Genomic DNA, 52,465 nt, shown 5'->3' with positions numbered 1-52,465 from the left:
GGAAGTCGGGTAACCGATGCAGGTGACTGGTACTAATAGGCCGAGGACTTACCACAAAGAAGCTACGCGTCCACTGTGCAATATCTGAAACAACACACGAGTTGATTCAGCACGCACAATCGAATACAGGTCCAAGAATGAAACACCACCCCAGACTGCACGTCGGGGGTCGTGTTCTCCGACTGAGACCGCTCGTGACTGATGTTTCGCAGAGTTACGGCGGCCATAGCGGAGGGGAAACGCCCGGTCCCATTCCGAACCCGGAAGCTAAGCCCTCCAGCGCCGATGGTACTGCACTCGACAGGGTGTGGGAGAGTAGGACACCGCCGAACACAACATTCCAGAATGCCCCCAGACCACCAGGTCCGGGGGCATTCTGCATTTCGAAACCACCCCGACAATTGCCTGCGATAGACCACCCCGTGCATTCCCGGCGAACGCGCGCACGTGCGGACACGAGACTCGCAGGCCGACTGCCGGCCCCCAGCCCCGAGCGTCCCTGCACCCCCACCACCCCGACAAACGCGTGCGCAGTCGCTATCCGCGCGCACAATCGCACCCCGACCGCTCCCCAATCTGCGCGCACCTGACAAATGCGCGCGCATTCGCGACGATCCGCGCCGAACTCGGATGCCGGCGCGCACACCGGCGGCCCCCCGAGCGTTTCGGCACCCCGACAGCCGCCCTCCTCCCACCCCCTCGGACAAACGCGCGCGCATTCGCCACCTGCACGCGGAATCGCACCCCGACCACTCACCAATCCCCGCGCACCTGACGAACGCGCGCGCATTTGCGGACACAGGAGTCACAGGCCGGATGCCGGCGCGCGAGGCGGAGGCGGACTGCATCGCACGAGAACAAACGCGCGCGCATTTGCGGACACAGGAGTCACAGGCCGGATGCCGTGCGCGAGGCACCTGCGGATTGCGCACCGAGGACAAACGCGCGCGCGTATGCGAGTTCGGAGTCTTGGCCTCGACTCAGGTGACGGTAGGTACGAATATCATCGCGCAGCGCAGGTGTTGCCGTCTGCCCACCACGCCGTCCGGAAGGTCGCATCTGTCGCGGAATAGTCTCTGCACCAAACTAATTGGTGCACGGACACTTCGTCTGTTGTGCTCGCAGAATTTAATCGGTGGAGTTCGTCGCGGCGTCCGTGCATGATCGTGGCACAGGCACATCGCAGAGACCGTGGAGGTGGACAATGGCAGCAGAAGCGAATTGCGCAGACCGTCGAGTCGTCTGCACGCGGTTTGCCATTGTCGCCGATCGTGCTCTCTGAGTAGGCCTTCGGGCGAATCGAAGCATTCCGTCCGATGATGTACACCCATCGATCCCATTCTTCGCCGCACGGTAATGCTCTGTGGGCGGCGTCCACTCTTGTTGTAGGAGAACAGATGTACCACTACGAAGAAATCCTGAACGAACACCGACAACGCGTTGCACGTGGTGTGCAGAACTACGAACGGCGTCGGGTTGCGTCGGAACGAGCTTCCGAAGAAACTGTCGCAGAACCGGATTCACGTGAGAGTGAGGCTGCGAAGGCGGTGGCCTCGAACGACGGCGAATCGGAATCCGAGATCAGCTTCGGGGTGATGTCGTCCCGTCGCTGATCGTCAAGGCTTCATCAGATGTGAATAGCGATCGCCCGCGGCTGCGATGAAGTCGCGAACGAACCAGCACGCAGGGACAACGCGCAATCCCTGTGTGCTGGTGTCGTCGAGAGCGTATTCGGTGAGGGCAGCGGCAAGTCCTCGGCCGCGAAACTGCGGAAGCGTCACGGTGTGATGAAACGTTCTGGAACTGTCCGATTCGAGGTATTCCGAGTAGCCGGCCAACTCGGAGTCGACGTAGATGACGAATCGATGGTCGGCACTGTCGTGGGTGATCTCGACCGCCATGGTGGTACCTCCTCGTCGAGTTCGGTGTCACCACGGTAACCGGAACTCGTCCTATGGGGTGTTCTGCGGTTACTCGAGCACGCATCGACGCAGTAGGGTGAGAGAAACCGAGTCGTGCAGGCGCCACCCGTCGCAACACCGCTCTTCATAAGTACGGGGCGCTCTCGAGGCTGAAGGTGGCAATCCGTGGAAGACACATCCGACCGGGGAATCAAGGCATTCATCCGAACCGTAGCTCAGCGCGGTGGACGCGCGGAGCGGCTGACGACGTCGCGTCGCAATCCCGTGCAGGTTTGGTCGATGGACGGCACGTCGTCGTGCATTGTCCGAGTGCGATCGAAGGTGACGGGTGATTGGAAGGCCCGCAGGCAGGACGAATCGCTCGAGAGCGACGACACCGGATCCTCGTATTGGGTGTTCGTCGATCTCGCGAACGAAGAGCCGCGCTTCTACATGGTCTCGTCGGAAGAGATGGCCACCGACATTCGCGGAGAGGTGGACCTGTGGGTCCAGGATTCGCCACTGCGTACCAGGACCGGGCACCACGCCATCGCGTTGGACAGAGTGCTGCACGGCAGCGAGCGCTGGGACCTGCTGGGTCTGAGTTCGACCTTGGACACGACGGTCGACCTCGGCCCCGAACAGACGTGGGTTCGTACTCCTCGGGTGAAGGCGCCTCGTAAATCGGCCAAGGCGGCCGTGGAAGAAGAAGTGATCGACAACCGGGTTCGGGTGGTCGCCGATTGCGAGGGCTATCGGTTGAGTGGCCGCTACGATCCCGAGACGCAGCGGCTCGAAATCACCGCAGGCCCGATGGAAGGCCGACGGTTCGACAATCCTTCCGTCGCTGCCAGTGCAGTAGCCACGCATATCAGTGGGGATGTCGAGGAGCGCGACGGCTGGCAGTTCTGGCAGCTGGACACTCCGGATCGCGCTCCGCTGGGATCGTTTCAGTAGAGAACTACAGCTCACGACTGCTTTGTTGTGACTCCTCACCAAATCGGCATTTCCGGTAAAAACGGGACAAAGGTCCGATTAATCTAGCCCTGGTAGGACGAGCTCCCTGTTTAGCCCCTGGGTCGAATCGATGTTCGAGAGTTCGTCCGTGCATCGAAATTCGAGTATCAGCGAGCTCAACGGTCGACAGTGCGAGGGGTGCTGTCGACCGTGGGGAGAGGTATTCACCATGGAACATTCCTTTCGGTTGGGCACAGCCCACGCATCCCGTTTCCTGTTCCTCATCGCGCAGTTCGTCGATCGAAGGATCCCTGCCGAGTTTTTCTCGGCCCAGTTTCGTGAACTGCAGAACACCCAGTCCGCGTATCTCGATGCCGACGTCTCGTCGGTCATCGGAATGTTGTCGGTCGACGTCGGTGCGTACCTGGGCGATGTCGAGATCCGAGGGGTGGACTACATCGACTCCGAGCAACTCTGGCTGGCTGCCGGGCAGGCGTTCCGTGATCTCATGACCGTCCAGTCCGAGCACTTCGAACGTGAGGCCGGGTGACGGCAATGCGCACCGTCACCGGAATCGATCACGATGCCGCAGAAGGTCTTCGAGCCGAAATCGTCTGTGAGTGCCGCGCATTTCGGTCGGTAGGTCGCCTGCATCGGCCAACCGTCTGACGTAGGTGTCGGAGACACCGAGGACCTCGGCAGCGTGCGAGGTGGTCAGCAACTCGTCCACGGTACCGATGGCCACCGCCCGTCCGGTCGAGAGCTGGGTGAGAAGTTCCAACACCGCATTGCGTGCTGCGTCGTCGAGCCGAACCTCCGAGCCGCCGATTCTGATGTCGACGTCTGCTCCGGTTTGGTCGTGAACGACCGCGGCCAACGAGTTGGCCGATCGCGACTCGAGGGCAGGCATGACGAATCGGAAGTCCATTCGTCCAGGATAGGAGCGGGCACGGGCGTCGGTACGCATAGGCTCGAAGCACCCAGCATGTGAGGAGTGTTCCAGTGCCCCAGTTGTTGCACCTCGATTCGTCCGCCGACCCGGATCGCTCGATAAGCCGCCGGGTGACGGCCCGATTCTCGGACGCCTGGCACGGCATGGGCACCGACCACTCGGTGATCCATCGAGACCTGCACTCGAGTCCGCTGCCGCACCTACCCACCTCGGCGTTGCACTGGGCACCTCGTCTGCGAACCGCCGACGAAACCGTGGATCCATCCGCCGAGGCGTTGCAGGTCGAACTGATCGAGGAACTGATCTCGGCGGACGCGGTGCTGATCGGCGCGCCGATGTACAACTGGTCGATCCCGTCGACCCTGAAAGCATGGATCGACTACGTACACGTTCCGGGTATCACCGTGCCATTCGACACGGACACGGCACCTCTCGTCGGCAAGCCCGTGGTCGTGGTGACCAGTCGGGGAAACGACTACACCCCCGGTACCGACAACGCGTCCGCCGACCACACCACCGCGCAATTGCGACAGGTGCTCGGGGTTGCGCTGGGGATGAACGTGCACTTCGTTCCGGTCGACCTGACGCTCGCCGAACGGGTGCCGGCGCTCGCACCTCAGATTCCGCAGGCACGAGCCAATCTCGAGGCGGCGTTTTCCGCCGTCGACGATCTTGCGCTGCGATTGGGTGCAACAACCGCAAGGTGAGGGCCGAGTAGCCTGGCGAGGTGCTTTCGAACGTCCCAGGCAAAGACACCACCCGCGGTGAACGTGGATCGGGGCGCCATCGCATCAGGACGCCGTCGCGCAACCGCGGCCTCGCGCTACGAATCGGCCGGATTTTCGTCGCCACTGCGGCAGTTGCCTCGATCGTGGTGAGTGGAATCGGGTTTGCGGTGTACCGCGAAGCCACCACGGGACTGACCACCTCGGACGCGCTCGACGGCATCGCGAACAACGATCCGAATGGCAACGGCGAGGACACCAATATTTTGTTGATCGGCCTCGACAGTCGCAAGGACATGGATGGCAACGACCTGCCTGCCGAGTTCGTCACCGATGCGCTGCATGCGGGCGACAGCGACGTCGGTGGTTACAACACGAACACACTGTTGCTGGTGCACCTTCCGGCCGACGGTGGACGGGCGACTGCGCTGTCGATACCCCGCGACGACTACGTCGACGTTCCCGGATACGGCAAGCGAAAGATCAAGGAGGCGTACGGACTTGCGAAAGCCGACGCCGATACCGAGTTGCTCGACGAGGGCGTCGCCGATCCGGCCGAACGCGAGCGTCGAGCGCGCGACGCGAGTCGACGATCGACATTGACCGCGGTTCGAGATCTGCTCGACGTGCCGATCGATCATTTTGCCGAGGTGAACCTTCTGGGCTTCTACGACGTTGCGACCGCCGTCGGGCCCATTCAGGTGTGCCTGAACAATCCGGTGCACGACAACTATTCGGGGGCGGACTTCGCGGCCGGCGCGCAAGAACTGAGCGCTTCGCAGGCGCTGTCCTTCGTCCGGCAACGCCACGGCCTCGACAACGGCGATCTCGATCGAACCAAACGACAGCAGGCCTTCGTGGCTGGAGTGATGGCCAAGCTCAGCTCATCCGGAGTCATGGCGAACATCGGCGAACTCCGGGCGCTCGTAGCAGGAACCAAGAACGACGTCGTGATCGACGCATCCTTGGATCCGGTGAAGCTCGCAGGGGGAGCGGGTGCAGTCATGCACGGCGACATCGATTTCTACACGCTCCCGATCACGGGCTACGACACGATCGACGGGCAGGACGTCAACCTCGTCGACGTCGATGCCGTCAGGGCCGAGGCCGCGCGGTTGATCGGCGGCGCGCCTGCGCCCGCACCGCCGATCACATCGGCACCTGATCCAGCAACGACGCCGCCCCCGCTCGAGGTCGTCGCACCGGATCGGTCCCTGGATCCGGCAATGGCCTCCGACGAGGGTGTGCACAGCGACGGCGGCATCCCCTGTGTCGACTGAGCCCTGTGTCACCTGAACTCGCGAGTACCGATCAGAGCGTCGGCGCGCTGAGCAGAACGTCCATCAACTGCTTCTCGACCGCCGCGAACTGCGGCGTCGTGACGATCTCCAGCCCGCGTGGGCGGGGCAGCGTCACCTCGATCTGCCGTCGAACGTGGGCAGGTCTGGGGGAGAGGACGATCACGCGATCGGAGAGATAGACCGCCTCGCGGATGTCGTGCGTGATCATCAGCACCGTCCACCGAAACTCCGACCAGACCTGCTGCAACCAGGCCTGCATGTCGCTTCGAGTCAACGAGTCCAATGCCCCGAACGGTTCGTCGAGCAGTAGTACCGATCGTCCCTGCACCACCGTGCGCAGCAGCGCCGCTCGCTGGCGCATGCCGCCGGAGAGCTCGAACGGTCTGGCCGACTCGTACCCGTCCAGGCCGAACACCGGAAACAGCTCGCGTGCCCGCGCCCGCGCCTCCGTCTTGGCAACGCCCTGCACTTCGAGCCCGAGGGTGGTGTTGTCCAACACCGAACGCCACGGAAACAGCAGATCCTTCTGCGGCATGTAGGCGCACGGCGGTACTCGAACCGTGCCGGAATCCGGCCTGTCGAGTCCGGCCAGCATGTTGAACACCGTGCTCTTACCGGAACCGCTCGGGCCGATGATCGACACGAACTCGCCGGGACGAACTCCGAACGACATGCCGTCGAGTACGGGCTTCTCGCCGAATGACTTGGTGAGATCGCGAACATCGATGCATGTGTCGGCGTCAGACATGAAGACCCGCCGAACCGTGGCGCGCCCAAGGCGCGACGAGCCGCTCCACCAGGAAGGTGGAGACGAACAGGACCACACTGATCACGGCCGTCACGGCAACCGCGGCGAGAACCAGATCGGTACGAAACGAGTTCTTCTGTTGGCTCATGTAGATGCCGAGTCCCGCACTGGCCCCGGCATACTCGGCAAAGATCGCACCGACGACGGCGTAGGTGATTCCGATGCGCAACGAGGTGAAGAACCGGGGAAGCGCCGACGGTAACCGCACGTATCGAAACTGTTGCCAGCGTGAGGCACCCATGCTGGCCAGCAATGATCGCGCATCCCGATCGGCCGCCGCGAAACCCTCGATGAGCCCGATGGCCATGGGGAAGAACGTGGCCAGTGCTATGACCAAAATTTTCGGAAGCAGCCCGAAGCCGAACCAGATGATCAACAGTGGCGCGATCGCGATGATCGGAAGCGTCTGCGATACGACGAAGAGGGGAACGAACGCGCGCCGCAGCCACGGCGAGAAATCCACCGCGACGGCCAGCAACCAAGCCAGGGCCAGGGAGACAGCGAAGCCGACGAGGGTCACCTGCAAGGTGGCCGCCGCGTTCTCGGCGATCGCATCGCGTTGCGCCCAACCCTGGACCACCACGCGGCCGGGGGACGGCAACACCTGGGGCCGGATGCCACTGATCTGTACGTAGAGCTGCCAGGCGGCGATGATCAGAACGACGACGGTCAGCGCAGGCCATGCCCAACGCAGCGAGGCTCGGATACCGCTGAACGAGAAAGATCCTCGGTCAGCGGCTACCGCCTCATCGATCGCCGAGGTAGTCATTGGTGAAGTAGGTCGACCAGTCCGGCTCCGCGGTCAGAGGCACGCCGTTCTGATCGGCCAACACACCACTGTCGTAAAGGAACTTGGAGTACGCCGTCCACTTGTCGATACTCTGTCGTCCTACTTCGCCGGACGAGTCCTTCATGTACTTCGCCGCGAGCATCTCCTGGCTCTCGAAGACGAGTGATTCGTCGGTGAACGTTCCCGGATTGGCGTCGATCAGATCCTGTGCGGCCTTGTCCGGATCGTCGGCAGCGAGTTGGTAGCCGCGCTGAAGTGCCTGGACGAACTTCTCGGCCTGGTCCGGATGGGCTGCAAGCCAGGGCTCGTTGCCGCTGATCGTGATGGCGTAGGCGTCGGGAAAACCGTAGTCGGTGTAGTCGAAGTACTTCATCGGGGTTCCGCTGTGCTCGGCCTCGATGCCTTCCCACGCGAAATAGGAGACGGTGAAGTCCGCGGTCCCCGAATACACCGCCTCGTACGCCGAGGTTCCCAGGACGACGGTCTCGTATTCGCCTGTGCCACCGTCGTTCTTGATGACCTGCTGGAGTCCGGCTTGCTCACCGGATTCGCCGAAGCCGGCGTAGACCTTGCCGTCGAGTGCCTTCGGGCTCGGGATGTCGTCTCGATCTGCGCGGACTCCGATGCCGGTCGCCCAATGTTGGAGCGGCGCGAGGACCGAGACGATCTGCGCGCCCGCCGAGGTGGCGAACACACCCGAACTCTGTGTGCTGATACCGAATTCGGCGTTTCCGGCATCGACGAGAGTGTCCGCCGCGGTGTTGTTGTACGGCAAAATCTCCACGTCCAGACCGGCGTCGGCGAAATAGCCTTCCTGCAGGGCCACATACAGGCCGGTGTGGTTGGTGTTCGGTGTCCAGTCCAACGCGAACCGAATGGTGTCGGAGTTGGTCGACTGCGAGCAGCCCACCAGTCCGGTCGTGGCAACGACGGCCGCCGCCAACGTGGCGAGGATTCGAGTGGTTCTCATGCGTACACCGCACTCTCGGCCAGGGGCCACGGGGTGGGATGTAAAGCGCTGTCCCAGAACATCAATTCGTACCTCGATGCCACCACGAACGCGTCGATCATCTGCTCGCGCTGTATCGGAGTCGCGGCAGCCGCCGCGTCGTCCACGAATGTTCTGGCGGCGTCGACGATGGCATGGAATTCGGGTGCGTCGTAAGCGGCTACCCACCGCGCGTACGGGTGGTCGGGATCGCGATCGAGAACCGCCTTCGCGGCACCGGCGAGTGAGCGGCCCACGTCGGCGTAGATCCAGAAACATGGCAGAACAGCTGCTGCTGCAACAGGATACGGTTCGGTTGCCGCAGTCGCGGTCAGGTAGGAGGTGTAACCGAGGCATGCCGGTGAAGGCTCGGGTGTCCGCGTCGACGCGGGCAGCGCTCCACCGGTCAGCATCTCTTCGTGCGAGGCGGCCTCGTCCATCGCGCTCGCGGCGGCGCTCGCCCAGAACGCTCCGGCGATCGGGTTCGGTGCGTGTGCTGCCAGTAGTGACAGCGACTTGACGTACCCACCGAGATAGAGCGAATCCTGCTCGAGGTACCGACGGAACGCATCGAGCGGGAGTGTTCCCGCTCCGAGAAGCCGGAGGAACTCGAGGTCGTCGATCGCGCGTCGAATGTTCTCGGACGCATCCCACAGTAGATCGGTGAAGCGGACAGGGTCCGCAGATACAACAGGCGTCATCGCCTTGACATCCCTTCGTCAGCATTACCTGCATCAGGTTCGGCGGGTTTGATCTCAGCATCCGCATCGGCGGACACACCCCGTGTCAGAACGAAAGCGACAGTAACACCGGTCACCCGGTGACGCTGCTGCCGCCCCTGTATCTGCGGTCCGGCGTCAGCCCAGCATGTCCTCGAGTTCCATGCCCTTGGTCTCCCTGATCTTGGCCTTGACGAAGAAGAACGACAGCGCGGCGAACAGAGCGAATCCTGCGTAGATCGCCCACAAGCCCACAGATGACGTCAGTGGCGGGAAAGCAAGCGTGACAGCGAAGTTGGCCATCCAGTTGGCTGCGGTGCCGATGCCTAGCGCCATGGCACGCATGCGGTTGGGGAACATCTCACCGAGCATGACCCACATGATCGGACCCCATGTCGAGGCGAAGAAGATGACGAACAGATTGGCCCCGACCAGCGCGATCGCACCCCACGGAGCGGGCAACGTGACGTCGTCGCCGCTGCCGGTCGCCTGCGAGAATGCCACCGACGCCATGACGAGTCCGCCGAACATGCCGATCGAGCCCGCCATCAGCAGCTTGCGCCTGCCGATTCGGTCGACGAACAGGATTGCCACAAATGTCATGACCACGTTGATCACGGCGGTGATGACCGAGGTGGTGAACGATTGATCCTCGGTGAAGCCGACCGAACGCCACAGCGTCGTCGAGTAGTAGAAGATCGCGTTGATGCCGACCAGCTGCTGCAGCACGGCCATCGTGATGCCCACCCAGACGATGGGTTGCAGGCCGAACTTCGGCCCGCGAATATCGGCGAACGACGAGCGGGACTCCTTGCGTAGCGTCAGCCTGATCTCGTGGACGCGCTCGTCCGGATGCAATTCACCGGTGATCTCGGCCAGGACGCGGGCCGCTTCCTCGTCGAGATGCTGACCGACGAGGTAACGCGGAGACTCCGGAATCAGGGTTGCCAGCAACCCGTACACGAGAGCGGGAATCACGCCGACGAGGAACATCCAGCGCCATGCTTCGATGCCGAACCACAGGTCGTTGGACGCGCCGTCGGCGGCACCGGCGAGAAGGGCGTCCGACAGCAGGGCAGCGAAAATGCCGATGGTGATGGCCAATTGCTGGAGCGAGGCCAAGGAGCCGCGCCACTTGGCGGGAGCGATCTCGGCGATGTACGCCGGTGCGATCACCGAGGCGATGCCGATTCCGAGTCCGCCGAGCACTCGCCAGAGCATGAGGTCGGGGACGCTGAACGCCAGTCCCGAGCCGATCGAGGAAACGACGAACAGGGCCGAGCCCAGCAGCATGACCTTCTTGCGTCCCCAACGGTCTGCGAGGCTGCCTGCGAACCAGGCACCCACTGCGCACCCGATGAGGGCGATCGCGACCACGAAGCCGGTGGTGAACGAGCCGAGGAGGAAGTGATCTTCGATCGAGTCGACAGCGCCGTTGATGACCGAGCTGTCGAAGCCGAACAGGAACCCGCCCACAGCAGCGGCGATGCTGACGCCGATGACCTTCGCTGTGTGGCGGTCCGAGGTCTGATTCATGAGTGATGCACCTTCCGGCCGCGCGCACGGGCGTCGGCCGCTGGAGAGACCGTACGGCAGGGATTGTCGTACCGTCCCCGGACATTACGCCTGGTAATTTGCCGCGCGAACGAGACCGTCAGCGAAGGTCGAAATCCTCGTCCGAGACGGTGAAACCGTGGCCGACCTGATCGGAGCACGTGACCCCGGTCTGCTCGTCGATGCTGCACTGCAGACCGTTGGTGGAGCCACTTCCGGGGACGGTGAGCACCTCGCCGTACGGCAAGGCCGCCGCAGGGCCGTCGAAACGGTGGAACTTGGGATCGCCGAGGCTCTCGAACTTCGCCGGGGACCCGGCAATCAGCTGCACGGCATTGGGTTTCACCGCCGATCCCGACGCCCCGCTACCGGGAACCTCGGGTGCCGAATCAGGGAGTGATCCGTGGCATCCGGCGATCGATGATTCGAGGACGGCGATACCGCACTCGAATTTTCCGCTGGGGCTGGAGAAGTAGTACCAGCCGGGTGCTTTTCCTGCGTAGTCCTGCGGCTTCGCCTGAGCTGCAGCAGGACTCGTCGACGTCGCCGTGGTGGACGTCGGCGTGGTGGTCGCCGTGATGGACGGTGATGCCGACGTAACAGAAGGGACGGAGGGAGCCGTGGTGATCGGGGTGGGGCGGTCGGTGATCACGGTGGCCATCGGACCGTTGCCTTCGCCGCTCGTACCGCAGGCTCCGAGCAGGCACGCCCCGACGACTGCCACTGTGGCACTTCCGATTCTCTTCATCGCCGATTCCTTGGCTCGCGGGCGTCGACGCTGTGCGTATCGTCGCCGAGGGGATGGTTGATGTTGGTACGTTGGGCAACGACCGAACGGGAGGTTCCATGGTCACTGCGTCCGATTCCGCTGCGTCCGATTCCACCGTGCTCGTGAGCACGCCCTACGGCGACGTTCTCGGCTATCCGGTCGCTGCCGATGCGTCGCCGATCGTGGCCTGGCGGGGTATTCCCTACGCCACGCCTCCGGTGGGCAAGCTCCGGTTCCGGGCACCGAGACCGTTGCAGCCCTGGGCGGGAGTGCTGGACGGCCTCGAGTTCGGTGCGATGGCTCCGCAGGGCCGCGACAGTCCGGTGCCGATCGACCCGTCGCTGTCGATTTCCGAGGACTGCCTCACGCTCAACGTCTGGGCTCCCCGTCCCGAGGCAGAACTGCGGCCGGTGCTGGTGTGGATCCACGGCGGTGCGTACTCGCTCGGATCGTCGGCCCAGCGGGTCTACGACGGAAAAAACCTCAGCGAGAACGGCGACGTGGTGGTGGTGACCATCAACTTTCGTCTCGGCGCGTTCGGGTTCCTCGACCTCTCGTCGTTCTCCACCGACGAGCACACCTTCGAGACCAATCTGGGACTGCGAGATCAGATTGCCGCACTGCAGTGGGTCCGCGAGTGCATCTCCGCGTTCGGCGGCGATCCCGATCAGGTGACGGTGTTCGGCGAATCCTCCGGGGGAGCGTCCGTCACCACCTTGATGACCTCTCCGAAGGCCGAGGGCCTGTTCCAGCGAGCGATCGTGCAGAGCGCGCCCGCGACCTCGGTGTACGGCCCCGAACGCGGAGCCGCGGTGGCGTCGAGATTCCTGGAATTGGTGGGTGTCGACCGGGAAGACATCGGTGAACTGTTCGAGATGCATTTCACCAGACTGGTCACGGCCGGCGACACGTTGTGCTACGAGATCCCGACGACAGTGCCTGGCACACTTGGTCTTTCGCCGGTCGTCGACGGGGATATCGTGCCGCGCTATCCCGTGGCAGCCTTCCAGAAGGGTCTCTCGCACAAAATCCCGTTGATCATCGGCACCAACCACGACGAGCCCTCGATCTTCCGATTCATGAAGTCTCCGTTGATGCCTATCACCTCCGACACCGTCTCCGAGATGTTCCGCGCCATCGCTCACGACCACGCGGACCTGCCTGCCTATCGAGTCGCCGAGATCATGGCGGCATACCCGGACCGAGACAAACCGGCTGGGGCACAGGCCATGTCGCGCGACGCTGGATTCCTCATGCCGAGCGTGTGGATCGCCGACGGGCACAGCAGGCACTCGCCGACATGGATGTACCGATTCGATCATGCGACGCCGATGCTCAAGGCCGCTCGAGTGGGAGCCGGCCACGCGACCGAACTGCCGTATGTCTTCGGCAATTTCGGAACGCTCAGCCGAGACCCCACCTTCTGGCTCGGTGGCCGAAAGCCGGCAATGGCGGTGTCGGCGCGGATGCAGAGACGCTGGCTCGCCTTCGCGCGGTACGGCGTTCCCGCGGCGCTGGACGCGTCCAAGCATTGGGCTCCGTACACCGAGAAGACTCGCTGGACGCTGGTGATCGATACATCCGACACTCTCGTCGACGACCCAGACGGCGACATGCGCGCTGCGTGGGGCGACCGCGTGCTCGGATTCAGCTGAGACGTCGTCCATGCGCTTTCTCGCACGGACGTGGCTGACATGAATCGAACGTAACAGCAAGAACACCAGTCGCTCGAGTCACACCGGTAACAATTGGATGTCAGCACGCTGTCGGTAGGGGCGGTTATGTTCGGTGTGTGTTGATGTCGAGGATCGTCGAAACGTCCCGTGCTGTTTCAGCGACGCGTTCGCGCAAGGCCAAGATCGAGCAGATCGGTGCCTTGCTGGCCGAGGCCGAAGTCGGTGACATCGAGCCCGCCGTGTCCTGGCTGTCGGGGGAGTTGCCGCAGGGGCGGATAGGCGTGGGCTGGCGCACGTTGGCCGATCTCGACGTTGCGGCTGCTGCGGACTCGACGCTGACGGTTGCCGAGGTGGACGAGGCTGTATCTTCGGTCGCGGCGACGTCGGGGGCCGGTTCTGCTGCTCGCCGGGTAGCGCTGCTGACCGACCTGTTCTCTCGGAGTACGGCCGAGGAGCGTCGGTTTCTGATCCGGCTCGTCACCGGCGAGCTGCGGCAGGGCGCGCTCGAAGGAATCATGGTCGACGCTGTTGCCGCGGCCACGAACCTGCCGCAGGCACCGGTGCGTCGCGCATTCATGCTGTCGGGTCGTTTGCCCGCGACGGCCGTTGCCGCCATCACCGGTGGTGTCGACGCGCTCGATGCATTCCGGCTCGAGGTGGGTCGACCGGTCCGGCCGATGCTGGCGTCGCCCGCGGAATCTCTGCGCGGTGCCTGGGAACAGCTGTCCGGCGATGTCACCGTCGAATACAAGCTCGACGGTGCGCGAATTCAGGTGCACCGCTCCGGAACCGACGTGAGCATCTACACCCGAACTCTGCGCGACATCACTGCGAGTGTGCCCGAGCTGGTGGATCTGGTTCTCGCGTTGCCGTGCGATTCGGTGGTACTGGACGGGGAGACCCTCGCGCTCGAGGACAGCGGCCGCCCGAGACCGTTCCAGGAAACGATGAGTCGGTTCGGTGCCGAGAGCGCGCACGAGCTGCTGCTGCAGCCCTATTTCTTCGACTGCCTGCACCTCGACGGTGTGGACCTGCTCGATGTCCCGCTGGAGCAGCGCCTGGCCGCACTGGATCGGGTGGCCCCGGGGCACCGAATTCCCAGTGCCGTCCGGCCCGATGCGGACGCGGCCGCAGCCCACTTCGACGCTGCACTCGACGCCGGTCACGAAGGGGTCATGCTCAAGGCTCTCGGTGCGCCGTACGCCGCAGGCCGCCGCGGAAAGAGCTGGCAGAAGGTCAAACCCGAGCACACCCTCGACCTCGTCGTCCTGGGAGCCGAGTGGGGATACGGGCGTCGCACCGGTTACCTGTCCAACCTGCACCTCGGAGCTCGCGATCCCGACGGCGGTGACCCGATCATGGTCGGCAAGACCTTCAAAGGCCTGACCGACGTTCTGCTGCAATGGCAGACCGACGAATTCCCGAAACACGAGCGCGAGCGTGACGAGCACACCGTGTACCTGCGCCCCGAGTTGATCGTCGAAATCGAACTCGACGGCGTGCAGGTCAGCTCGCGTTACCCCGGCGGTGTGGCCCTGAGATTCGCGCGCGTACTGCGGTATCGCCCCGACAAGAACCTCGCCACCGCGGACTCCATCGAGGCCGTGCGCGCACTCCTTCCACACTCGTGAACAGTTCCGACGATTAATACATACGAAACCGGCCGAACGATCCCGTAACACGGCGCAAAATATCTTGAGGGTGCAAGCCAGCGAGAGATTGGGTGCCAATGATGTCCACAGTTCGAGCTGCTCTGGTCCAAAGCAAGTGGACCGGTGACAAAGAATCGATGATCGCGGCGCACGAGGGGTTTGCTCGGTCCGCCGCCGAGCAGGGCGCGAAAGTCGTCTGTTTCCAAGAGCTTTTCTACGGTCCGTACTTCTGTCAGCTACAGGATGCGAAGTTCTACGAATACGCAGAATCGGTACCCGGGCCCACCGTCGACCGTTTCGCGGCATTGGCGAAGGAACTCGGAATCGTGATGATTCTGCCCGTCTACGAGCAGGAACAACCCGGACTTCTGTACAACACGGCTGCCGTCGTCGATGCGGACGGCACGTATCTCGGCAAGTATCGAAAACACCACATCCCCCACGTGAACGGATTCTGGGAGAAGTTCTACTTTCGTCCCGGCAATCTGGGGTGGCCGGTGTTCGACACCGCGGTCGGGCGTATCGGTGTCTACATCTGCTACGACAGGCATTTCCCGGAAGGGTGGCGCGCACTCGGTCTTGCCGGCGCCGAAATCGTCTTCAATCCGTCGGCCACCTCGCGGGGCCTGTCGAACTACCTGTGGAAGCTCGAACAACCCGCCTCGGCCGTCGCCAACGAGTACTACGTGGGCGCGATCAATCGAGTCGGAATCGAATCCGAATACGGTGACGACGACTTCTACGGCACCAGTTATTTCGTGGACCCCGAAGGCAAATTCGTCGGCGAGGTGGCGTCGGATTCGGAACCCGAAATAATCGTGCGTGACCTCGACATGGATTTGATCAAGGTGGTCCGCGACCGGTGGGCGTTCTATCGTGACCGTAGACCCGACGCATACGGCCCGCTGGTGCAACCCTGATGGCCACCACCTTCGTGCACGGTGGGACCGTGGTATCCACCACCGGCGCACAGGAATTGGATGTTCTCATCGACGGTGAGACCATCGTCGCAGTGATGGCACCCGGATCGGTTTCCTTGGCCGCGGACCTGAAGACCTCGGCGGACGTCGTCGTCGACGCGACCGGGAAGTACGTGATCCCGGGTGGGGTCGACGGGCACACGCACATGGAGATGCCGTTCGGCGGTACGTTCGCCTCCGACACCTTCGAAACCGGAACGCGCGCAGCGGCGTGGGGTGGCACGACGACGATCGTGGACTTCGCGATTCAGACCCCCGGTCAGCGCGTCCAGGACACTCTGGCGCAATGGCACGACAAGGCCGCGGGGCAGTGCGCCGTCGACTACGGCTTCCATCAGATCATCGGCGACGTCACCGACGACTCTCTGAAAGCCGTGAGCGAGTTGGTATCCGAGGGCGTCACCAGTTTCAAACTCTTCATGGCCTACCCGGGCGTGTTCTACTCCGACGATGGCAAGATCCTGCGCGCCATGCAGTCCGCAGCCGAAACGGGTGCACTGCTGATGATGCACGCGGAGAACGGCATCGCGATCGATGTTCTCGTTGCTCAGTCGATCGCGCGTGGAGACACCGCCCCGTACTTCCACGGCACGTCACGGCCGTGGCAGCTCGAAGAGGAGGCGACGCACCGAGCCATCATGTTGGCCAACGTCACCGGTGCACCGCTCTACGTCGTACACGTCTCTGCCAAGCAGGCCCTGGAACAGATCGCGCAGGCCCGGGGTAACGGGCAGAACGTCTTTGCCGAGACATGTCCGCAGTACCTGTATCTGTCGCTCGAGGAACAACTCGGTGCACCGGGCTTCGAGGGTGCCAAGTGGGTCTGCTCGACGCCGTTGCGATCGCGAGCGGAGGGGCATCAGGACGAGTTGTGGCGGTACCTGCGCACCGGTGACGTGGCGACCGTCAGTACCGATCACTGCCCGTTCTGCATGAAGGATCAGAAGGAGATGGGTATCAGCGATTTCTCCAAGATTCCCAACGGGATCGGCTCGGTGGAACACCGCATCGATCTGATGTTCCAGGGCGTCAAGAGCGGCAGGATCACGCTCGAGAAGTGGGTCGACGTCTGCTGCACCACCCCGGCTCGGATGTTCGGCATGTACCCGAGGAAAGGCGTGATCAGCCCGGGTGCCGACGCGGACATCGTGATCTACGACCCGAACGGGCACACCAGCATCGGTGTCGACAAGACCCACCACATGAACATGGACTATTCGGCATACGAAGGTTTCGAGATCGACGGGCACGTCGACACCGTGATCTCGCGTGGCCGGATCATCGTCGACGGTGGATCCTATTCCGGCACTGCGGGACACGGCCGCTTCGTCCGACGCGACCTGTCTCAGAATCTGATCTGAGCCATGGACATCGGGGTAGTACTCCAGTGCAATCCGCCGGCGTCGAGAGTTGTCGACCTGGCCAGGCAGGCAGAGACACACGGCTTCTCGCACGTATGGACGTTCGATTCGCATCTGCTGTGGCAGGAACCGTACGTCATCTACAGCCAGATTCTGGCCGCGACGAGGCGGGTGACCGTCGGTCCGATGGTCACCAATCCGGCCACGCGCGACTGGACGGTGACGGCATCGACGTTCGCGACGCTCAACGACATGTTCGGCAATCGGACCGTCTGCGGCATCGGCCGCGGTGATTCGGCCGTCCGTGCCCTCGGCGGGAAGCCGACAACCCTTGCCACGCTGCGGGAATCGATCGAGGTGATCCGCAGCTTGGCCAACGGGCGAAGTGCCCGGGTCGGGGAGACGACGGTGCAGTTCCCGTGGGCGGAGCGGTCCCGACTCGAGGTGTGGGTCGCGGCGTACGGCCCCAAAGCCCTCGAGCTCACCGGACAGGTGGCGGACGGGTTCATTCTGCAGCTGGCCGATCCCGACATCGCGGCGTGGACGATCGGCCGGGTCCGGGCTGCGGCCGAGCAGGCCGGTCGCGACCCGGATTCGATCTCGATCTGCGTTGCGGCTCCCGCCTACGTCACCGACGGCACCGACGCAGGGCTGGAACACGCCCGAGACCAGTGTCGTTGGTTCGGCGGGATGGTCGGCAACCACGTCGCAGATATCGTCTCGCGCTACGGCGGCGATGGCGGCGGTGTCCCACAGGCACTCACCGACTACATCGCGGCGCGCAAAGGGTACGACTACAACGAGCACGGTCGAGCAGGCAATTCGCACGCCGAATTCGTCCCGAACGAGGTGATCGACAGGTTCTGCCTGCTTGGCACCCCAGCCGATCACATCGCCAAGCTGAAGGAGTTGGAGACACTCGGAGTCGACCAGTTCTCGGTGTACCTCCAGCACGACGCCAAAGCAGCGACGCTGGAAGCGTACGGAGAGAGCATCATTCCGCAGATCCGACCGAGCGTGACGGCAACGTCGTGACGAGCGTTCTCGATCAGGCCTCGGTGGTGACACCTACTCCCGCCGGTGCGAGTCGAGGAGTACGACGTCCGTTGATGGCAGTGGCGGCCGTCGGCTTGCTGCTGGTGTTCTGGGAGCTGGTGAAAGTGCTCGTCCCCGAGAACGGGGTGAGTATCGCCGGAGTTCGGGTGCTTCCGCGCACCGACGACGGCGCGCTACCGCACGTGTGGTCGGTGTTGACGGCGCTGACCGAGCCCGAGGTGAACGTCGCCGGGGCCCGCAGTGTCGGTGCCGCGATCGTGTCCAGTGGCCTGTTCACCTTCGGGCTCGCAGTACTGGGGTTCGCGCTGGGGACGGTGGTCGGGCTGGTGCTGGCCGTGGCGATGCAACGATTCGTGTGGGTCGAGCGGTCCGTGCTGCCGTATGTGATCGTCTCGCAGACGGTTCCGCTGATCGCGTTGGCACCGCTCGTCGCGGGCTGGGGCGGGAAGATCGCCATCGGCGGTTACGCCTGGCAGCCGTGGATGAGCATCACCGTCATCGCGTCGTATCTCGCGTTCTTCCCGGTGGCGGTGGGGATGCTGCGCGGCCTGCGTGCACCCGATCGGGCCGCGTTGGACCTGATGCACAGTTATGCGTCCGGATGGTGGACCACACTCGTTCGACTACGCCTACCCGCCTCGGTGCCTCATCTGATTCCGGCGCTGCGTCTGGCCGCGGCCGCCGCCGTGATCGGTGCCGTGGTCGCCGAAATCTCCACCGGAACGACCGGCGGTATCGGCAGGCAGATCATCGTGTTCTCGCAGCAGGCAACAGGAGACGCATCCCGCCTGTACGCAGCCGTTCTCGGCGCCGCGGTGCTCGGACTGGTGGTGACCGGGTTGGTGTCACTGCTCGACATCGCATTGGGTCGGTACGCGGGCCGCTCACCTGGTCGAAAGGATCGGTCATGACCGAGCACGCGGTACTCGTCGAGGGCGTCGGGAAGACGTTCGACGGGGGAGTGACTGCGCTGGAGGATGTATCGCTGGCGATTGCCCCCGGTGAATTCGTCTCGCTCATCGGGCCTTCGGGGTGCGGTAAGTCGACGTTGCTCCGCATCGTTGCCGATCTCGAGCAACCCACGTCCGGTGCTGTGTCGGTGTTCGGTCTGACTGCTCGCCGAGCCCGTGTCGAACAGAAGTACGGCATCGCCTTTCAGCAGGCCGGGTTGCTCGATTGGCGCACAGTGCAATCCAACGTCGCATTGCCGCTCGAACTGCACAAGGTGCCCAAGAACGTACGCGCAGAACGGGTTCGCGAACTACTGGACCTCGTCGGACTCACCGATTTCGCAGAGAAGTTTCCCAGCCAGCTGTCCGGTGGGATGCAGCAGCGAGTGGCGATCGCACGAGCGCTGGCCCGAACGCCGGGACTGCTGCTGATGGACGAACCGTTCGGTGCCCTGGACGAGATGACCCGCGAGAAAATGCAGAACGACCTACTGCGCATCGCCGAGGAGTCGAGCGCGGCAGTGGTGTTCGTGACCCACTCGATTCCCGAAGCGGTGTACCTGTCCGATCGGGTGGTGGTGATGTCCCCTCGGCCGGGGCGGATCGTCGACACGCTCACGATCGGCAGATTCGACGCGAACTCAGATCCGCGCGAATCGGCGGAGTTCTTCGCCTCCATCACCGCGGTTCGGGATGCGTTGCACGGCCGTACGGTTCGTAGTGCGGAGCTGCGATGAAGCTCTGGCTGCCACCGGTGGTGTTCGGTGCAGCGGCGCTCGCACTGTGGCAAATGCTCACGGTCGTCGCGGGGGTTCCGTCGTTCCTGCTGCCGTCGCCGAGTGCCATCGCCGAGCAATTCGTGCGTAACCTCGGAAACATCGGATCGGCAAGTCTGGCAACGGGAACCAATGCTCTCGTGGGGTTGATCGCAGGCTCGGTCCTCGGTCTCCTCGCGGCAATGGCAGCGGTTCGCCTGCGGATCGTCGACGAATTGCTCACCCCGTTGGCAGCGGGTGCCGCAGCCGTTCCCATCGTCGCTCTTGCGCCGGTGTTCAACTCGATGTTCTCCTCGACCACCGATCTACCGCGCCGGCTCGTGGTCACCATCGTCGTGTTCTTCCCGGTCTTCGTCAGTGCGGCGAAGGGACTGCGTCAGGTCACGGCCGTGCACCACGACCTCATGACGTCGTATGCCGTGGGTGGTTGGCAGTTCACCCGAATCGTCCGCCTCCCGTCCGCCGTTCCGCACATCTTCACCGGGTTGCGGGTTGCCGCTCCCAATGCTGTCATTGCTGCCATCATCTGCGAGTACTTCGGTGGACTGCAGAACGGTTTGGGGTCGCGGATCACCTCCGCCGCGGCGAACACGGCCTACCCACGGGCGTGGGCCTACGTGATGGGTGCCATCGCAGTCGGGTTGCTCTTCTTTCTGGTTGTTCTGCTGCTCGAGAAGCTCGTGTCCCGGCGTCGTACCTAGGAGATGAACGTGAAGATCACCCGAACCCCTCGATCTCTTCTCGCCGCCGTGATGGCGCTGGCAGTGGTCGCCTCGGCGTGCAGTACCACCACGACCGACACCGAGACCGGTGCCGACGGGGACACCACGATCAAGCTGCAACTGCAGTGGTTCAAACAGGGCCAGTTCGCGGGCTACCTCGCCGCCGTCGATCAGGGCTTCTATGCCGAACAGGGGCTCGACGTCGAAATCCTCGACGGTGGAACGGATATCGTCCCGCAAACCGTGCTCGCGCAGGGACAAGCCGATTATGCCGTGGCGTGGGTACCGAAGGCCCTCGCGTCCCGTGAGGCCGGAGCCGGCATCACCGACGTGGCCCAGATCTACCAGAAGTCGGGCACCTTGCAGGTCTCGTTCAAGGATCAGAACATCGCCTCACCCGCCGACCTTCAGGGCAAGACCGTCGGAAACTGGGGCTACGGAAACGAATTCGAGCTGTTCGCCGGTATGACCAAAGCCGGGGTCAGTCCCTCCGACGTGACGTTGGTGCAGCAGCAGTTCGACATGAACGGCCTGTTGTCCGGTGATATCGCTGCAGCCCAAGCGATGTCGTACAACGAGTACGCGCAGTTGCTCGAGACCGTGAACCCCGCAACCGGTGCGCTCTACACCGCAGACGATTTCACATCGCTGAACTGGAACGACGACGGCGTCGCGATGCTGCAGGACGCGATCTGGGCGAACACGGACAAGCTGTCCGACGAGGCGTACCAGGAGCAGACCGTCAAATTCCTGGCGGCATCGTTGAAGGGCTGGATCTTCTGCCGCGACAACGTCGAAACGTGCCGCGACATCACCGTCGCTGCGGGCTCGACACTCGGCGCGAGTCACCAGCTCTGGCAGGTCAACGAGGTCAACAAACTGATCTGGCCGTCCGCGGAGGGCATCGGCATGATCGACGAGGCGGCCTGGCAGCAGACGGTCGACATCGCCAAGAGCACCAAGAATGCCGAAGGATCGACGGTGCTGACCGCCGATCCCGATGCCGAGGCGTACACCAACGAGTACGTCACGCAGGCGCTCGATTTGTTGAAGGCCGACGGTGTGGACGTCACCGGGGAGTCGTACGCTCCGATAGAGGTCACACTGGAGGAAGGCGGCAAGTAGATGGATCACGTGTTCTACTCCTGGGCGGCGCAGGCCGAACTGAACCCGATCACCGTCGAAGGTGCGGAGGGATCGTGGTTCTGGGACGACAAGGGCAACCGATACCTGGACTTCTCTTCGCAGTTGGTCAACGTCAATCTCGGCCATCAACACCCCGACGTGGTCGCCGCCATAGTCGAGCAGGCGCAGGTACTGACGACCATCTCCCCGACCGTGGCCAACAACAAACGCAGTGAACTCGCCGCGCTGATCGCCGATCGCGCCCCGGGTGATCTCAACCGAGTGTTCTTCACGACCGGTGGCGCGGAAGCCGTCGAGCACGCGGTGCGGCTGGCGCGGCAGCACACCGGGCGTACGAAGATGCTTGCCGCGTATCGCTCGTACCACGGTGGAACCGGAGTTGCGATCGGTCTCACCGGCGAGCCTCGGCGATGGGGCACCGAACCCACCAACGTCGACGTCGTGCGCTTCTTCGGGCCGTATCCGTACCGGTCGCCCTGGGGCACAACGACTCCCGAGGACGAGACGGCGGCAGCACTGGCGCATCTGGAGCAGGTCATCGTGCTCGAGGGCGCGCAGAACATTGCCGGCCTCATCCTCGAATCGGTCATCGGCACCAACGGTGTGCTGATCCCTCCGCCCGGCTATCTGGCCGGCGTTCGGGCGCTGTGCGACAAGTACGGAATCGTCTACATTGCCGACGAAGTGATGGTCGGATTCGGGCGCATCGGTGAGTGGTTCGCATGCCAGGCGTGGGATGTGACACCGGATCTGATCACGTTCGCCAAGGGAGTCAACTCCGGGTACGTGCCCCTTGGCGGAGTCGTGATTTCGGAGAGGATCGCCTCGCAGTTCGATCACAAGCCGTATCCAGGCGGGTTGACCTACTCCGGCCACGTGCTCGGGTGCGCCGCGGGCGTGGCATCCATCGGAGTGTTCGAGCGCGACAAGATCCTTCCGCACGTGCGCCACGTCGGCGAGGACGTACTCGGCGCAGGCCTGTCGAAGCTGGCCGAATCACATCCGAGCGTGGGTGAGGTGCGCGGCAAGGGATTCTTCTGGGCCGTCGAACTGGTCAAGGACGGCACGACGAGGGAACCACTGGTGCCGTTCGCCGCGTCGGGCAAGGACGCGGCGGCCATGGGCACGGTGACCGCCGCGGCGAAGTCCCGCGGTCTGTGGCCGTTCGTCGCAGGCAACCGCCTCCAGATCGCCCCGCCGCTGACGACGTCCGAGGACGAGATTCGTCAAGGACTGGAGATCCTCGACGAAGTACTGACGGTGGCGGACGGGTTCACCGGTTGACCGAGGTCGTGCACGAAAGTTCTACCCCTGCTACGAAGTTGCGCGCACGTGCGGCGTCAGCCGCTCTGCTCACAGCACAGCACCCGGGTTGAGGATGCCCGCCGGATCGAGTGCGGTCTTGATTCGGCGGGTCAGTTCCATGACGTCCTCACCGACCTGATCGGGCAGCCACGCCTTCTTGAGGCGACCGACGCCGTGTTCACCGGTGATGGTGCCGCCCAACGAAATTGCCAGATCCATGATCGCGCCGAACGCGATGTTGGCGCGACGGGTCATGTCGGCGTCCTCGGGGTCGAAGACGATCAGCGGGTGGGTGTTTCCGTCGCCGGCGTGGGCGATGACCGCCACCAGCACATCGTATTTCGTGGACAGCTCGGCGATTCCGTCCACGAGGGCGGGGAGTGCGGGCAGTGGAACCCCGACGTCCTCGAGCAGTAGACTGCCGAGTCGCTCGACCGCGGGAATCGCGAATCGCCGTGCGGCAGCGAAGGCCTCGCCCTCATCGGGGTCGTCGGTGGTGAAGACATCCGAGGCACCGGCCTCGGTGCATGCGGCCGCCATGATCTCGATCTCGCGGCCTCGGTCGGCACCGGGGGAGTCGGACCGAGCGATGAGCATCGCCGCCGCCTCGCGATCGAGTCCCATGTTCATGGCATCTTCGACGGCACCGATGGACGCACGGTCCATGAACTCGAGCATCGACGGGCGCAGTGTCCGGGTGATGGCCAGAATTGCGGCGGTTGCGTCGTGCACCGACGCGAACGAGGCGACCACCGTACTGGCCGGAGGTTGCGCCGGAATCAATCGAAGTGTGATTTCGGTGATGATGCCCAGCGTTCCCTCGGAGCCGACGAACAGCTTCGCAAGAGACAGTCCCGCAACGTCTTTCAGTCGTGGACCGCCGAGCCGGACGGCGGTACCGTCGGCCAGGACGACCTCGAGACCGAGAACGTAATCGGTGGTGACGCCGTACTTCACGCAGCACAGTCCGCCCGCATTGGTGGCCGCATTGCCTCCGATGGAACACATCTCGAACGAGGACGGATCCGGTGGGTACCATAGGCCGTGTTCCGCGACGGCCTTCTTGACCTCTGCGTTGAGCAGCCCGGGTTGTACGACGGCGATGCGAGTCACCGGATCGACGGTGATCTCTCGCATCAACTCGGTGGTGAGCACGATTCCGCCGTCCACGGCGGTGGCTCCACCGGACAATCCCGATCCCGCGCCGCGTGGGACGACCGCCACGTTGTGCTCGGTGGCCCACCGCATGACGGCACGAACGTCCTCGGTGGACTGTGCGCGCACGACGGCAAGAGGGGTACCGGCGTCGGGATCCTTCGCCCAGTCGCGTCGGTAGCCCTCGGTGATGTCCGGGTCGGTCACCACCGAGCCGGGCGAAAGAAGGGATTCGAGCTCGCTCAGGCGGGCATCTGCATCGGTCGTCACCGACATCTCGGTCTCCTCACTTCGAAAATGTGACCGTCGACACTCGAGTCTGTCACGGCCGCGCGTGAGGCGGAGTCGGGGTCGGTCGATGCTCGGTCACTGGTTGCGTTGCAGTGTCAGTTCTGCCAGTTCGGTGGCGGCGCCGCACGGGTCGGTCGGACTGGTGCCTCGGTACTGCACCCACCAGGTGATGACGCCCGAGTACGCCGCGCTGATTCCGCACGACAACGGGTCTGCCGGTCGTCGTGACAGGAACGCTGTGGTGCCTGCGACGTCGACGTCCTCGGTCGCGTAGTCGAGCCGATCGGCCAGGTCTCGCTCGCGCGAGAGTGCATCGTTCTCGAACCAGGCGAAGGTCACGTCGACGAGTCCGGCGGCACCGATGCCGGTCCACATGCACACTGCACCGTAGAAGTACTGATCGACCAGGTCGACACCCACTGTGTCGGCGATGGTGGGATCCGGGACGGCGATGCACTCCTCGAGCAGTTTGTCGAACTGTCCGCTGCCGCCTGATCGAGCGGGAACCGCCGTACCGGCCACGGTGGTGGTGCATCCGGTGCCGACGGCTGCAGTGACGACGGCAGCGGCGAGGATGCGACGGTAGGAATCGGTGCAGGGGAACGGCGTCATCGGGCTACTTCGCCTTCGAGATCGTGGTTCTGGCCAGATCCTCGACGACGTCGCAGGAATCGCGGGGGCCGTCGATCACGTAGTTGACGGACCAGTGCACGAAGCCGTCCCCGTTCTCGACCCCGGCCTCGCACGACGCTCCCGACGCCGCGGCGGTGAATCCCGGGTGACCGTCCACATCGATGCGCTCGATGGTGCGGCCGACGGCTTCGGCCACGGAACGCTCTCGGTCGATGGGGCTGCCGCGGTACCAGGTGAACATCGCGTACGCGCCGGTCGCGGATTCCCATCGACAACGAACGGCGTTCTCGGACACCGCCGTCAGGTCGGATACGGCCGTGAGGCTCTGCACTTCCGTGTCGTCCATCGACCCGCATTCACCGACGAAGAGTTCTTCGGTGACGGGCCGGTCGGCTGTAACCGACGAATCCGGATCGGCCTCGGTGCCCGGCGCGTTCGAGCATCCGGCCAGCCCGCATACGATCGCTGCGATCGACGCTGCGACGGCTCGGGTGCCCACGAACGCGGACTCTACCCACCCTGTGCGGAGGAGGGTGAGCGTTTTCCGGAAGCGAGTCACATCAGTAACACCAGCCTCAGGCGTTACCAGATCGATGCGTCGCCGACACGTAAATTTGTAGTTCGTCACGCTAGCGTCCAGCGCAGCGAACCTCGCACCCCATGCGGTGCGAGTCGACAAGGAGGCTGCACCATGATCGATCCCGGAAGTGACTCCTGGAACTACGTGGCCGCGATGTTCTCGTACGAATTCCTCGGGGGCGGAATCGAATACGACACCATCGAGCGCATTCACCGAGGCGAGATCGACGAATGGGTTCAGGCGTTGACGCAGTCCGGGCTCTTCGATCGAGCAACCGTCACGCAGATTGCCGACTCGTGGCATCAGGCCCCTCGGCAGTTGTTCGACATGCTGGTGCTCGACGCAGACGAAATGACCGCCAGGCGGTGCTCGCTGGCATGGTCCTCGCTGGACCGTCTCGCCCCACTGGCCCGCCTGGGTTGACCGAGGTTCAACTACCGAGCACACGCGTTCCCGACGCGTCGACGACAATGGCCTGGTCGTCGGTCAACCCATGGCAGTCGATACCGTCCCGGCGTAGGCGTTGCACCGTCGCATGCCCCGAATCGTTCTCGTCCAGAACGGAATCCAGGTGCGGGACAATCGAGAAATCGACCAGACCCAGCCCGGTCCATACCGGATCGACACCGGTGGCGGGCCGAACCTCGCCTGGGTCGTCCGCGTCCTCGACTCCGTTCAACGACGGTGCGGCCACACACGCGCCCGCACTGTATCCGCCGTACACGATCGATCCCCGCCGAATACGGTCGGCCAGAATCTCGTCCGCACCCGAGCGGGCGAGCTGAGCGCGCAGGACGAAGGTGTTGCCCCCGCGCACCCACACCGCACCGAAGCCGTCCAGTGCGCGCTCGAAGGCGGCGGCCCGACCCACGTACTCGCGCAGATCCAGCTCCGCGGGCCGGTACCCGAGCGCGCGCAGCGGACCGAACTCGCTGCGAAGCGAGGATTCGCGAGCGGCAGCAGGCCACGCGTCCGATGCGTTCGCGATGACCGCGAGATCGGACGGCGGCCCGGTCAGTTCGACGAAGGCATCGGAGTGACCGCCGAATCGGTACGACGACAGGAACAGCTTCATGCCGTCGATTCGCCGTTCAGCCGGGCCAACCCGACGCGAACGGCGTCCGCGACATGCTCGGGCTCACGCAGGCGACGCGTCACCAACCCGGTGGCGAACCGCAGCCGGTCGCGATGCCAGCGAGGCACCACGTGCAGATGCAGGTGGAAGACCGTCTGAAACGCAGCCTTGCCGTCGTTGATCACGAGATTGGCTCCGTCGGCGCGCAGGTCCGAGTGGCGCACGGCGCGCGCCAGCGTGTGCCCGACGCGAAACACGTCGACGGCCGCGTCCGGATGGGTCGAGTTCAGATCCATGGCGTGCTCGCGCGGGACGACGAGCAGGTGTCCTCGACTGACCGGCCGGATGTCGAGAAAGGCCATCGCGTGGTCGTTCTCGAACACGCGGTGTGCGGGGGCGTCGCCGGCGACGATGGCACAGAAGATGCAAGATTCCACGGTTGTCACTGTAGGGTCCGATCATCACCGATAGACCTGTATGGCGTGCATCACAATTGCTCGTCCTGTAGCTGCGGAATGCCGAACGGACTCGATTCAGAACGAATCGGACTGTGTTCCGAGTTACCCGCGGTCTGTTTCCTCTGGCTACTATCAGGGACCTTGTGCCTTTGTCGCATGGGTTCGTCCACTCGTCGCAAGCTCGGGGCCGTTGGCCGATCAGTGGACACCATTCAACGCAGGAAGACGGAGATTTGGATACATCGCAGAGCACTGAGAAGGGTTCGGGATCCACGACTGTGGTCGGTGTGGTTCGGGAATCGGGGGAGGGTGAACGTCGCGTCGCCCTGGTGCCCAAGATCGTTGCCTCCCTGACGGGTAAGGGCGTCGAGATCGTCGTCGAATCGGGTGCCGGTCTCGGCGCTCTGATTCCCGACGAGCTGTATGTCGCCGCCGGAGCGACCATCGGGGATCCATGGTCGGCGGACGTCGTGGTGAAGGTCGCGCCGCCGTCCGACGCCGAGATCGCCAAGTTGTCGTCGGGTTCGACGCTCATCGGATTTCTGGCACCGCGCAACGCGGAGAACAGCATCGGTGCGTTGAAGGCGGCCGGAGTGCAGGCCTTCGCCGTCGAAGCGATCCCGCGCATCTCGCGGGCGCAGGTGATGGATGCGCTGTCCTCTCAGGCCAACGTTGCCGGGTACAAGTCCGTGCTGCTGGCCGCGTCCGAGTCCACCCGGTTCTTCCCGATGCTCACCACTGCCGCGGGCACCGTCAAGCCCGCCACCGTGCTGGTACTGGGCGTCGGCGTGGCGGGTCTGCAGGCGCTCGCCACCGCGAAGCGTCTCGGCGGCCGCCCCACCGGGTACGACGTGCGTCCGGAGGTGGCGGACCAGGTGCGCTCCGTCGGCGCGCAGTGGCTCGATCTCGGGATCGACGCCGCAGGCGAGGGCGGATACGCGCGGGAGCTGACCGAGGACGAGCGGATGCAACAGCAGAAGGCACTCGAAGAGGCGATCAAGGGATTCGACGTGGTCATCACCACCGCGTTGGTGCCCGGACGCCCCGCCCCGCGACTGGTCACGGCCGCAGCCGTCGAGGGCATGAAGCCCGGCAGTGTCGTGGTCGACCTCGCCGGTGAGACCGGCGGAAACTGCGAGCTCACCGAGCCAGGGGAAACCGTCGTCAAGCACGACGTCACCATCTGCTCGCCGTTGAACCTGCCGGCCTCGATGCCCGAGCACGCCAGCGAGCTGTACTCGAAGAACATCTCGGCACTGCTCGAACTCATGTTGGTCGACGGCAAGCTCGCCCCCGATTTCTCGGACGAGGTTCTCGCCGGTGCCTGCGTGACACGTGAGAAGGAGAACTGATGTACACCCCGCTGCTCGCGAACATCGCGATCCTGGTGTTGTCCGGGTTCGTCGGCTTCGCGGTGATCTCCAAGGTGCCCAACACCTTGCACACCCCGTTGATGTCGGGAACCAACGCCATCCACGGCATCGTCGTGCTCGGTGCCCTGGTGGTGCTCGGCAAGGTCGAGGATCCGTCCATCGGCCTGCAGGTCATCCTGTTCGTCGCTCTCGTGTTCGGAACCGTCAACGTCATCGGTGGATTCGTGGTCACCGACCGCATGCTCGGCATGTTCAAGTCCAAGCCGGTTCCTGCCAAGACCACGAAGGGTGCTGACTCCTGATGGACAACCTCGTCAACATTCTCTACATCGTCGCCTTCGGCATGTTCATCTACGGCCTGATGGGTCTGACCGGACCGAAGACGGCGGTGCGTGGCAACCAGATCGCCGCGATCGGCATGTTCCTCGCTGTCGTGGCGACGCTGATCTCCATTCGAGACACCGGTAACTGGATTCTGATCGTCGTCGGTCTGGTCGTCGGCGTTGCGCTCGGTATCCCGCCTGCTCGCCGGGTCAAGATGACCGCGATGCCACAGTTGGTGGCTCTGTTCAACGGCGTCGGTGGTGGAACGGTCGCGCTGATCGCCTGGGCCGAGTTCCTCGACACGTCGGGATTCTCGAACTTCAAGCACGGTGAATCGCCGACGGTCCACATCGTCATCGGGTCACTGTTCGCGGCGATCATCGGGTCGATCTCGTTCTGGGGATCGTTGATCGCGTTTCTCAAGCTGCAGGAGACCCTGCCCGGTTCGCCCATCACCATCGGCAAGTTGCAGCAGCCGCTCAACGCTCTGCTGCTGATCGGCGCTGTGGCAGCTGCGGTGGTCATCGGCATCAACGCCACTCCGGGCGGCGGGGTGTCGCAGTGGTGGATCGTTGCGGTTCTCGTCCTCGCCGGAATTCTCGGTCTGACGGTAGTGCTGCCCATCGGTGGCGCGGACATGCCGGTCGTCATCTCGTTGCTCAACGCTCTGACCGGTCTGTCCGCCGCGGCTGCAGGTCTGGCGCTCAACAACACCGCGATGATCGTCGCGGGCATGATCGTCGGCGCGTCCGGCACGATTCTGACCAATCTCATGGCCAAGGCCATGAACCGTTCCATCCCGGCGATCGTCGCCGGTGGATTCGGTGGCGGCGACGCTGCTGCAGGTCCCGCAGGTGCGGGCGGCGGAACGGCGAAGGCCACGTCCGCAGCCGACGCGGCGATCCAGATGGCCTACGCCAATCAGGTCATCGTCGTACCCGGTTACGGACTTGCTGTTGCGCAGGCACAGCATGCGGTCAAGGACATGGCCAAGTTGCTCGAGTCCAAGGGCGTCGAGGTCAAGTACGCCATTCACCCGGTCGCCGGTCGCATGCCCGGGCACATGAACGTGCTGCTCGCCGAGGCCGATGTCGCGTACGACGCGATGAAGGAAATGGACGACATCAACGACGAGTTCTCCCGTACCGATGTCACGTTGGTCATCGGCGCGAACGACGTGACCAACCCGGCGGCGCGCAACGATCCGTCGAGCCCGATTCACGGGATGCCGATCCTGAACGTCGATCAGTCGAAATCGGTCATCGTTCTGAAGCGGTCGATGTCGTCCGGATTCGCAGGCATCGAGAACCCGTTGTTCTTCGCCGAGGGCACGTCGATGCTGTTCGGGGACGCGAAGAAATCGGTGTCCGAAGTGACCGAGGAGCTCAAGGCCCTCTAGTCCCGACCACTCGGCAGTACGGATGGGGCGCTCCGGTTGTTCATCACCGGGAGCGCCCCATTTTGCGTTGAACGGCCAGGGCCGCCGTGTCGAGCGGGTTGCGGGCTTCGCGAGCAGCGGCGTCGGGCGAATAGAGCATGACTATCGAGCACGCCGGCCACCACGCGAACACGATCGATGCTCCGGCCACGATCCCGGTCACGGACGCGGATCCGACGATGAGGGCAGCTGCCGCCACCGCGAGTGTGGCGACGGTTCCCAGACCGAGGATCACGGGCCGCCACGCTGTGGACGCAACCATGGATGCTGATCCGAGCAGAGAGGCCACGGCGACGAGTTGCCCATTCGGAAGGTCCGCGGACGGCATCGACGCTGCCAGGATCTCGCGAGCGAGCGCACTCGTCACGACGGCACCGATGGTGCAGGCGATCACCACCCCGATTCCGAACGGCAGCTTTCGTATCAGCGCCACGACGGCGAGCACGGCAACGGCGATCAACACCGAGGTCACATCGATCGCATCGAGTACACGAGCGGCCAGTGCCGACGCAGGGGTCGATTCTCCGGACATCGAGGGTGACACGTGCGGCACCCACATCAGGAAGATCAGCGACAGGACGGCAGAGGCGCCGGAGACGGCCATGCGAATGACGACGGCTCGCCGGCGTGGACGGGCGGTGGCGCTGGACGGCACCGCGGGCGTCTCGGCGTCGGGTGATGCGCGGATCGGTCCGGAGTCCAGGCTCGGTGGTGGCATGAGCGCTACCGTGCCCGATTCGGCTGAACGCCGGATGTGAGAAACATGGGAACCGGCTGATAGTTGCTCCGGTAACGATTCGATCACGCCAATATGCATGTCCAGAATCGTGCAGTTTGAGGTAGCGGTGCCTGCTGCGTCAAATTCCTCGAGCCGGTTATCGCGACAATTTCGGGGTGCAAGACCGGGTTCTATCGACCGAACGGTCTTCTGTCCTGGAATCGAATCGAGTCGGTCGGGTCGGCGATGCCTGCGCCTCGATTGTCGATGCGCACCGTCGGGCGGTCCTCGGCCCGCTCAACTGGGCATTTGTGTCTGGATTGTCTACCGTCACAGCATTTCGTGAAGCAAACTATGACTTCGTTGCAAGACGTTGATTGGATGGGCCCATGTATGTGACGATACTCACATAGTCCAGTTCGCCCTGGGCGAGACCGTCCAAAAGGGCGTAGTTTCAGCCGCATCGGAAACCCGCATTCGACCGTTACAGCCACATCGATAACGATCTGGAAACGGGCCGTGGTACCCGTCACAACCCGTTGGAATCGGGTACTCGACACCTACGGACGCCGGAAACTCGAAGGAGAAGAACATGATCGCAATGTCTCAGGGACAGCTCGACATGGTCCGCGCGTTCTTTTGCAACGAGTTCGAAGCGGATTCTCTCGACCGAACCACCGTGCCCGAGCCCACCGCCGAGGCGGTCGCCGAGTGGATCGACGCACTGACCAACAGCGGCCTCTTCGCACCCGCCGAGGTTCGCAACATCTCCTCGGTGTGGGCGGCCGAGCCGGGGACGTTGGTAGCAATGCTGGTCGGTGAAGTGGACGAAATCGCCGTCAAGCGTCACGGCGCGGCGTTGCCGGCCGCAGCAACTGCCGCTTCGGCTCTGGTTCCCGCGTTCGTGCGCGCCAGCTGACTCATCCTGGGGCCGGAGTCGTTCGCACCCGATCAGGTTCTGCTTCGCTACTATCGGTCGAATTCCGATGACGGCAGTCGACAACGGTGTCGCGCGGCGAAGTGAGGGTTCTTCTATGGGCGCAGTGGGACTGGACGAAGAAGCAGTAACGACCTGGATCGCAGGATTGGGAATCGGCGCGACCTCGCCTCTCACCTTCCATCGGATCGGCAACGGTCAGTCCAATCTCACCTACGCGGTCCGTGACGCCGGCGGCAGTAGCTGGGTACTTCGACGTCCACCACTGGGGAAACTGCTGGCATCCGCGCACGATGTCGTCCGCGAACACCGAATTCTGTCGGGCCTGCAGAACACGGCGGTGCCGGTTCCGAGAATGATTGCGATCACCGAGGACTCTTCGGTGTCCGAGGTCCCACTGGTGCTGATGAGTTTCGTCGACGGGATCGTCGTCGATTCCGTAGCGGTAGCCGAAGGGCTCGACCCCGATCACCGACGCCGAGTCGGGCTCGGCCTCACGGTGGCGCTGTCCGACATCCACCGCGTGGATCTGGATTCCTCGGGTCTGACCGATCTGGCCAGCCACAAGCCGTTCGCCGCTCGCCAACTCGCCCGGTGGACCAAGCAGTGGCAATCCTCGCGCACTCGCGACGTACCCGGTATCGACTCGCTGGCAACTCGATTGGCAGCCAACATCCCTCCGCAGCACGAGGTCACCCTGGTGCACGGAGATTTTCACCTCAGCAACGTCATCACGGCCCGCGACGACGGCCGTGTCGCCGCGGTCGTCGACTGGGAGCTGTGCACACTCGGAGATCCGTTGGCGGACCTCGGCGGCCTGCTGGCCTACTGGCCGCAAGCCGACGACGGGGTCGCCGGTCCGTTCATGGCGTCGACTCTGCCGGGCTTCCCCACTCGGGACGAGCTCGTCGAGTCGTATGCACAGCACACCGGGCGCGACGTCTCCGATGTCGGATTCTGGCAGGTGCTGGCGCTGTGGAAGCTCTCGATCATCGCCGAAGGCGTCATGCGCCGGATGGAAGCCGACTCGCGAAACCGGGCGGTGGCGGGCGGGCCGACCACGACGCTGATCGACGACATCGTCACCAGGGCACTGCGTACAGCCGACGAGATCGGCCTGTAGTCGGTCAGATCGACGCGGTCCCGATCACCAAGGTGCGAGCTGCGCTCTCGATTTCGGGCGGAATCGCCACCGGTCTGCGAGTGACCCCGTCGACGTACACGTGTACGAATCGACCTCTCGCTGCCAGCTCCAACGCATCGTCGCCGGCCTCGCGGAACAACCCGAGCGAGTACACGATGCTCCGGGTGCCGAGCTTCTCGACGGCCAGACCCACCTGAAGGCGATCCGGAAAGCTCAACTCGGACAGGTATCGGCACGAGGTCTCGGCGACGACGCCGATCGCAGGCAGTGTCCGGATGTCGAGTCCCGTCGTCTCCATCAGCCAACCGTTGACGGCGGTATCGAAGTACGCGTAGTAGGTGACGTTGTTGACGTGGCCGTAGTGGTCGTTGTCGTCCCATCGCGTCGTCACGGGCCACAGTGCCGGAAAGTCCGATGCGTGCGACAACTCCGGTGCTGGGTTCACCTGATCGGTCATGAACGTGACCCTAACCAGTGGCGTCGGTGGCGGGCGCTGCCGGGGACTGCCGACGCAGGATTGCTCGGACCACCAGACCGACGACCAAGGCCCAGAATGCGGAGCCGATGCCTGCGAATGTCAGGCCGGACGCAGCGACGAGGAAAGTCAGAACCGTCGCTTCTCTGTCCGATGCATGTTCGAGTGCGCCGAACAACGACGCCGCGAGAGTCCCCAGCAGGGCAAGCCCGGCGACTGTTTCCACGACACCTGCAGGAGCTGCGGCCACGAGGGTCGCCAGGCCTGTGGACAGCAACGCAAGCACCAGGTACGAGGATCCGGCCGAGAATGCAGCGACCCACCGTCGCTTCGGGTCCGGATGGGCACTGGGATTCGCCGAGAGCGCAGCGCTGATCGCGGCGAGGTTGATCGTGTGACCGCCGGCGAATGCGCCCAGGACGGTGCCGGTTCCGGTGACGGCCATCGAGGCACGCCAGGGAATTCGGAACCCGAACGATGCCATGACCGTGACGCCCGGGATGTTCTGGGACGCCATCGTGACGATGTACAACGGCACCGCAATACCTACGGTTGCCTGCCAACTCCAGTGCGGAACCGTCCAGTCGATTCGGGGGATCAGATCGGACGTTGCGATCGGAGTGCCGCCGCCGATCAGGTCCGCCGCGATCACCGCTGCTGCCGCCGCGAATGCTGCAGGAACCGCCCAGCGTGCGCTGAACCGCAGAACCACGAGCCAGACGAGCACCACCGGAGCTACCTGGGCGGGGGAGTCGGCGAAGGCGACCACCGGTGCCGCACAGAGAGGAAGGAGCACTCCGGCCAGCATGGCCTGAGCGAGTGGTACCGGAATTCTCGAGACGAGCGCGCCGAGTCTCGGCCACAGGCCCGTCAGGAGGATGAGCACCCCGACGGTGACGAACGCACCCACCGCGGCCGGCCATCCTCCGACGACCACGCCGGTTCCGGCGAGCAGCGCAGCGCCCGGCGTCGACCATGCCAGCGTGATGGGTTGTCTGTATCTGCGCGCGAGCCACATCATGCCCACGGCCTGGGTGACACACAGTGCCAGCAGACCGGAGGCCGCCTCGGTCGGGCTGGCACCTACCGCCCGCAGGCCCGTCAGCACGACGGCGAACGAGCTGGTGAAGCCCACCAGTGAGGCCACGATTCCTGCACTGACGGGGGTCGAGAGTGGCGTCGGTCCGTCGGCGGCGTCGGCAGTGGTCACGACTGACGATGATGCACTGTGGGCCGTCGCCTGTCGCGTCGTTTCCCCTCGAGCCGAGTCGGCGTCAGGCGTCGGTGGCCGAATGCTGTCGGGGCACCGCCGACGTGACGTAGTCTCTGGGTTGGACCGGACCAGTCCGTACCGCTGGTTCGGCGAGTGACGGAAAGGCCGGCGCGATGGTGATGCCCGTACATCTGAGGGACAGTCAGGTCCCGAAGCACGAACAGCTTCGCGCAATCCTGTTGCACCGCTGCACCAAGGAGCTGCAACCCGGCGATCTGATGCCCAGCGAGCGAAAACTGATGGAGGACTACGGCGTCAGCCGCATCACCGTTCGCGAAGCCATCGGCCAGCTCGTCAACGACGGACATCTGGTGCGGGTCCGTGGCAAGGGCACGTTCGTGGCCAGTCGCACGGTACAGTCTCGTCTGCACCTGGCGTCGTTCTCGGAGGAGATGCGCGCGCAAGGATTGACGCCAACGACGGTGGTGCTGTTCGCGCGGCTCGAAAGCCCCTCGGCGGCAACGACTCGTGCTCTCGGCCTGGCCGACGGCGAACAGACCTACCACGTCAAGCGTCTACGACTGGCCGATGCCGAACCGGTCAGTGTCGACGACGCGTGGTACCGGGCTTCCTTGCTGCCCGGTCTGATCGAGCACGACCTGAGCAAATCGGTGTACGAGGCCGTACAGATCCACTACGGGTTGACCATCGACCGGGCCGAGCAGACCGTCAAAGCCACTGCGGCCGACAGTGATACCGCCACCCTGCTCGGCACCAAGCGCGGTGCCCCCGTGCTGTATTTCGACCGCGTCTCCTTCAGCGGCGATCAGCCGCTCGAGCACACCGAGAGTTGGTACCGCTGCGATCGGTATCAACTGTCGATGGAAGTGGAAGGCGGGCGACGCACCTCGCAGCGCCGGTGAGATCAGGGCAGCTCGAACAGTAGGTCGCCCACTGCCACGGTGTGGTCGATGCTCGCACTCGTCACCGAATCCGGCTTCGAATCCATCAGGACCACGGGAACGACATCCGAGTAGCCCGCCGCCGCGATCGCTGCGGGGTCGTAGGTGACGACGAGATCGCCTGCCTCGACTCGATCACCCTCTGCTGCAACGAGTTCGAAGCCCGCGCCCTTCATCTTCACGGTGTCGATACCGATGTGCACCAACACACCCGCCTTGTCCTCGGTGAAGACGACGAACGCGTGCGGATGGAGTTTGAGGATCGTGCCCGCGACCGGTGAACGAACCTCGACCGACCCGTCGTTCGGGGCCGGGCGCAGCGCGACACCGGAGCCGACCATCTGCGCCGAGAACACCGGGTCCGGCACGTCGGCGAGCGAGATGACCTGGCCGGCAACAGGGCTGAGGATCGCCCTGGCGTCGCTCACAGGATGTCGCCGATGTCTTCTGCGAGCGTGTCCGCTTCGGGGCCGACGATGACCTGAACCGCGGTTCCCTTGTGAAAGACGCCGTGGGCACCTGCTGCCTTGAGCGCTGCCTCGTTCACCAACGACCCGTCCTTCACCTCGGTGCGCAGCCGAGTGATGCACGCTTCGATCTCGACGATGTTGTCGGCACCGCCGAGACCTTCGACGATCGCGTCCGCTTTGGACATGTGGGGTTCCCGCTTTCTGTCGGCGTATGTCTGTCGGGTGGATCACACGGCCGGGTTGACATGTGCTTGCCACCTGGCCAAACTACAACTGGTAATGACCGGACAGTACCCCTGATGGCACCCGGTCACAACAGCGAAGTCGCCCTCGAAGGACCAGCCTCGAAGAGAAGGTCGCCATGACCCCGAAGAAGACGGACTCGATCGATACCGAGCCGAAGAAGGAATCTCGATCATTGGCCGGGCTGCAGCGGTTCGGTCGCAGCCTCATGCTCCCGATCGCTGTACTGCCCGCCGCCGGAATTCTCCTGCGGCTCGGTCAGGACGACCTGCTGGGGAGATTCAGCGCACTGGAGACCACCGCGGCGGTCATCTCCGCCGCAGGGCAGGCGGTATTCACCTGGCTTCCCCTCATCTTCGCGGTCGGTATCGCCATCGGCTGGGCCAAGAAGTCCGATGGTTCGACCGCACTCGCAGCGGTAGTCGGCTACATGGTGATGAACGGCGTCTTCACGGCAATGTCGCCGGTCGTGCTCGACGGAGAGGTCGATGCAAACGGAGACCCGGCCGTCATCGACTACGGCGTACTGGCAGGCATCGTCATCGGATTGCTCTCGGCAATTCTGTGGCAGCGATTCTATCGGCAGAAGCTGCCGGACTATCTCGGCTTCTTCAGCGGCCGTCGTCTGGTGCCGATCATGACGGCAATCACCGGTCTCGTTGTCGCCGTAGTCATGTCGTTTGTCTATCCACTCTTCTACAGTGCTCTCCAATGGGTGGGTAACACGGTCGCCGACCACAGTGTGGTGGGAAGCGGAATCTACGGCTTCGCCAATCGAATGCTCATTCCCACTGGGCTGCACCACATTCTGAACTCCGTCGTCTGGTTCCTGGTGGGGGACTACCAGGATGCAGGCGGTCAATTGGTCCGCGGCGATCTGAATCGGTTCTTCGCCGGCGACCCGTCCGCCGGAGTGTTCATGACCGGATTCTTCCCGATCATGATGTTCGCTCTTCCCGCTGCGGCATTCGCGATCTACCGCAACGCGAAGCCGTCGCAGAAGAAGATCGTCGGCGGAATCATGTTGTCCACCGGCCTGACTGCCTTCGTCACCGGTATCACCGAGCCGCTCGAATACTCGTTCATGTTCGTGGCCTGGCCGCTCTACATCATTCACGCGGTGTTGACCGGAACCTCGATGGCGTTGACCAATGCCCTCGGGATCCACGACGGATTCTTCTTCTCCGCCGGCGGCATCGACTATCTGCTGAACTACGGAATCGCCACCAAGGCGTGGCTGCTCATCCCGATCGGCCTGGTGTACGCGGTGATCTACTACTTCTTGTTCAGCTTCGTCATCAAGAAGTGGAACCTGCGCACCCCCGGACGTGAGGACGACGCAGTGCTCGAACCCGATCGGGCATGACCGCATCCACCACGACCACGACCACGCACCGCGGGCGGGTCGTCACGCGCGAGCGGGTGATCGAGGACGGCGTTCTCGCGTCGACGGGAGACCGGATCTCGTGGGTCGGACCTGCAGCGGCGTGGCCCGGTGAGGCAGTACCGCAGACGAATTCGACGATCCTCCCAGGGTTGGTCGATCTGCATTGCCACGGTGGAGCGGGTGCCTCTTTTCCGGATTCACCCGCCGTCGATCTCATGACGGCGGTACGGCATCACCGCTCTCGCGGGACCACGACGATGCTCGCCTCACTGGTGTCGGCACCGCCGGAACGGCTGATCACGCAGACGTCGCTGTTGGCCGATCTGTACGAGTCCGGTGACATCGCCGGAGTCCACCTCGAGGGGCCGTTCCTCTCGGTCGCCCGTTGCGGCGCGCAAGACCCGACGTCGCTGCGCAGCGGAGATCCCGGACTCCTCAGCGACATACTGGGCGCGGGCCGGGGAGCGGTGCGGTCGATGACACTTGCACCCGAGATCGACGGTTTCACCGCCATCGCAGAGATGTTGCGGGAGAACGGGGTACTGCCGAGCATCGGACACACGGACGCCGATGCGCTCACCACCCGACGCGCTGTCGAGTCGTTGTCGGACGGTCCGATCACGGCCACACACCTGTTCAACGGAATGCCGACCTGGCATCATCGGGCACCGGGCCCGGTGAGCGAGTGCTTGGCGGCCGCGGCGCGCGGCTTGATGGTGCTCGAATTGATAGGCGACGGAATACATCTCGCCGACGAGACCGTGCGCGCGGTGTTCGATCTCGTCGGTGGTACACACATCGCGCTGGTGTCCGACGCGATGGCCGCGGCCGGTATGCCGGACGGTCGCTATCGACTCGGACCACTGGATGTGACCGTCCGTCACTCGGTCGCGCGGTTGTCCCGCGACGTCGATACCGAGACCGCTCCGATCGCGGGCGGGACCGCGACCGTACTGGACTTGTTGCGACGCGCCGTGCTGGACGCCGACGTGCCCTTGGTCGAGGCGGTGCGGGCTGCATCGTCGACTCCTGCGGCGTCGATCGGCCTCGGCTCCGACATCGGTTGCCTCGAACAGGGCATGAGAGCCGACGTGCTGGTGGTCGACGCGGCGTTCGAGCCACTGCAGGTGATCAGAGGCGGAACAGCAATCGGAGAGGACAGCTAGATGGAGGTCGTGATCCTCGAGGGGGCCGACGCAGTGGACCGATCGGCCGCCGACATCGTCGAACGAGTCGCACGAGCCGGCACCACTCCTGTATTGGGACTGGCAACGGGGTCCACCCCGGTGGGCACGTATCGCGAATTGGCGCGGCGGCATCGGGAGGACGGTCTGTCGTTCGCGCGATGCCGCGCCTTCCTGCTCGACGAGTACATCGGACTGGCGAGAACAGCAGAGCAGTCCTATTTCTCGTTCATTCGAGAGAACTTCGTCGACCACGTCGATCTGGACGACGCCGCGGTGTTCTCGCCCGACGGTGAAGCGGACGACATCGCGGCCGAGGCGCAGCGGTACGACGCCGCGATCGCAGCCGCAGGCGGCATCGATGTTCAGATCCTCGGCATCGGCACCGACGGGCACATCGGCTTCAACGAGCCCGGATCGTCACTGCGATCGCGGACGCGGGTGAAGACGCTGACCGAACAGACTCGCGTCGACAATGCCCGTTTCTTCGATTCGCCCGAGGACGTGCCGCATCACGTACTGACGCAGGGGCTGGGCACCATCGACGAGGCGCGTCACCTCGTGTTGATCGCCACCGGGGAGTCGAAAGCCGACGCGGTGGCGGCAGCCGTCGAAGGACCGTTGTCGGCGCACTGTCCGGCGTCGGCGATCCAATGGCACCCCCACGCAACGGTGCTGTTGGACGAGGCCGCGGCGTCGTCGCTCGCACTTGCGGAGTACTACCGGTACGCCTACGCCAACAAGCCCCGGTGGCAGCATCTGTGAGTCAGCTGCGCGAGAACTCCGATGCGCGTGCGATCTGTTCGTCCGACGGCCGCACCCCGGTGTAGAGAACGAACTGTTCTGCCGCCTGGAGCGCGATGACCTGAGCGCCGGTGACCACGGGCTTGTTCGCCGCCCGGGCGGCGACGATCAGCGGCGTCTCCGACGGCATGGCGACGACGTCGAACACGGCCTTCGCTGCGTCGATCTGCTGTTCGGTGAACGGTGCCGATTCGGCATCCGGTCCGCCGGCCATACCCACCGGGGTCACGTTCACGAGGAGGTCCGCGCCCACTGCTTCGGCCGACCAGTCGTAGCCGTAGGTCTCGGCGAGGGCCGGGCCGGTGTTCGCGTTGCGAGCGACGACGGTGCCCCGGGTGTAACCCGAATCCCGCAGTGCGGCAACGACAGCTTTGGCCATGCCGCCGCTGCCGGTGACGGCCACCGAGTAGTCGGTCGAGAAGCCACTCGCGGCGAGTAGGTTCGCGACGGCCTGGTAGTCGGTGTTGTACGCGTGAAGGACGCCGTTCTCGTTGACGATCGTGTTGACGGATTCGATCGCGCTCGCCGATTCGTGCATCACGTCGACCAGTTCGATCACATCTTCCTTGAACGGCATGGAGACAGCGCAGCCTCGAATGCCCAGCGCGCGAACGCCTCCCACCGCGGCGGCGATGTCGGTGGTGGTGAACGCCTTGTAGACGAAATTCAGGTCCAACTCGTCGTAGAGATAGTTGTGGAAACGAGTTCCGATGTTGCTCGGTCGGCCCGACAGGGACATACAGAGCTGGGTCTCACGGTCGAGGACGCTGCGCGGGTGTGCTGTTGCCATCGCTGAGACGTTACGCCGCGCACGTCGAGGCGACCGAAGCGAGAACACTCTGATCGGCCTGGGTGATCGGCAGCTCGTACTGGGCAGCGACCGACAGGTACTTACCTGCGTAGAAGCAGTGGTAGGCCGCGTTCGGCGGCAACCATTGCGAGGGTGTCTTGTCGCTCTTGCTCTGATTGTCCGCTCCGTTGACCGCGAGCAGATTGAACGCCACGTCGTTGGCGAACCGAACGCGCTTGTCGGGCAACCACGTGTTCGCGCCCATGTCCCACGCAGCGGACAGGGGGTAGACGTGATCGATCTGAATCTTTCCGGCGTCGGACTTGGTGAACTGCATCGGCTCACCGGAGTACGGGTCAGCGAGCGAACCCGACAGCACGACGCAGTCGCGGGTGCCTGCGCGGAACTCGACCTCGGTCATCGACAACGCCAAGACGTTGTCGCGGGTACCGCAGCCGTCGTGACCACCCGGCCCGTCGTAGTCGTCCGTCCACGCCGGGCCGAACACACATCCTTCGCCGCTCTTGCATCCGCGCTCGTAGCCGAGGGCATCGGGCCTGGCGGCGACCACGCGAACCTGGGCGAGCAACTGCTCGACCTGAGTGCGAGTGGGACTGCCCGGAGCCGGTTCGGCGGGGGAGAAACCGGGGATGACGGGCCGATCGCACGAGCCGAACACAGCCATCACTGCCGCACCGATCACCAGCAGTACCGCTACCCACAGCTTTCTCACGCACGCCCCATCATCGATCTTCGTACCCGGTTATCGGTCCTCGCGACAGCAGTGTGCCGGAAGGCACCGACAGTGATCCGCGCACCCGCACCCGGCGTCAGCGAACCTCGACGACGACCTTGCCGAGCACGTGTCCGTTCTCGACGAGGGCGAGAGCGTCACCCGCACGCTCGAGCGGGAAGACATGGTCGATGCGCGGACGAAGGACGCCCGATGCGGTCAGGTCCGCCAGTCGCGCGAATGCTGCTGTGGTGCGGTCTCGGTCGACTCCGGAACCGCCCCACTGCGCCGCGAGCATCGGGTCCGCGACGCTGACGACCGCTACCCCCGCCGTCACAGCGGTCGCGGCAGCGCGCAACGTCTCGCCTCCGACGAGATCGACGATGCCGTCCACCGGTCGCGAGATCGAATCGACGAAGTCGAGTCCAGAGGCGAAGAATTCGGCTCCGAGGCTCTCGATCCACTCCCGCTTGCCTGCACTCGCGACCGCGAGGACGTCGATACCGTCGGCTCGCGCGAGTTGCAGAACGGCCGAACCCACGCCGCCACCCGCGCCGAGCACCAGGATGGAATCGCCCGTGCCGACGGCGAGCCGGTGCAGCGCGTCGTATGCGGTCCCGGCGGCGACCGGCAGAGTGGCCGCGGCCGCCCACGAGACGGCCTCCGGCTTGTGGGCCGTGCTCGACGCGTTGAGCACGGTGTACTGCGCATAGCCTCCGTGTCCCGACGCGGTGGCTCCGAACACGTGGTCGCCCACCGAGAACTCGGCCACACCGGCACCGGTCGACACGACGGTGCCCGATACTTCCCGACCCAGAACCGCGGGCAAGGTGATCTGCACGGTGTCCTTGCGATTGCCCGCCCGCACCTTCCAGTCCGCAGGATTGACCCCGGCGGCGTGGACCGCCACGAGAATCTGCCCCGATCCCGGTTCGGCGACGGGTATGTCCAGAAGGTATTCGGTGTCGGGTCCGCCGTATTCGCTGAAGCCGTACGCGATCATGTCCATACTGTGCCTCATTCAGCGACTCGCTCGGGAGCGCCTCACCTCGAGTGTGTCGGTGCTTGCTGATTGGATGGACCGATGCTGCACGGTCTCTGGTCTCCCGGTGCCGGGCTGATGCTGTGGGACGAGAAGATCCCCACCGGCGAAGAACCGGATCTGCCGCCGACCCACGCGCACGTCCTCACCCGAACGTTCCGACACCGTGCCGAAGTCTCGTTTCCGGCGTCCGGACGGAGTGCCACCGCGCAGGCCCCGGTGAAGGTTCCGGCCATCGCTCTCGCCCCGCACGACGGTGCCGATCTGCTGTTGCGAACGCCGTCCGACCACCCGTCGATCTCCGGTGATCTGCGCTACCTGGCGCACGTCGCCCGCGGTATCGAACGCTGGGTCCGCGGCGGTCGCGTCGTTCCGGCCCTGAAATTGATGGACGGGCAGTGGTGGCCACGGTGGCGTCTGGTCGGGGGCGAACGGCAACGGGCCTGGCTGAGCGAACTCGCCGTCGCGATGCCTTCGGTGCAGCGTGCGGGCGAACGGCCGAAGAAGATTCTCGACGACATGGTGGAGGAACTCACCGATCCGATCGTCAGATCGGTTCTGGGTCGACCCGACTCGGAGCATCCGCTGTTGTCGGCTCTGATCCGCGACGACCCGTATGCAGATGGCACGCAACAGATTTCGACGATGCTCGAGAACTGGCGCGGAAGCCTCACCGTCGACGAGCCGTCCCTGGTGCTACGCCTGCTCGAACCCGATGACGATGATGAGGCCGTCGACAGTTCGTCCGAGGAAGCAGTCGAGTCGTTCTGGACGCTGCAGGTGTGTCTGCGAGCGGATGGTGAAGCTCCGCGTCCGGTTCCGATGAGCCGCAAGGTCGATGCCACCCTGCTCTCCATTGCCGTGCGCAAGCTCGGCGAGGCCGTGGCGGCGTACCCGAGATTGCGTGATCTGCCGTCGCAGGAAGGCACCCTCGATCTGCTCCTTCCGACGTCGGTGGTCATCGACCTCGTCGAACACGGAGCGACGGCACTGCAGGCCACCGGAACGACGGTTCTGCTACCGCGAGCCTGGACGAGGTTGGATCCGTCGATGAGGCTGCGCGTCGATTCGCCTGCGGTCACCAAAGCGGCGGCCGATCGGGCGGTCGGCATGGACGAATTGGTGTCGTACGACTGGCAGCTCCAACTCGGCGACATGGTGCTCACCGAGGCGGAGATGAACAGACTCGCCGTCTCGAAGGGTGATCTCGTTCGACTCCGCGGTCAGTGGGTGCTGGCCGACGGCGGTCAGCTCGCACGAGCCGCCAAGTACGTCGCCGAGCATCACGGCGACGGGACTGCGCTGAGCACGCTGATGCGCGAGATGACCCTGGCCGATCCGCCTCCTGCTCCGGTCCAGGATATTCGAGCCACCGGATGGGCAGCCACGTTGCTCGAGCCCGGTGCGGTGCCCGAGACGATCCCGGTACCGGCCGGTGTGAACGCGACTCTTCGGCCGTATCAGCAGCGTGGACTCGATTGGCTCGCGTTCATGAGTCGGCTCGGTCTCGGGGCGGTACTCGCCGACGACATGGGGCTCGGCAAGACTCTGCAGGTGTTGACACTGCTCGCGCACGAGAAGAGTTCGACTCCGACGCTGCTGGTGGCGCCGATGTCGGTGGTCGGCAACTGGCAGCGTGAGGCGGCGAAGTTCACTCCGGCACTGCGTGTTCTGGTGCACCACGGTCCGACGCGACTACGCGACGAGGAGCTCGATCGGGCGATCGCCGAGCACGATCTGATCGTCACCACGTACGCGTTGATGGCCAAGGACCGCGCGCAGCTGGCGGAGCAGACGTGGCGTCGCGTCGTCCTGGACGAGGCGCAACACATCAAGAACTCGGGCACCGTGCAGGCCAAGGCGGCGCTCGCGATCCCCGCGGATCACAAGTTGGCGCTCACCGGAACACCGGTCGAGAATCGCCTGGACGAGCTGAGGTCCATTCTCGACTTCGCCAATCCGGGCATGCTCGGTAGGCCGTCGGACTTTCGAAAGCGGTTCTCGGTTCCGATCGAGCGCGAGAACGACGAGAGCGCGGTGTCGCGTCTGCGCGCCATCACCTCGCCGTTCATTCTGCGTCGCGTCAAGACGGATCCGACGGTCATCTCGGATCTGCCCGAGAAGAACGAGATGACCGTGCGCGCCAACCTCACCGCCGAGCAGGCTGCGCTGTACAAGGCAGTCGTCGACGAGATGATGGCGCAGATCGCCGACGCGAAGGGCATGAAGCGCAAGGGGGCGGTGCTGTCCGCACTCACTCGTCTCAAGCAGGTGTGCAATCACCCCGCCCATTTCCTGTCCGACGGCTCGCCGGTGCTCAAGAGGGGGCAGCATCGCTCGGGCAAGATCGGTTTGGTGGAGGACATGCTCGACTCGATTCTGGGCGACAACGAGAAAGCGTTGCTGTTCACGCAGTTCCGGGAGTTCGGTGAGCTCGTGGCACCGTACTTCGCCGAACGCTTCGGGACCGAGGTGCCGTTCCTGCACGGCGGCGTGAGCAAGTCCAAGCGCGACGAGATGGTGGAGAAGTTCCAGAGCGAGAACGGTCCGCCGATCATGATGCTCTCGCTCAAGGCCGGCGGCACCGGATTGAATCTCACCGCCGCCAATCATGTCGTTCATCTGGATCGTTGGTGGAACCCGGCGGTGGAGAATCAGGCGACGGACCGGGCCTTTCGCATCGGGCAGCGCAAGAACGTCGAGGTGCGAAAACTGCTGTGTGTGGGCACCGTCGAGGAACGGATCGACTCGATGCTCGTCTCCAAACAGGATCTGGCGAATCTGGCCGTGGGCACCGGCGAGAACTGGGTGACCGAGATGGACACCGCGGAGCTGCAGGAACTGTTCCGCCTCAGCGAGGATGCGGTGGGGGAGTGATGGTCGACTTCTCGCAGTACGGAAAGCGTCGAAAAGCCAAGGGCGGCATCGAGTCCAGGAACAAGCGTGGTGCATTCGGGCAGACGTGGTGGGGCAGGCATTTCGTCGCCGCGATGGAAGACCTCGCGGATCCGGGCCGGATTGCGCGGGGCAGAACGTATGCGCGCCAGGGGCAGGTGCTCACTCTCGGTATCGAGCGCGGGCAGATCTACGGCGAGGTGCAGGGCAGTCAGCTCGAGCCGTTCTCGGCCTCGGTCACCGTCGATCCGCTCACGCAGGGCGAGGTTGCCGCGCTGGTCGGCAGGGTGCGATCGAACCCCGGCATGCTGGCCGAGCTGGCCTCCAATTCCATTCCGCAGGCACTGGCGTCGGTGTTGCTGCCGCACGACAAGGGTCAGCTCGATTTCGACTGCACGTGCCCCGACGACGGGTGGCCCTGCAAACACGCGGCGGCTCTGATGTACATCGCCGCCGAACACATCGACGCGTCCGCCGCCACCATCCTGACGCTGCGCGGGGTCGATCTCGATCAATTGATCGAGGGTGTCGGTGACGGGGACGACGACTTCGACCCCGACGACTGGTTCGCCGATCGCGCGTCGTTCCCCGAACTTCCCCAGGTGACGTTCGCTCCTGCGATGGACGATCTCGATCCGTTGATCCTGCGCCGAATCTTTCGCGCCGACGGTTCCACCGAGGCCGAGGTCAGTCGCGCCCTCACCGATCTGAGGCAGTTCTACGACCGGATGTGACCACTCCTGGACTTACATGGACATCCGACTATAGGATGGGCGTACTTCAATTCCACGCTCGAGGACGGACAAACCCCATGGCTCGCGAACTCACGCACTTCATCGGCGGCAAGCATGTCGCAGGCACCTCCGGAAACTACGGGGACGTCTTCGACCCCAACACCGGCGAGGTTCAGGCCCGGGTTCCCCTGGCCGACGTATCCGAGGTCGAGGCCGCTATCGCCGACGCCGAACAGGCTCAACGTGAATGGGCAACCTGGAACCCGCAGCGTCGCGCCCGAGTGTTGATGAAATTCCTTGCGCTGGTCACGCGCGACACCGAAGAGCTCGCCCGTCTGCTGTCCTCCGAGCACGGCAAGACGATCGCCGACGCCAAGGGTGACATTCAGCGTGGCGTCGAGGTCGTCGAGTTCGCCGTGGGCGTCCCGCATCTGCTCAAGGGCGAGTACACCGAGGGTGCAGGCGGCGGAATCGACGTCTATTCGATGCGTCAGCCGCTCGGCGTCGTAGCCGGAATCACCCCGTTCAACTTCCCCGCGATGATTCCCCTGTGGAAAGCAGGCCCGGCCATCGCCTGCGGAAACGCGTTCATCCTCAAGCCCTCCGAGCGTGACCCGTCCGTCCCGCTCAAGCTCGCCGAACTCTTCCTCGAGGCAGGACTTCCGCCGGGTGTGTTCAACGTCGTCAACGGCGGCAAGGATGCCGTCGACGTGCTCCTCACCGACGACCGCGTCAAGGCGATCGGCTTCGTCGGTTCGACCCCCATCGCGCAGTACATCTACGAGACGGCAGCCCAGCACGGCAAGCGCGCGCAGTGCTTCGGCGGAGCCAAGAACCATGCCCTGGTGATGCCCGACGCCGATCTCGACGAGGTCGCCGACGCACTGCTCGGTGCCGCCTACGGTTCGGCAGGCGAGCGCTGCATGGCGATCTCCGTCGCGGTACCGGTCGGAGAGGAGACTGCCGACGCGTTGGTCGCCAAACTGACCGAGCGAGTGGCGAAGCTGAAGATCGGCCGCAGTGACGACGAGAGCGCGGACTTCGGCCCGCTCGTGGGTAGCGATGCGCTGAAGAGGGTCAACGACTACACCCAGATCGGTGTGGACGAGGGTGCCGAGCTCGTCGTCGACGGACGCGGCTTCAGCCTCGACGGCCACGAGAACGGATTCTTCGCCGGCGCAACGCTGTTCGACAAGGTGACCACCGACATGCGGATCTACAAGGAAGAGATCTTCGGACCCGTCCTGATCGTCGTCCGTGCCAAGGACTACGAAGATGCCCTGCGCTTGCCCACCGAGCACGAATACGGCAACGGCGTCTCCATCTTCACCCGGGACGGTGACACTGCCCGCGACTTCTGCTCCCGCGTCCAGGTGGGCATGGTCGGCGTCAACGTGCCGATTCCGGTGCCGATCGCGTACCACACGTTCGGTGGTTGGAAGCGTTCGGGATTCGGCGATCTGAACCAGCACGGACCCGATTCGATCCGCTTCTACACCAAGACCAAGACGGTCACCCAGCGCTGGCCGTCGGGCACCAAAGAAGCTGTCGCACAGAATCACTTCGTCATTCCGAACATGGACTGATCCGGCGATGTTCACCTTGAACGAGGACGAGCGAGCGATCAACGACACCGCTCGCGAATTCGCCGACGAGTTCCTGGCACCGAATGCCATCGAATGGGATCAGCAGAAACACTTTCCGGTCGACGTGCTGCGCAAGGCAGCGGGACTGGGAATGGGCGGCATCTACATTCGCGAGGATGTGGGTGGATCGGGTCTGACCAGAGTCGATTCGGTGCGGATCTTCGAGCAGTTGGCCACCGGTGACCCGTCCATCGCGGCGTACATCTCCATTCACAACATGGTCGCCTGGATGATCGACACCTACGGCAACGACGAGCAACGGCAGCGTTGGCTTCCGGGCCTGTGCGCGATGGATCAGTTGGGGAGCTACTGCCTCACCGAGCCGGGCGCGGGATCCGATGCCGCGATGCTCGGCACCAAAGCTGTGCGCGACGGTGACGAATACGTGTTGGACGGCGTCAAGCAATTCATCTCCGGCGCAGGCACATCCGAGGTGTACGTCGTGATGGCGCGCACCGGTGCACCGGGGCCGCGCGGCATCTCGGCGTTCATCGTGCCGAAGGACTCCGCGGGACTCTCGTTCGGAGCCAACGAGAAGAAGATGGGCTGGAATGCCCAGCCCACCCGGCAGGTCGTTCTCGAAGGAGTCCGCATCCCGGCCGAGAACCTGCTCGGCAACGAGGGCGACGGGTTCCGTATCGCGATGAACGGACTCAACGGCGGGCGCATCAACATCGCGGCATGTTCGATCGGCGGCGCGCAGTCCGCTCTCGACAAGGCCGTTGCCTACCTCGCCGAACGCAAGGCGTTCGGGGCGCGGTTGCTCGATGCGCAGGCGCTCCAGTTCCGACTGGCCGATTTCAAGACCGAACTCGAAGCCGCCCGCACGCTGCTGTGGCGGGCCGCCGACGCGCTGCAGAACGACTCTCCGGACAAGGTCGAAATGTGCGCGATGGCAAAGCGTTTCGGAACCGACACCGGGTTCGAAGTCGCCAACGGAGCGCTGCAACTGCTGGGCGGCTACGGCTACCTCAGCGAATACGGCGTGGAGAAGATAGTTCGTGACCTTCGGGTGCATCAGATTCTGGAAGGAACCAACGAAATCATGCGGGTGGTCGTCGCTCGGTCGATCGTGGGTGCCGCATGAGCGACGTGATCCTCGAGGTCTCGGGCGGTATAGGTCGGATCACCCTGAACCGCCCCAAAGCCATCAACGCGCTCGATCATGCGATGGTGCGCGAGATCGCACCGGCGTTGGCGCAGTGGGCAACCGACGACGCTGTCGACGTCGTCCTGCTGACCGGAGCAGGTGAGCGCGGACTGTGTGCCGGCGGCGATATCGTCTCCATCTACCACGACGCCAAGGACGGCGGCAGTGGTAGCAAGGACTTCTGGCGCGAGGAGTACATCCTCAACGCCGCGATCGCTCGGTTCCCCAAGCCGTTCGTGGCCATCATGGACGGCATCGTGATGGGCGGAGGCGTCGGACTCTCGGCACATGCCAACACTCGCATCGTCACCGAACGATCGAAGATAGCGATGCCCGAGGTCGGGATCGGTTTCGTTCCGGATGTGGGTGGCACGTACCTACTCTCGCGTGCACCGGGCGAGATCGGCACCCACTTCGCGCTCACCACGGCGCGGATGAACGCCGCCGACGCCATCGCGGTCGGCTTCGCCGATCACTACATCCCGTCCGACAAGCTGGAGGACTTCTACTCGGCACTCGAGACGGTGAGCGTCGGAGAGGCCGTCGCGACGTTCAGCGAGCCGGCACCGGAGTCCACGATTGTCGGTCAGCAGGGATGGATCGACGAGTGCTACGCCCGCGACGACGTCCAGGGCATCGTGGACGCCCTGGCCGCCAGCACAGTGCCAGAGGCACAGAAGTCGGCGCAGGACATCGCGTCCAAATCGCCTGTGTCGCTGGCCGTGACACTGAGATCGCTGCGTCGGGCCGCGACGCTGCCGACGCTGGAGTCGGTACTCGACGAGGAATACCGCGTGTCGGTCGCGTCGCTGTCCAGCCACGACCTCGTCGAGGGAATCCGAGCACAGGTGGTCGAGAAGGACCGCAACCCGCAATGGCAACCGCGTACGTTGGCAGACGTCACGCCCGAGGACGTCGACCGGTACTTCGCACCTCTCGGGGACGCGGAGCTGGGCCTGTCGAACGCACACACAGAAGGTGAGCAGTCATGAGCGAGAAGACGATCGGCTTCATCGGCCTCGGCCACATGGGTGGACCGATGGCCGCCAATCTGGCTGCGGCCGGCTACACGGTGCAGGGCTTCGATCTGGTTCCAGCGGCGCTGGAGCAGGCCACGAAGGACGGCGTCACCGTCGTGGAATCGGCCGTGGCCGCCGTCGCCGATGCCGACGTCGTCATCACGATGCTGCCCAACGGCAAACTGGTACTGGGGTTGTACGCGGACCTGCTGCCTGCTGCCGCGCCGGGCACATTGTTCATCGATTCCTCGACCATCGACGTCGCCGATGCGCACACCGCGCACGAGCTGGTGCACGAGGCAGGGCATCGCAGTCTCGACGCGCCGGTTTCCGGCGGAGTCGGGGGAGCGGCCGCAGGAACACTGACATTCATGGTCGGCGGTTCCGAGGAGGATTTCGCCTCTGCTGCAGCGGTTCTCGACGTCATGGGTCGCAAGGTGGTGCACTGCGGTGCAGCGGGCAACGGCCAGGCCGCCAAGATCTGCAACAACATGATCCTCGGAGTGTCGATGATCGCCATCAGTGAGGCCTTCGTGCTGGGGGAGAAACTGGGGTTGAGCAACCAGGCATTGTTCGACGTGGCGTCGACTGCGTCCGGTCAATGCTGGGCACTGACCACGAACTGCCCGGTGCCAGGACCGGTCCCGACGAGCCCTGCCAACAACGAGTACAAGCCCGGCTTCGCAGCGGCTCTCATGGACAAGGACCTGGGTTTGGCCGCCAATGCACTGCGCGACAACGGTGTCGAGGGTGTCCTCGGTCTGCGGGCAGCCGAGTTGTACGCTCGATTCAAAGAAACGTCCGGGGGCGGCACCGATGTCGACTTCTCCGGCATCATCAACGATATCCGCGAGCGCTCGAACGGAGCAGGCCTGTGAGTGACTACGAGACCATTCTGCTCGAGCGTCGGGGACGCGTCGGCATCATCACGCTCAACCGTCCCAAGGCGTTGAACGCGCTGAACTCCGAATTGATGCGTGAAGTCGTCTCGGTGGTCGAGGAACTCGACGCGGACTCCGACATCGGTGCAATCCTGATCACCGGCTCCGAGCGGGCCTTCGCGGCCGGGGCCGACATCAAGGAGATGCAGCCCAAGTCCTACATGGACGTGTACCTCGACGATTTCTTCGCCGCGTGGGATCGACTGGCATCGGCTCGAACGCCGCTGATCGCAGCGGTCTCCGGTTACGCACTCGGTGGCGGGTGCGAACTCGCGATGCTGTGCGATGTCCTGATCGCTTCGGACACCGCGGTATTCGGACAACCCGAGATCAAACTCGGTGTCATTCCGGGAATCGGCGGTTCGCAACGCCTGACGCGAGCGGTGGGTAAGGCCAAGGCCATGGAGATGTGCTTGACCGGTCGCAACATGAAGGTCGAGGAAGCCGAGCGAGCAGGATTGGTCTCGCGCATCGTGCCGGTCGCCGATCTGCTCGACGACGCCATCGCGACCGCGACCACCATCGCCGAGATGTCGCTACCGGTTGCCCAGATGGCCAAGGAAGCGGTGAACCGATCGTTCGAGTCCACTCTGCGCGAGGGTGTTCTGTTCGAGCGCCGCGTGTTTCACTCGACCTTCGCCACCGAGGATCAGAAGGAAGGCATGTCGGCGTTCATCGAGAAGCGGACGCCGAACTTCCAGCACCGGTAGCGGCGGGCTCCACTCCCGGTGCTGCCCTACCTGTCCGGGGACAGGAGGGCGGCACCGCGGGCCGAGACCAACTCCGGCATCGACGGCACCAGCGTGGTCAAGCCAGTCCGTAGCTCGAGGGACCGCGCTATCGAAGTGATGTTCGCGCCGCCGCCGACCACGACGATGGACTGCGGTCGGGCACCGGACAATTGGATGGTCTGTTCCACCAGCATCCCCGCGTACCGCACCGGTCCGGCGATCAGATCGTCGAAGTCGCGCCGAGTCAGCACATGCCGGGTGGCACCGGATGGATCGGTGGTGCTGACGACGGAGTCGACGCTCAGCTGCTCCTTGATCGAGCGGCTGGCGTCGATTCCGACGCGAACGCCGTTGGACGAGAGCAGCCTGCGAACCGAGTGATCGAGATCGTCGCCGCAGAACGTGGCAGTGCGCCGCGTCATGAGGGTGCGAGTGGACGCGAGATCGATGACGGTGACCGTGGTGCCGGTGCTTCCGATATCGCACAACACGGTGACGCCGTGATTGGGTACCAGCCCGATGAAACGCAGATAACGCACTTGCGCAGCGGTTTCCGGGACGAGCGACGCCGTGCGGGCCGTACCGCGGGTGGCGACCGCGCCGGGGTCGGTGGCAACCCGGTAGGCGATGGCCGAGAACTGTACCGGCAGCGACATCGTCGCGGCGATGGAGTGGATGGCGTCGACACCGGTGGCGATCGTGGTGGACAACGATTGTCCGGGAGCGCGGCGCACCGTCCGCGACACGATGGGGGTTCGATGAGGGCTGTCCAGATACGTCAGAATTGCGCGTGCACCGTGCGCACCCGCCCCGACCCCCAACACCAGCACCC

The 52,465-nt window shown here is 64.3% G+C and carries 53 protein-coding genes, 1 rRNA gene and 1 riboswitch; of the genes, 32 read left to right on the top strand and 22 right to left on the bottom strand.

Annotation, left to right across the window (positions count from 1 at the left end; all coding sequences use genetic code 11):
• The first annotated feature begins 215 nt into the window (after positions 1–215).
• Positions 216–332 (top strand): 5S ribosomal RNA (gene rrf / locus CH251_RS25615).
• 1,284 nt (positions 333–1,616) lie between these two features.
• On the opposite strand, the gene CH251_RS25605 is transcribed toward rrf, so the two are convergent.
• The gene (locus tag CH251_RS25605) at positions 1,617–1,901 is read right to left on the bottom strand and encodes a GNAT family N-acetyltransferase (RefSeq protein ID WP_094615613.1); all 285 of its coding nucleotides are present in this window, start codon (positions 1,899–1,901) and stop codon (positions 1,617–1,619) included.
• Between the two features lie 186 nt (positions 1,902–2,087).
• Here CH251_RS25605 and CH251_RS25600 point away from each other — a divergent pair, with 186 nt between their 5' ends.
• The gene (locus tag CH251_RS25600; RefSeq protein WP_094615612.1) at positions 2,088–2,858 is read left to right on the top strand and encodes a hypothetical protein; all 771 of its coding nucleotides are present in this window, start codon (positions 2,088–2,090) and stop codon (positions 2,856–2,858) included.
• Positions 2,859–3,087: 229 nt separating this feature from the next.
• A complete protein-coding gene (locus CH251_RS25595; protein ID WP_094615624.1) occupies positions 3,088–3,408 on the top strand; it encodes a homoserine dehydrogenase in 321 nt (106 codons plus the stop codon).
• 15 nt (positions 3,409–3,423) lie between these two features.
• On the opposite strand, the gene CH251_RS25590 is transcribed toward CH251_RS25595, so the two are convergent.
• Complete coding sequence (locus CH251_RS25590) at positions 3,424–3,786, bottom strand: helix-turn-helix domain-containing protein (protein WP_094615611.1); 363 nt, start codon at positions 3,784–3,786, stop codon at positions 3,424–3,426.
• A gap of 74 nt (positions 3,787–3,860) precedes the next feature.
• Here CH251_RS25590 and CH251_RS25585 point away from each other — a divergent pair, with 74 nt between their 5' ends.
• Together CH251_RS25585 and CH251_RS25580 are read left to right on the top strand one after the other, a co-directional pair.
• Positions 3,861–4,517 (top strand): FMN-dependent NADH-azoreductase, encoded by a 657-nt coding sequence (locus CH251_RS25585; RefSeq protein WP_094615610.1) that lies wholly within the window; start codon positions 3,861–3,863, stop codon positions 4,515–4,517.
• A 20-nt stretch (positions 4,518–4,537) separates the two neighbouring features.
• Positions 4,538–5,815, top strand: a complete 1,278-nt coding sequence (locus CH251_RS25580) for an LCP family protein (protein ID WP_094615609.1) — start codon at positions 4,538–4,540, stop codon at positions 5,813–5,815.
• A 31-nt stretch (positions 5,816–5,846) separates the two neighbouring features.
• Here CH251_RS25580 and CH251_RS25575 read toward each other — a convergent pair whose 3' ends face one another.
• From CH251_RS25575 to CH251_RS28095, 6 genes are all read right to left on the bottom strand, one after another.
• A complete protein-coding gene (locus tag CH251_RS25575; protein WP_094615608.1) occupies positions 5,847–6,584 on the bottom strand; it encodes an ABC transporter ATP-binding protein in 738 nt (245 codons plus the stop codon).
• Entirely contained in the window at positions 6,577–7,413 is an 837-nt protein-coding gene (locus tag CH251_RS25570; protein ID WP_179273575.1) for an ABC transporter permease, read from the bottom strand. Before CH251_RS25570 ends, CH251_RS25575 begins: the two co-directional genes overlap by 8 nt.
• Positions 7,391–8,404 (bottom strand): ABC transporter substrate-binding protein, encoded by a 1,014-nt coding sequence (locus CH251_RS25565; protein ID WP_094615607.1) that lies wholly within the window; start codon positions 8,402–8,404, stop codon positions 7,391–7,393. Before CH251_RS25565 ends, CH251_RS25570 begins: the two co-directional genes overlap by 23 nt.
• Positions 8,401–9,123, bottom strand: a complete 723-nt coding sequence (locus tag CH251_RS25560; RefSeq protein WP_094615622.1) for a TenA family protein — start codon at positions 9,121–9,123, stop codon at positions 8,401–8,403. The genes CH251_RS25565 and CH251_RS25560 overlap by 4 nt, the downstream gene beginning before the upstream one ends.
• Positions 9,117–9,216: riboswitch (TPP riboswitch) on the bottom strand. Its footprint overlaps the gene before it by 7 nt.
• A gap of 63 nt (positions 9,217–9,279) precedes the next feature.
• On the bottom strand, positions 9,280–10,677 hold the full coding sequence (locus CH251_RS25555; protein WP_094615606.1) for a sugar porter family MFS transporter: 1,398 nt from the start codon (positions 10,675–10,677) through the stop codon (positions 9,280–9,282).
• Between the two features lie 118 nt (positions 10,678–10,795).
• On the bottom strand, positions 10,796–11,443 hold the full coding sequence (locus CH251_RS28095; protein WP_256979307.1) for a hypothetical protein: 648 nt from the start codon (positions 11,441–11,443) through the stop codon (positions 10,796–10,798).
• Between the two features lie 98 nt (positions 11,444–11,541).
• Between CH251_RS28095 and CH251_RS25545 the strand changes: the two genes are divergently transcribed.
• The 10 genes from CH251_RS25545 (at position 11,542) to CH251_RS25500 (ending at position 23,067) form a co-directional block, all read left to right on the top strand.
• Positions 11,542–13,119, top strand: coding sequence for a carboxylesterase/lipase family protein (locus CH251_RS25545; RefSeq protein WP_094615620.1), 1,578 nt, complete (start codon positions 11,542–11,544; stop codon positions 13,117–13,119).
• A 137-nt stretch (positions 13,120–13,256) separates the two neighbouring features.
• Positions 13,257–14,771: an ATP-dependent DNA ligase gene (locus CH251_RS25540; protein ID WP_094615605.1), complete on the top strand. Its 1,515-nt coding sequence runs from the start codon at positions 13,257–13,259 to the stop codon at positions 14,769–14,771.
• Positions 14,772–14,872: 101 nt separating this feature from the next.
• A complete protein-coding gene (locus CH251_RS25535) occupies positions 14,873–15,712 on the top strand; it encodes a nitrilase-related carbon-nitrogen hydrolase (RefSeq protein WP_198289438.1) in 840 nt (279 codons plus the stop codon).
• A complete protein-coding gene (gene hydA, locus CH251_RS25530) occupies positions 15,712–17,133 on the top strand; it encodes a dihydropyrimidinase (protein WP_094615604.1) in 1,422 nt (473 codons plus the stop codon). The genes CH251_RS25535 and hydA overlap by 1 nt, the downstream gene beginning before the upstream one ends.
• Before the next feature lie 3 nt (positions 17,134–17,136).
• Positions 17,137–18,168, top strand: a complete 1,032-nt coding sequence (locus CH251_RS25525) for a TIGR03842 family LLM class F420-dependent oxidoreductase (protein WP_094615603.1) — start codon at positions 17,137–17,139, stop codon at positions 18,166–18,168.
• The gene (locus tag CH251_RS25520) at positions 18,165–19,100 is read left to right on the top strand and encodes an ABC transporter permease (protein ID WP_094615602.1); all 936 of its coding nucleotides are present in this window, start codon (positions 18,165–18,167) and stop codon (positions 19,098–19,100) included. The genes CH251_RS25525 and CH251_RS25520 overlap by 4 nt, the downstream gene beginning before the upstream one ends.
• The gene (locus CH251_RS25515; protein ID WP_094615601.1) at positions 19,097–19,876 is read left to right on the top strand and encodes an ABC transporter ATP-binding protein; all 780 of its coding nucleotides are present in this window, start codon (positions 19,097–19,099) and stop codon (positions 19,874–19,876) included. The genes CH251_RS25520 and CH251_RS25515 overlap by 4 nt, the downstream gene beginning before the upstream one ends.
• Positions 19,873–20,616: an ABC transporter permease gene (locus CH251_RS25510; RefSeq protein ID WP_094615600.1), complete on the top strand. Its 744-nt coding sequence runs from the start codon at positions 19,873–19,875 to the stop codon at positions 20,614–20,616. Before CH251_RS25515 ends, CH251_RS25510 begins: the two co-directional genes overlap by 4 nt.
• 9 nt (positions 20,617–20,625) lie before the next feature.
• A complete protein-coding gene (locus CH251_RS25505; RefSeq protein WP_094615619.1) occupies positions 20,626–21,762 on the top strand; it encodes an ABC transporter substrate-binding protein in 1,137 nt (378 codons plus the stop codon).
• Positions 21,763–23,067, top strand: coding sequence for an aspartate aminotransferase family protein (locus CH251_RS25500; protein WP_094615599.1), 1,305 nt, complete (start codon positions 21,763–21,765; stop codon positions 23,065–23,067).
• Between the two features lie 69 nt (positions 23,068–23,136).
• On the opposite strand, the gene CH251_RS25495 is transcribed toward CH251_RS25500, so the two are convergent.
• The 3 genes from CH251_RS25495 to CH251_RS25485 form a co-directional block, all read right to left on the bottom strand.
• Positions 23,137–24,519, bottom strand: coding sequence for an FAD-binding oxidoreductase (locus tag CH251_RS25495; protein ID WP_094615598.1), 1,383 nt, complete (start codon positions 24,517–24,519; stop codon positions 23,137–23,139).
• Between the two features lie 90 nt (positions 24,520–24,609).
• A complete protein-coding gene (locus CH251_RS25490) occupies positions 24,610–25,146 on the bottom strand; it encodes a DUF3558 domain-containing protein (RefSeq protein WP_094615597.1) in 537 nt (178 codons plus the stop codon).
• Between the two features lie 4 nt (positions 25,147–25,150).
• Positions 25,151–25,666, bottom strand: coding sequence for a DUF3558 domain-containing protein (locus tag CH251_RS25485; RefSeq protein WP_256979306.1), 516 nt, complete (start codon positions 25,664–25,666; stop codon positions 25,151–25,153).
• A 192-nt stretch (positions 25,667–25,858) separates the two neighbouring features.
• On the opposite strand from CH251_RS25485, the gene CH251_RS25480 reads away from it, so the two are divergent.
• Positions 25,859–26,170: a hypothetical protein gene (locus CH251_RS25480; RefSeq protein WP_094615595.1), complete on the top strand. Its 312-nt coding sequence runs from the start codon at positions 25,859–25,861 to the stop codon at positions 26,168–26,170.
• Positions 26,171–26,177: 7 nt separating this feature from the next.
• On the opposite strand, the gene CH251_RS25475 is transcribed toward CH251_RS25480, so the two are convergent.
• On the bottom strand, positions 26,178–26,822 hold the full coding sequence (locus CH251_RS25475; RefSeq protein ID WP_094615594.1) for a Type 1 glutamine amidotransferase-like domain-containing protein: 645 nt from the start codon (positions 26,820–26,822) through the stop codon (positions 26,178–26,180).
• The gene (locus CH251_RS25470) at positions 26,819–27,259 is read right to left on the bottom strand and encodes an HIT family protein (protein ID WP_094615593.1); all 441 of its coding nucleotides are present in this window, start codon (positions 27,257–27,259) and stop codon (positions 26,819–26,821) included. Before CH251_RS25470 ends, CH251_RS25475 begins: the two co-directional genes overlap by 4 nt.
• A gap of 254 nt (positions 27,260–27,513) precedes the next feature.
• Between CH251_RS25470 and CH251_RS25465 the strand changes: the two genes are divergently transcribed.
• From CH251_RS25465 to CH251_RS25455, 3 genes are read left to right on the top strand one after another with little or no spacing between them, the layout of a single operon-like run.
• Positions 27,514–28,632 carry a Re/Si-specific NAD(P)(+) transhydrogenase subunit alpha gene (locus CH251_RS25465; protein ID WP_094615592.1) on the top strand — a complete coding sequence of 373 codons (1,119 nt, stop codon included), beginning with the start codon at positions 27,514–27,516 and terminating at the stop codon, positions 28,630–28,632.
• Positions 28,632–28,955: an NAD(P) transhydrogenase subunit alpha gene (locus CH251_RS25460; RefSeq protein WP_094615591.1), complete on the top strand. Its 324-nt coding sequence runs from the start codon at positions 28,632–28,634 to the stop codon at positions 28,953–28,955. Before CH251_RS25465 ends, CH251_RS25460 begins: the two co-directional genes overlap by 1 nt.
• Positions 28,955–30,376 (top strand): NAD(P)(+) transhydrogenase (Re/Si-specific) subunit beta, encoded by a 1,422-nt coding sequence (locus tag CH251_RS25455; RefSeq protein WP_094615590.1) that lies wholly within the window; start codon positions 28,955–28,957, stop codon positions 30,374–30,376. The genes CH251_RS25460 and CH251_RS25455 overlap by 1 nt, the downstream gene beginning before the upstream one ends.
• A gap of 43 nt (positions 30,377–30,419) precedes the next feature.
• Here CH251_RS25455 and CH251_RS25450 read toward each other — a convergent pair whose 3' ends face one another.
• A complete protein-coding gene (locus CH251_RS25450; protein ID WP_094615589.1) occupies positions 30,420–31,133 on the bottom strand; it encodes a hypothetical protein in 714 nt (237 codons plus the stop codon).
• A 592-nt stretch (positions 31,134–31,725) separates the two neighbouring features.
• Between CH251_RS25450 and CH251_RS25445 the strand changes: the two genes are divergently transcribed.
• Both CH251_RS25445 and CH251_RS25440 read left to right on the top strand, forming a co-directional pair.
• Complete coding sequence (locus CH251_RS25445; protein WP_094615588.1) at positions 31,726–32,052, top strand: hypothetical protein; 327 nt, start codon at positions 31,726–31,728, stop codon at positions 32,050–32,052.
• A 115-nt stretch (positions 32,053–32,167) separates the two neighbouring features.
• Positions 32,168–33,193: a phosphotransferase family protein gene (locus CH251_RS25440; protein WP_094615587.1), complete on the top strand. Its 1,026-nt coding sequence runs from the start codon at positions 32,168–32,170 to the stop codon at positions 33,191–33,193.
• Between the two features lie 4 nt (positions 33,194–33,197).
• On the opposite strand, the gene CH251_RS25435 is transcribed toward CH251_RS25440, so the two are convergent.
• Together CH251_RS25435 and CH251_RS25430 are read right to left on the bottom strand one after the other, a co-directional pair.
• Positions 33,198–33,671: a thioesterase family protein gene (locus CH251_RS25435; RefSeq protein WP_094615586.1), complete on the bottom strand. Its 474-nt coding sequence runs from the start codon at positions 33,669–33,671 to the stop codon at positions 33,198–33,200.
• 10 nt (positions 33,672–33,681) lie between these two features.
• Entirely contained in the window at positions 33,682–34,899 is a 1,218-nt protein-coding gene (locus CH251_RS25430) for a benzoate/H(+) symporter BenE family transporter (RefSeq protein WP_094615585.1), read from the bottom strand.
• A 179-nt stretch (positions 34,900–35,078) separates the two neighbouring features.
• On the opposite strand from CH251_RS25430, the gene CH251_RS25425 reads away from it, so the two are divergent.
• The gene (locus tag CH251_RS25425) at positions 35,079–35,825 is read left to right on the top strand and encodes a GntR family transcriptional regulator (protein ID WP_094615618.1); all 747 of its coding nucleotides are present in this window, start codon (positions 35,079–35,081) and stop codon (positions 35,823–35,825) included.
• A 2-nt stretch (positions 35,826–35,827) separates the two neighbouring features.
• Here CH251_RS25425 and CH251_RS25420 read toward each other — a convergent pair whose 3' ends face one another.
• Both CH251_RS25420 and CH251_RS25415 read right to left on the bottom strand, forming a co-directional pair.
• Complete coding sequence (locus CH251_RS25420; protein ID WP_094615584.1) at positions 35,828–36,292, bottom strand: PTS glucose transporter subunit IIA; 465 nt, start codon at positions 36,290–36,292, stop codon at positions 35,828–35,830.
• Complete coding sequence (locus CH251_RS25415; protein ID WP_032393491.1) at positions 36,289–36,519, bottom strand: glucose PTS transporter subunit EIIB; 231 nt, start codon at positions 36,517–36,519, stop codon at positions 36,289–36,291. The genes CH251_RS25420 and CH251_RS25415 overlap by 4 nt, the downstream gene beginning before the upstream one ends.
• A 176-nt stretch (positions 36,520–36,695) precedes the next feature.
• Here CH251_RS25415 and CH251_RS25410 point away from each other — a divergent pair, with 176 nt between their 5' ends.
• Genes CH251_RS25410 through nagB form a run of 3 tightly spaced genes read left to right on the top strand, consistent with a single transcriptional unit; the run spans position 36,696 to position 39,913 of the window.
• On the top strand, positions 36,696–37,943 hold the full coding sequence (locus tag CH251_RS25410) for a PTS transporter subunit EIIC (RefSeq protein ID WP_094615583.1): 1,248 nt from the start codon (positions 36,696–36,698) through the stop codon (positions 37,941–37,943).
• A complete protein-coding gene (locus CH251_RS25405; RefSeq protein ID WP_179273574.1) occupies positions 37,940–39,130 on the top strand; it encodes an N-acetylglucosamine-6-phosphate deacetylase in 1,191 nt (396 codons plus the stop codon). The genes CH251_RS25410 and CH251_RS25405 overlap by 4 nt, the downstream gene beginning before the upstream one ends.
• The gene (gene nagB / locus CH251_RS25400; RefSeq protein WP_094615582.1) at positions 39,131–39,913 is read left to right on the top strand and encodes a glucosamine-6-phosphate deaminase; all 783 of its coding nucleotides are present in this window, start codon (positions 39,131–39,133) and stop codon (positions 39,911–39,913) included. It begins immediately after the preceding gene.
• A gap of 1 nt (position 39,914) precedes the next feature.
• On the opposite strand, the gene CH251_RS25395 is transcribed toward nagB, so the two are convergent.
• The 3 genes from CH251_RS25395 to CH251_RS25385 all read right to left on the bottom strand — a co-directional run bounded on the left by CH251_RS25395 (position 39,915) and on the right by CH251_RS25385 (position 42,478).
• On the bottom strand, positions 39,915–40,742 hold the full coding sequence (locus CH251_RS25395) for a shikimate 5-dehydrogenase (RefSeq protein WP_094615581.1): 828 nt from the start codon (positions 40,740–40,742) through the stop codon (positions 39,915–39,917).
• Positions 40,743–40,752: 10 nt separating this feature from the next.
• Positions 40,753–41,475 (bottom strand): HNH endonuclease family protein, encoded by a 723-nt coding sequence (locus tag CH251_RS25390; protein WP_256979304.1) that lies wholly within the window; start codon positions 41,473–41,475, stop codon positions 40,753–40,755.
• Between the two features lie 97 nt (positions 41,476–41,572).
• The gene (locus CH251_RS25385; protein WP_094615615.1) at positions 41,573–42,478 is read right to left on the bottom strand and encodes an NADP-dependent oxidoreductase; all 906 of its coding nucleotides are present in this window, start codon (positions 42,476–42,478) and stop codon (positions 41,573–41,575) included.
• An 81-nt stretch (positions 42,479–42,559) separates the two neighbouring features.
• On the opposite strand from CH251_RS25385, the gene CH251_RS25380 reads away from it, so the two are divergent.
• The 7 genes from CH251_RS25380 to CH251_RS25350 all read left to right on the top strand — a co-directional run bounded on the left by CH251_RS25380 (position 42,560) and on the right by CH251_RS25350 (position 51,612).
• The gene (locus CH251_RS25380) at positions 42,560–45,394 is read left to right on the top strand and encodes a DEAD/DEAH box helicase (protein ID WP_094615580.1); all 2,835 of its coding nucleotides are present in this window, start codon (positions 42,560–42,562) and stop codon (positions 45,392–45,394) included.
• The gene (locus CH251_RS25375) at positions 45,394–46,146 is read left to right on the top strand and encodes an SWIM zinc finger family protein (RefSeq protein ID WP_094615579.1); all 753 of its coding nucleotides are present in this window, start codon (positions 45,394–45,396) and stop codon (positions 46,144–46,146) included. The genes CH251_RS25380 and CH251_RS25375 overlap by 1 nt, the downstream gene beginning before the upstream one ends.
• Positions 46,147–46,223: 77 nt before the next feature.
• The gene (locus tag CH251_RS25370) at positions 46,224–47,732 is read left to right on the top strand and encodes a CoA-acylating methylmalonate-semialdehyde dehydrogenase (protein ID WP_094615578.1); all 1,509 of its coding nucleotides are present in this window, start codon (positions 46,224–46,226) and stop codon (positions 47,730–47,732) included.
• A 7-nt stretch (positions 47,733–47,739) separates the two neighbouring features.
• On the top strand, positions 47,740–48,879 hold the full coding sequence (locus CH251_RS25365; RefSeq protein ID WP_094615577.1) for an isobutyryl-CoA dehydrogenase: 1,140 nt from the start codon (positions 47,740–47,742) through the stop codon (positions 48,877–48,879).
• Positions 48,876–49,934: an enoyl-CoA hydratase/isomerase family protein gene (locus CH251_RS25360; protein WP_094615576.1), complete on the top strand. Its 1,059-nt coding sequence runs from the start codon at positions 48,876–48,878 to the stop codon at positions 49,932–49,934. The genes CH251_RS25365 and CH251_RS25360 overlap by 4 nt, the downstream gene beginning before the upstream one ends.
• Positions 49,931–50,839 (top strand): 3-hydroxyisobutyrate dehydrogenase, encoded by a 909-nt coding sequence (gene mmsB / locus CH251_RS25355; protein ID WP_094615575.1) that lies wholly within the window; start codon positions 49,931–49,933, stop codon positions 50,837–50,839. Before CH251_RS25360 ends, mmsB begins: the two co-directional genes overlap by 4 nt.
• A complete protein-coding gene (locus CH251_RS25350) occupies positions 50,836–51,612 on the top strand; it encodes an enoyl-CoA hydratase (RefSeq protein WP_094615574.1) in 777 nt (258 codons plus the stop codon). The genes mmsB and CH251_RS25350 overlap by 4 nt, the downstream gene beginning before the upstream one ends.
• 26 nt (positions 51,613–51,638) lie before the next feature.
• On the opposite strand, the gene CH251_RS25345 is transcribed toward CH251_RS25350, so the two are convergent.
• A partial coding sequence (locus CH251_RS25345) for a hypothetical protein (protein ID WP_256979303.1) occupies positions 51,639–52,465 on the bottom strand: 827 nt, incomplete at its 5' end.

This window comes from Rhodococcus sp. 06-462-5 (assembly GCF_002258315.1).
Lineage (GTDB): Bacteria > Actinomycetota > Actinomycetes > Mycobacteriales > Mycobacteriaceae > Rhodococcoides.
Note: the sequence above shows the minus strand (reverse complement) of the source record. Positions and strands in the feature narration are given on the sequence as shown.

Coding starts and splice junctions, on each gene's coding strand:
- CH251_RS25605 (WP_094615613.1), bottom strand. CDS start 1,901: ATGGCGGTCGAGATCACCCACGACAGTGCCGACCATCGATTCGTCATC.
- CH251_RS25595 (WP_094615624.1), top strand. CDS start 3,088: ATGGAACATTCCTTTCGGTTGGGCACAGCCCACGCATCCCGTTTCCTG.
- CH251_RS25590 (WP_094615611.1), bottom strand. CDS start 3,786: ATGGACTTCCGATTCGTCATGCCTGCCCTCGAGTCGCGATCGGCCAAC.
- CH251_RS25575 (WP_094615608.1), bottom strand. CDS start 6,584: ATGTCTGACGCCGACACATGCATCGATGTTCGCGATCTCACCAAGTCA.
- CH251_RS25570 (WP_179273575.1), bottom strand. CDS start 7,413: ATGACTACCTCGGCGATCGATGAGGCGGTAGCCGCTGACCGAGGATCT.
- CH251_RS25565 (WP_094615607.1), bottom strand. CDS start 8,404: ATGAGAACCACTCGAATCCTCGCCACGTTGGCGGCGGCCGTCGTTGCC.
- CH251_RS25560 (WP_094615622.1), bottom strand. CDS start 9,123: ATGACGCCTGTTGTATCTGCGGACCCTGTCCGCTTCACCGATCTACTG.
- CH251_RS25555 (WP_094615606.1), bottom strand. CDS start 10,677: ATGAATCAGACCTCGGACCGCCACACAGCGAAGGTCATCGGCGTCAGC.
- CH251_RS28095 (WP_256979307.1), bottom strand. CDS start 11,443: ATGAAGAGAATCGGAAGTGCCACAGTGGCAGTCGTCGGGGCGTGCCTG.
- CH251_RS25545 (WP_094615620.1), top strand. CDS start 11,542: ATGGTCACTGCGTCCGATTCCGCTGCGTCCGATTCCACCGTGCTCGTG.
- CH251_RS25535 (WP_198289438.1), top strand. CDS start 14,873: ATGTCCACAGTTCGAGCTGCTCTGGTCCAAAGCAAGTGGACCGGTGAC.
- hydA (WP_094615604.1), top strand. CDS start 15,712: ATGGCCACCACCTTCGTGCACGGTGGGACCGTGGTATCCACCACCGGC.
- CH251_RS25525 (WP_094615603.1), top strand. CDS start 17,137: ATGGACATCGGGGTAGTACTCCAGTGCAATCCGCCGGCGTCGAGAGTT.
- CH251_RS25515 (WP_094615601.1), top strand. CDS start 19,097: ATGACCGAGCACGCGGTACTCGTCGAGGGCGTCGGGAAGACGTTCGAC.
- CH251_RS25510 (WP_094615600.1), top strand. CDS start 19,873: ATGAAGCTCTGGCTGCCACCGGTGGTGTTCGGTGCAGCGGCGCTCGCA.
- CH251_RS25500 (WP_094615599.1), top strand. CDS start 21,763: ATGGATCACGTGTTCTACTCCTGGGCGGCGCAGGCCGAACTGAACCCG.
- CH251_RS25495 (WP_094615598.1), bottom strand. CDS start 24,519: ATGTCGGTGACGACCGATGCAGATGCCCGCCTGAGCGAGCTCGAATCC.
- CH251_RS25490 (WP_094615597.1), bottom strand. CDS start 25,146: ATGACGCCGTTCCCCTGCACCGATTCCTACCGTCGCATCCTCGCCGCT.
- CH251_RS25480 (WP_094615595.1), top strand. CDS start 25,859: ATGATCGATCCCGGAAGTGACTCCTGGAACTACGTGGCCGCGATGTTC.
- CH251_RS25475 (WP_094615594.1), bottom strand. CDS start 26,822: ATGAAGCTGTTCCTGTCGTCGTACCGATTCGGCGGTCACTCCGATGCC.
- CH251_RS25460 (WP_094615591.1), top strand. CDS start 28,632: ATGTACACCCCGCTGCTCGCGAACATCGCGATCCTGGTGTTGTCCGGG.
- CH251_RS25455 (WP_094615590.1), top strand. CDS start 28,955: ATGGACAACCTCGTCAACATTCTCTACATCGTCGCCTTCGGCATGTTC.
- CH251_RS25450 (WP_094615589.1), bottom strand. CDS start 31,133: ATGCCACCACCGAGCCTGGACTCCGGACCGATCCGCGCATCACCCGAC.
- CH251_RS25445 (WP_094615588.1), top strand. CDS start 31,726: ATGATCGCAATGTCTCAGGGACAGCTCGACATGGTCCGCGCGTTCTTT.
- CH251_RS25440 (WP_094615587.1), top strand. CDS start 32,168: ATGGGCGCAGTGGGACTGGACGAAGAAGCAGTAACGACCTGGATCGCA.
- CH251_RS25435 (WP_094615586.1), bottom strand. CDS start 33,671: ATGACCGATCAGGTGAACCCAGCACCGGAGTTGTCGCACGCATCGGAC.
- CH251_RS25415 (WP_032393491.1), bottom strand. CDS start 36,519: ATGTCCAAAGCGGACGCGATCGTCGAAGGTCTCGGCGGTGCCGACAAC.
- CH251_RS25410 (WP_094615583.1), top strand. CDS start 36,696: ATGACCCCGAAGAAGACGGACTCGATCGATACCGAGCCGAAGAAGGAA.
- CH251_RS25405 (WP_179273574.1), top strand. CDS start 37,940: ATGACCGCATCCACCACGACCACGACCACGCACCGCGGGCGGGTCGTC.
- nagB (WP_094615582.1), top strand. CDS start 39,131: ATGGAGGTCGTGATCCTCGAGGGGGCCGACGCAGTGGACCGATCGGCC.
- CH251_RS25395 (WP_094615581.1), bottom strand. CDS start 40,742: ATGGCAACAGCACACCCGCGCAGCGTCCTCGACCGTGAGACCCAGCTC.
- CH251_RS25385 (WP_094615615.1), bottom strand. CDS start 42,478: ATGATCGCGTACGGCTTCAGCGAATACGGCGGACCCGACACCGAATAC.
- CH251_RS25380 (WP_094615580.1), top strand. CDS start 42,560: ATGCTGCACGGTCTCTGGTCTCCCGGTGCCGGGCTGATGCTGTGGGAC.
- CH251_RS25375 (WP_094615579.1), top strand. CDS start 45,394: ATGGTCGACTTCTCGCAGTACGGAAAGCGTCGAAAAGCCAAGGGCGGC.
- CH251_RS25370 (WP_094615578.1), top strand. CDS start 46,224: ATGGCTCGCGAACTCACGCACTTCATCGGCGGCAAGCATGTCGCAGGC.
- CH251_RS25365 (WP_094615577.1), top strand. CDS start 47,740: ATGTTCACCTTGAACGAGGACGAGCGAGCGATCAACGACACCGCTCGC.
- CH251_RS25360 (WP_094615576.1), top strand. CDS start 48,876: ATGAGCGACGTGATCCTCGAGGTCTCGGGCGGTATAGGTCGGATCACC.
- mmsB (WP_094615575.1), top strand. CDS start 49,931: ATGAGCGAGAAGACGATCGGCTTCATCGGCCTCGGCCACATGGGTGGA.